53 protein-coding genes and 1 tRNA gene (2 of these 54 only partly in view) are annotated in these 55,596 nt (G+C 71.4%); 33 read left to right on the top strand and 21 right to left on the bottom strand.

The window, feature by feature from the left end:
- Positions 1-777, bottom strand: the 5' portion of a protein-coding gene (locus tag H9Y04_RS07110) for a protein kinase domain-containing protein (protein ID WP_187812802.1). 18 nt of this gene lie to the left of the window's left edge; the window shows 777 of its 795 coding nt (coding positions 1-777); it begins with the start codon at positions 775-777; the stop codon falls past the left edge of the window.
- A gap of 171 nt (positions 778-948) precedes the next feature.
- Between H9Y04_RS07110 and H9Y04_RS07115 the strand changes: the two genes are divergently transcribed.
- Positions 949-2,079 carry a helix-turn-helix transcriptional regulator gene (locus tag H9Y04_RS07115; RefSeq protein ID WP_187812803.1) on the top strand — a complete coding sequence of 377 codons (1,131 nt, stop codon included), beginning with the start codon at positions 949-951 and terminating at the stop codon, positions 2,077-2,079.
- Between the two features lie 28 nt (positions 2,080-2,107).
- Here H9Y04_RS07115 and H9Y04_RS07120 read toward each other — a convergent pair whose 3' ends face one another.
- The gene (locus H9Y04_RS07120; protein ID WP_187812804.1) at positions 2,108-3,091 is read right to left on the bottom strand and encodes an SDR family oxidoreductase; all 984 of its coding nucleotides are present in this window, start codon (positions 3,089-3,091) and stop codon (positions 2,108-2,110) included.
- Positions 3,092-3,231: 140 nt separating this feature from the next.
- Between H9Y04_RS07120 and H9Y04_RS07125 the strand changes: the two genes are divergently transcribed.
- On the top strand, positions 3,232-3,753 hold the full coding sequence (locus H9Y04_RS07125; RefSeq protein ID WP_187813075.1) for a DUF4240 domain-containing protein: 522 nt from the start codon (positions 3,232-3,234) through the stop codon (positions 3,751-3,753).
- A 30-nt stretch (positions 3,754-3,783) separates the two neighbouring features.
- On the opposite strand, the gene H9Y04_RS07130 is transcribed toward H9Y04_RS07125, so the two are convergent.
- Complete coding sequence (locus H9Y04_RS07130) at positions 3,784-4,794, bottom strand: PP2C family protein-serine/threonine phosphatase (RefSeq protein ID WP_187813076.1); 1,011 nt, start codon at positions 4,792-4,794, stop codon at positions 3,784-3,786.
- Positions 4,795-5,172: 378 nt separating this feature from the next.
- Between H9Y04_RS07130 and H9Y04_RS07135 the strand changes: the two genes are divergently transcribed.
- The 3 genes from H9Y04_RS07135 to H9Y04_RS07145 all read left to right on the top strand — a co-directional run bounded on the left by H9Y04_RS07135 (position 5,173) and on the right by H9Y04_RS07145 (position 8,788).
- Positions 5,173-5,664 carry a GNAT family N-acetyltransferase gene (locus H9Y04_RS07135; RefSeq protein WP_187812805.1) on the top strand — a complete coding sequence of 164 codons (492 nt, stop codon included), beginning with the start codon at positions 5,173-5,175 and terminating at the stop codon, positions 5,662-5,664.
- A 285-nt stretch (positions 5,665-5,949) separates the two neighbouring features.
- Positions 5,950-6,858 (top strand): TIGR01777 family oxidoreductase, encoded by a 909-nt coding sequence (locus tag H9Y04_RS07140; RefSeq protein ID WP_187812806.1) that lies wholly within the window; start codon positions 5,950-5,952, stop codon positions 6,856-6,858.
- Between the two features lie 577 nt (positions 6,859-7,435).
- On the top strand, positions 7,436-8,788 hold the full coding sequence (locus H9Y04_RS07145; RefSeq protein WP_187812807.1) for an NAD(P)/FAD-dependent oxidoreductase: 1,353 nt from the start codon (positions 7,436-7,438) through the stop codon (positions 8,786-8,788).
- A gap of 70 nt (positions 8,789-8,858) precedes the next feature.
- Here the strand turns inward: H9Y04_RS07145 and H9Y04_RS07150 are convergent, their stop codons facing one another.
- Complete coding sequence (locus H9Y04_RS07150; protein ID WP_187812808.1) at positions 8,859-10,295, bottom strand: NsdA family TPR-like regulatory protein; 1,437 nt, start codon at positions 10,293-10,295, stop codon at positions 8,859-8,861.
- Positions 10,296-10,660: 365 nt separating this feature from the next.
- Between H9Y04_RS07150 and lipB the strand changes: the two genes are divergently transcribed.
- From lipB to H9Y04_RS07170, 4 genes are all read left to right on the top strand, one after another.
- Positions 10,661-11,455: a lipoyl(octanoyl) transferase LipB gene (gene lipB, locus H9Y04_RS07155; protein ID WP_187812809.1), complete on the top strand. Its 795-nt coding sequence runs from the start codon at positions 10,661-10,663 to the stop codon at positions 11,453-11,455.
- 179 nt (positions 11,456-11,634) lie between these two features.
- A complete protein-coding gene (lipA, locus tag H9Y04_RS07160; RefSeq protein WP_187812810.1) occupies positions 11,635-12,600 on the top strand; it encodes a lipoyl synthase in 966 nt (321 codons plus the stop codon).
- Between the two features lie 248 nt (positions 12,601-12,848).
- Entirely contained in the window at positions 12,849-13,052 is a 204-nt protein-coding gene (locus H9Y04_RS07165) for an SCO2195 family GlnR-regulated protein (protein ID WP_187812811.1), read from the top strand.
- Positions 13,053-13,082: 30 nt separating this feature from the next.
- A complete protein-coding gene (locus H9Y04_RS07170) occupies positions 13,083-13,784 on the top strand; it encodes a DUF4191 domain-containing protein (RefSeq protein WP_187812812.1) in 702 nt (233 codons plus the stop codon).
- Positions 13,785-13,927: 143 nt separating this feature from the next.
- On the opposite strand, the gene H9Y04_RS07175 is transcribed toward H9Y04_RS07170, so the two are convergent.
- Positions 13,928-14,395 (bottom strand): RDD family protein, encoded by a 468-nt coding sequence (locus H9Y04_RS07175; protein WP_187812813.1) that lies wholly within the window; start codon positions 14,393-14,395, stop codon positions 13,928-13,930.
- Positions 14,396-14,653: 258 nt separating this feature from the next.
- On the opposite strand from H9Y04_RS07175, the gene glnA reads away from it, so the two are divergent.
- The gene (glnA, locus tag H9Y04_RS07180) at positions 14,654-16,063 is read left to right on the top strand and encodes a type I glutamate--ammonia ligase (protein WP_187812814.1); all 1,410 of its coding nucleotides are present in this window, start codon (positions 14,654-14,656) and stop codon (positions 16,061-16,063) included.
- A gap of 122 nt (positions 16,064-16,185) precedes the next feature.
- Here the strand turns inward: glnA and H9Y04_RS07185 are convergent, their stop codons facing one another.
- A complete protein-coding gene (locus tag H9Y04_RS07185; RefSeq protein ID WP_308800885.1) occupies positions 16,186-16,926 on the bottom strand; it encodes a tyrosine-type recombinase/integrase in 741 nt (246 codons plus the stop codon).
- 26 nt (positions 16,927-16,952) lie between these two features.
- On the opposite strand from H9Y04_RS07185, the gene H9Y04_RS07190 reads away from it, so the two are divergent.
- On the top strand, positions 16,953-17,969 hold the full coding sequence (locus H9Y04_RS07190; protein ID WP_236070610.1) for an NsdA family TPR-like regulatory protein: 1,017 nt from the start codon (positions 16,953-16,955) through the stop codon (positions 17,967-17,969).
- Positions 17,970-18,886: 917 nt separating this feature from the next.
- Here H9Y04_RS07190 and H9Y04_RS07200 read toward each other — a convergent pair.
- Both H9Y04_RS07200 and H9Y04_RS07205 read right to left on the bottom strand, forming a co-directional pair.
- Positions 18,887-19,001: transfer RNA gene (locus tag H9Y04_RS07200), tRNA-OTHER, on the bottom strand.
- 301 nt (positions 19,002-19,302) lie between these two features.
- The gene (locus H9Y04_RS07205) at positions 19,303-19,515 is read right to left on the bottom strand and encodes a hypothetical protein (protein ID WP_187812815.1); all 213 of its coding nucleotides are present in this window, start codon (positions 19,513-19,515) and stop codon (positions 19,303-19,305) included.
- A gap of 185 nt (positions 19,516-19,700) precedes the next feature.
- On the opposite strand from H9Y04_RS07205, the gene H9Y04_RS07210 reads away from it, so the two are divergent.
- The gene (locus tag H9Y04_RS07210; RefSeq protein ID WP_187812816.1) at positions 19,701-19,976 is read left to right on the top strand and encodes a hypothetical protein; all 276 of its coding nucleotides are present in this window, start codon (positions 19,701-19,703) and stop codon (positions 19,974-19,976) included.
- A 300-nt stretch (positions 19,977-20,276) separates the two neighbouring features.
- On the opposite strand, the gene H9Y04_RS07215 is transcribed toward H9Y04_RS07210, so the two are convergent.
- Together H9Y04_RS07215 and H9Y04_RS47935 are read right to left on the bottom strand one after the other, a co-directional pair.
- Positions 20,277-21,317 carry a DUF1214 domain-containing protein gene (locus tag H9Y04_RS07215; RefSeq protein ID WP_308800886.1) on the bottom strand — a complete coding sequence of 347 codons (1,041 nt, stop codon included), beginning with the start codon at positions 21,315-21,317 and terminating at the stop codon, positions 20,277-20,279.
- Positions 21,314-21,580 (bottom strand): hypothetical protein, encoded by a 267-nt coding sequence (locus tag H9Y04_RS47935; protein ID WP_308800887.1) that lies wholly within the window; start codon positions 21,578-21,580, stop codon positions 21,314-21,316. The genes H9Y04_RS07215 and H9Y04_RS47935 overlap by 4 nt, the downstream gene beginning before the upstream one ends.
- 263 nt (positions 21,581-21,843) lie before the next feature.
- Between H9Y04_RS47935 and H9Y04_RS07220 the strand changes: the two genes are divergently transcribed.
- From H9Y04_RS07220 to H9Y04_RS07235, 4 genes are all read left to right on the top strand, one after another.
- Complete coding sequence (locus H9Y04_RS07220; RefSeq protein WP_187812817.1) at positions 21,844-22,695, top strand: DUF8832 domain-containing protein; 852 nt, start codon at positions 21,844-21,846, stop codon at positions 22,693-22,695.
- Between the two features lie 104 nt (positions 22,696-22,799).
- Positions 22,800-24,098, top strand: coding sequence for an MFS transporter (locus H9Y04_RS07225; protein WP_187812818.1), 1,299 nt, complete (start codon positions 22,800-22,802; stop codon positions 24,096-24,098).
- Between the two features lie 88 nt (positions 24,099-24,186).
- A complete protein-coding gene (locus tag H9Y04_RS07230) occupies positions 24,187-24,627 on the top strand; it encodes a hypothetical protein (RefSeq protein WP_187812819.1) in 441 nt (146 codons plus the stop codon).
- 111 nt (positions 24,628-24,738) lie between these two features.
- Positions 24,739-26,286, top strand: a complete 1,548-nt coding sequence (locus H9Y04_RS07235) for a hypothetical protein (RefSeq protein ID WP_187812820.1) — start codon at positions 24,739-24,741, stop codon at positions 26,284-26,286.
- 142 nt (positions 26,287-26,428) lie between these two features.
- Here H9Y04_RS07235 and H9Y04_RS47940 read toward each other — a convergent pair whose 3' ends face one another.
- From H9Y04_RS47940 to H9Y04_RS07260, 5 genes are all read right to left on the bottom strand, one after another.
- Positions 26,429-27,481 (bottom strand): asparaginase, encoded by a 1,053-nt coding sequence (locus tag H9Y04_RS47940; protein ID WP_308800888.1) that lies wholly within the window; start codon positions 27,479-27,481, stop codon positions 26,429-26,431.
- Positions 27,478-27,801, bottom strand: a complete 324-nt coding sequence (locus tag H9Y04_RS07245; protein WP_236070666.1) for a DUF4180 domain-containing protein — start codon at positions 27,799-27,801, stop codon at positions 27,478-27,480. Before H9Y04_RS07245 ends, H9Y04_RS47940 begins: the two co-directional genes overlap by 4 nt.
- Positions 27,802-27,960: 159 nt before the next feature.
- Positions 27,961-28,929, bottom strand: a complete 969-nt coding sequence (locus H9Y04_RS07250; RefSeq protein WP_187812822.1) for a fibronectin type III domain-containing protein — start codon at positions 28,927-28,929, stop codon at positions 27,961-27,963.
- Between the two features lie 219 nt (positions 28,930-29,148).
- The gene (locus tag H9Y04_RS07255; RefSeq protein WP_187812823.1) at positions 29,149-29,436 is read right to left on the bottom strand and encodes a hypothetical protein; all 288 of its coding nucleotides are present in this window, start codon (positions 29,434-29,436) and stop codon (positions 29,149-29,151) included.
- Between the two features lie 305 nt (positions 29,437-29,741).
- On the bottom strand, positions 29,742-30,254 hold the full coding sequence (locus tag H9Y04_RS07260; protein ID WP_187812824.1) for a hypothetical protein: 513 nt from the start codon (positions 30,252-30,254) through the stop codon (positions 29,742-29,744).
- Between the two features lie 112 nt (positions 30,255-30,366).
- Between H9Y04_RS07260 and H9Y04_RS07265 the strand changes: the two genes are divergently transcribed.
- Together H9Y04_RS07265 and H9Y04_RS07270 are read left to right on the top strand one after the other, a co-directional pair.
- Positions 30,367-30,738, top strand: a complete 372-nt coding sequence (locus H9Y04_RS07265) for an arsenate reductase family protein (RefSeq protein ID WP_187812825.1) — start codon at positions 30,367-30,369, stop codon at positions 30,736-30,738.
- Positions 30,739-30,924: 186 nt separating this feature from the next.
- Positions 30,925-31,395 (top strand): hypothetical protein, encoded by a 471-nt coding sequence (locus H9Y04_RS07270; protein ID WP_187812826.1) that lies wholly within the window; start codon positions 30,925-30,927, stop codon positions 31,393-31,395.
- Positions 31,396-31,506: 111 nt separating this feature from the next.
- On the opposite strand, the gene H9Y04_RS07275 is transcribed toward H9Y04_RS07270, so the two are convergent.
- Positions 31,507-32,427 (bottom strand): Gfo/Idh/MocA family protein, encoded by a 921-nt coding sequence (locus tag H9Y04_RS07275; RefSeq protein ID WP_187812827.1) that lies wholly within the window; start codon positions 32,425-32,427, stop codon positions 31,507-31,509.
- Between the two features lie 189 nt (positions 32,428-32,616).
- On the opposite strand from H9Y04_RS07275, the gene H9Y04_RS07280 reads away from it, so the two are divergent.
- From H9Y04_RS07280 to glnII, 3 genes are all read left to right on the top strand, one after another.
- Entirely contained in the window at positions 32,617-34,065 is a 1,449-nt protein-coding gene (locus H9Y04_RS07280) for a hypothetical protein (RefSeq protein WP_187812828.1), read from the top strand.
- Positions 34,062-35,207: an ARPP-2 domain-containing protein gene (locus H9Y04_RS07285; protein ID WP_187812829.1), complete on the top strand. Its 1,146-nt coding sequence runs from the start codon at positions 34,062-34,064 to the stop codon at positions 35,205-35,207. The genes H9Y04_RS07280 and H9Y04_RS07285 overlap by 4 nt, the downstream gene beginning before the upstream one ends.
- A gap of 216 nt (positions 35,208-35,423) precedes the next feature.
- The gene (gene glnII, locus H9Y04_RS07290; protein ID WP_187812830.1) at positions 35,424-36,455 is read left to right on the top strand and encodes a glutamine synthetase; all 1,032 of its coding nucleotides are present in this window, start codon (positions 35,424-35,426) and stop codon (positions 36,453-36,455) included.
- 214 nt (positions 36,456-36,669) lie between these two features.
- On the opposite strand, the gene H9Y04_RS07295 is transcribed toward glnII, so the two are convergent.
- The gene (locus H9Y04_RS07295; protein WP_187812831.1) at positions 36,670-36,987 is read right to left on the bottom strand and encodes a YqfO family protein; all 318 of its coding nucleotides are present in this window, start codon (positions 36,985-36,987) and stop codon (positions 36,670-36,672) included.
- Between the two features lie 72 nt (positions 36,988-37,059).
- Here H9Y04_RS07295 and H9Y04_RS07300 point away from each other — a divergent pair, with 72 nt between their 5' ends.
- On the top strand, positions 37,060-37,980 hold the full coding sequence (locus H9Y04_RS07300) for a DUF6891 domain-containing protein (RefSeq protein WP_187812832.1): 921 nt from the start codon (positions 37,060-37,062) through the stop codon (positions 37,978-37,980).
- Between the two features lie 338 nt (positions 37,981-38,318).
- Positions 38,319-38,927, top strand: coding sequence for a winged helix-turn-helix domain-containing protein (locus H9Y04_RS07305; RefSeq protein WP_187812833.1), 609 nt, complete (start codon positions 38,319-38,321; stop codon positions 38,925-38,927).
- A gap of 60 nt (positions 38,928-38,987) precedes the next feature.
- On the opposite strand, the gene H9Y04_RS07310 is transcribed toward H9Y04_RS07305, so the two are convergent.
- Together H9Y04_RS07310 and H9Y04_RS07315 are read right to left on the bottom strand one after the other, a co-directional pair.
- The gene (locus tag H9Y04_RS07310) at positions 38,988-40,541 is read right to left on the bottom strand and encodes a PepSY-associated TM helix domain-containing protein (RefSeq protein ID WP_187812834.1); all 1,554 of its coding nucleotides are present in this window, start codon (positions 40,539-40,541) and stop codon (positions 38,988-38,990) included.
- A 430-nt stretch (positions 40,542-40,971) separates the two neighbouring features.
- Positions 40,972-41,637: a hypothetical protein gene (locus H9Y04_RS07315; RefSeq protein ID WP_187812835.1), complete on the bottom strand. Its 666-nt coding sequence runs from the start codon at positions 41,635-41,637 to the stop codon at positions 40,972-40,974.
- A gap of 1,011 nt (positions 41,638-42,648) precedes the next feature.
- Here H9Y04_RS07315 and H9Y04_RS07320 point away from each other — a divergent pair.
- From H9Y04_RS07320 to H9Y04_RS07335, 4 genes are all read left to right on the top strand, one after another.
- The gene (locus tag H9Y04_RS07320; RefSeq protein ID WP_187812836.1) at positions 42,649-43,641 is read left to right on the top strand and encodes an NAD-dependent epimerase/dehydratase family protein; all 993 of its coding nucleotides are present in this window, start codon (positions 42,649-42,651) and stop codon (positions 43,639-43,641) included.
- A gap of 208 nt (positions 43,642-43,849) precedes the next feature.
- Positions 43,850-45,121, top strand: coding sequence for a sensor histidine kinase (locus tag H9Y04_RS07325; protein ID WP_187812837.1), 1,272 nt, complete (start codon positions 43,850-43,852; stop codon positions 45,119-45,121).
- Positions 45,106-45,756 (top strand): response regulator transcription factor, encoded by a 651-nt coding sequence (locus tag H9Y04_RS07330; protein ID WP_187812838.1) that lies wholly within the window; start codon positions 45,106-45,108, stop codon positions 45,754-45,756. The genes H9Y04_RS07325 and H9Y04_RS07330 overlap by 16 nt, the downstream gene beginning before the upstream one ends.
- A 122-nt stretch (positions 45,757-45,878) precedes the next feature.
- A complete protein-coding gene (locus tag H9Y04_RS07335; protein WP_187812839.1) occupies positions 45,879-47,360 on the top strand; it encodes a DUF1996 domain-containing protein in 1,482 nt (493 codons plus the stop codon).
- Between the two features lie 104 nt (positions 47,361-47,464).
- On the opposite strand, the gene H9Y04_RS07340 is transcribed toward H9Y04_RS07335, so the two are convergent.
- Positions 47,465-47,899, bottom strand: coding sequence for a hypothetical protein (locus H9Y04_RS07340; RefSeq protein WP_187812840.1), 435 nt, complete (start codon positions 47,897-47,899; stop codon positions 47,465-47,467).
- Positions 47,900-47,985: 86 nt separating this feature from the next.
- On the opposite strand from H9Y04_RS07340, the gene H9Y04_RS48645 reads away from it, so the two are divergent.
- From H9Y04_RS48645 to H9Y04_RS07365, 5 genes are all read left to right on the top strand, one after another.
- Entirely contained in the window at positions 47,986-49,617 is a 1,632-nt protein-coding gene (locus H9Y04_RS48645; protein WP_438818078.1) for a serine/threonine-protein kinase, read from the top strand.
- A 61-nt stretch (positions 49,618-49,678) separates the two neighbouring features.
- On the top strand, positions 49,679-51,625 hold the full coding sequence (locus tag H9Y04_RS07350; RefSeq protein WP_187812841.1) for a hypothetical protein: 1,947 nt from the start codon (positions 49,679-49,681) through the stop codon (positions 51,623-51,625).
- 160 nt (positions 51,626-51,785) lie between these two features.
- The gene (locus tag H9Y04_RS07355) at positions 51,786-52,742 is read left to right on the top strand and encodes a metal-dependent hydrolase (RefSeq protein WP_236070667.1); all 957 of its coding nucleotides are present in this window, start codon (positions 51,786-51,788) and stop codon (positions 52,740-52,742) included.
- A gap of 1 nt (position 52,743) precedes the next feature.
- Positions 52,744-53,799 (top strand): PDR/VanB family oxidoreductase, encoded by a 1,056-nt coding sequence (locus H9Y04_RS07360; RefSeq protein WP_187812843.1) that lies wholly within the window; start codon positions 52,744-52,746, stop codon positions 53,797-53,799.
- 160 nt (positions 53,800-53,959) lie between these two features.
- A complete protein-coding gene (locus H9Y04_RS07365) occupies positions 53,960-54,673 on the top strand; it encodes a TetR/AcrR family transcriptional regulator (RefSeq protein WP_187812844.1) in 714 nt (237 codons plus the stop codon).
- A 14-nt stretch (positions 54,674-54,687) separates the two neighbouring features.
- Here the strand turns inward: H9Y04_RS07365 and H9Y04_RS07370 are convergent, their stop codons facing one another.
- Complete coding sequence (locus tag H9Y04_RS07370; RefSeq protein ID WP_187812845.1) at positions 54,688-55,035, bottom strand: 5-carboxymethyl-2-hydroxymuconate Delta-isomerase; 348 nt, start codon at positions 55,033-55,035, stop codon at positions 54,688-54,690.
- Positions 55,036-55,126: 91 nt separating this feature from the next.
- Here H9Y04_RS07370 and H9Y04_RS07375 point away from each other — a divergent pair, with 91 nt between their 5' ends.
- Positions 55,127-55,596, top strand: partial view of a GNAT family N-acetyltransferase gene (locus H9Y04_RS07375; protein WP_187812846.1) — the 5' portion only. The gene runs 67 nt beyond the window's last position; 470 of the gene's 537 nt are visible here — the first part of the coding sequence; its start codon is at positions 55,127-55,129; the stop codon falls past the right edge of the window.

A 55,596-nucleotide genomic window follows, 5' to 3' on the forward strand; every position in this document is an offset into this window, starting at 1 on the left:
GGCGGCGCCGTCCCTCGCCGGGGTGCCGCCGCCTCCCATGGTGAGCAGCGTCAGCATGGTGTGGATATCGGCGAGTTGAGCCGCCGTGCGGGCAGCACGGGGATCGCCCGGCGTACGGAGCACCGCACCGAGCTGGTCACGCAGCCGGCTCAGCTGGTGCCGTATCTCCTTGCGGCGCAGGTCGAGTTCGGCCAGTTCCTGGCGGGACTCCTCGTACTCCTCGTCGGCCCGCGCGTTCGCCTCGGCCGCCGGCTGCGGCCGGTGGGCCGGCTCCCGCGCCATCAGGGCGGTGACGGAGGCGTCCGGACCCTCGGCGACGTGCGGCGCCGACTGCCGTACGGGTACGAGAGGTTCGTGCAGTTGCGCGTGGCCGATCGAGGCCGCGTTGGTGCCCGTGAAGGGCGGACGTCCGGCGAGCAGGAAGTGCAGGACGCAGCCCAGCGCGTACAGGTCGGCGCAGTGATCGACCGGCCGGCCGCCGCGGATCTGCTCCGGCGCCATGTACCCGTACATCCCGAATCCGCCGCCGGATCCCGTCAGGCCGCCCATCCGCAGCGTGTCCCCGACGAACTTCGCGCGCGAGCTCCGCGACCGCGCGCACTCACGGCGAAAGCGCACGGCCGTCTCGCGCTCGTCCATCCCGGGCACTTCGGTGACGAGTTCGACGGCCACGGGGCGCTGCATGTGCTCGTCGACGGCCTCCCGGACCGAGCCCATCCCGCCCTTGCCGATCCGCCGTGCCAGCCGGAACCTGCCGCCGAGTAACGCTCCCCGCATGAGCACCCTCCCCGGACGCATCCGCCACTTCCCCCAGTATGGGCCGCACTCGCCGAGCATCGCCGAACTCGCGTGCACCCAAGGCCAGTTGAAGCAGCACTGTTGCACAGGACGACCGCACCGGACGGCCGCTGCACCGCCGCGGGCCGTCCGCATGGCACCCTGAGCCCCATGCGCGCCGCCCGCCTGATCAAGATGGTCCTCCTGCTCCAGTCCCGCCCGTCCATGACCGCCGCCGAACTCGCGCGCGAGCTGGAGGTGTCCGAGCGGACGGTGACCCGGGACGCGCAGGCGCTTGCCGAGGCCGGGATCCCCGTGTACTCGGACCGGGGGCGGCTCGGCGGGTACCGGCTGATCGGCGGGTACCGGACGCGGCTGACCGGGCTGGCACGCAGCGAGGCGGAGGCGTTGTTCCTGTCCGGGGTGCCGGGCGCGCTGCGCGAGATGGGCCTGGAGGACACCGCATCGGCCGCCCGGCTCAAGGTGTCGGCGGCGCTGCTCCCCTCGCTGCGGGACGCCTCGCAGAACGCCGCACAGCGCTTCCATCTCGACGCCCCCGGCTGGTACCACGAGCCGCAGACGCCCGAGCTGCTCCCCGCGATCGCCGAGGCCGTCTGGGACGACCGGCCGCTCAGGGCCCGCTACGGGCGCCAGGACGCCGAGGTGGAACGGGAGTTGGAGCCGTACGGCCTCGTCCTGAAGGCCGGTGTCTGGTACCTGTGCGCGCGGGTGCCGGAGGCGGGATACCGGGTGTACCGGATCGAGCGCTTCACCCATGTGTCCGTCGCCGACGAGCACTTCGAGCGGGACGAGAGGTTCGATCTGCCCGCGTTCTGGGAGGAGCGCGCGGCGGAGTTCGCGCGCTCGATCCTGCGGGCCGAGGTGCGGCTGCGGCTCTCCGAGCAGGGTGTACGGCGGCTTCCGCACGTGACCGACAAGCAGGCGGCGGCCGAGGCGCTGGCGACCGCCGGTGAGCCCGATGGGACAGGGTGGGTGACGGTGACGCTGGCCGTCGAGTCGCCCGATGTCGCGTACACCCAACTCGTCGTGCTTGGACCGGAGGTGGAGGTCCTGGCGCCGAGCGGGCTGCGGGAGCGGTTCGTGGCGGGGGCGCGGGAGATGCTGCGGCTGTACGAGGGGGACGGTGCCGTGGCCGCGGGAGGCGAAAGCGTGCGTGACGAGGACGGTGCCGTGGCCGCGGAGGGCGAAGGCGTGCGTGAGGGAGACGGTGCCGTGGCCGTGGCCGCGGAAGGCGAACGCATGCGTGAGGAAGACGGCCGGAGCGGGCCGTCCTCCTCGTAGCGCCGCATGCACGGCCCGGGACCGGCCGTCAGCGGTAGTCCGCGCTCTGCGGCTCCTCCCCCGCCTTCTGCGCCGCGTAGAACGCCCAGAAGTCGGGACGGCTGCCGTCCACGTCGGTCACCCCGTACGTGCGGGCCAGCTGCCCGCTGGACAGGGACTGCGTGGTCCAGCGCGCGCGGTCCGGGTCGGCCGCAAGGGCCGCGATGCCACGCGCCACGTACACGGGCGTCTCGGACAGATCCCAGTGCTCCTGGTGCTCGATGCCCTCGCGCCAGGTCTCCTCGGTGAGCCCGAACGCGTCGAGCATCTCCTCGGAGCGGATGAACCCGGGCGTGACCACCACCGCGCTGCAGCCCGCGTCCCTGAGCTCCTCGCCCAGGAGGTAGGCCATGCGGATCGGCGCGTTCTTGGCGAGGTCGTAGTAGAGATTGCGCGCGGGCATGATCTCCCGGTTCGCCTCGGCCGTGCCGTCGGTGAGCTCCACGACCAGGCCGCCGGGGTTCCGTACGAGGAGCGGCAGCGCGATGTTGCTCGTGATGAGGTGCGTGCGAACGCCGAGGTCCAGCATGCGCAGGCCGCGCTCCAGGTCGACGTCCCACATCTTCGTGTCGAAGTCGAGCAGGTAGTTGCCGCCCCAGACGTCGTTGACCAGGATGTCGAGCCGCCCCTGCTCGCGGTCGATCCGCTCGGCCAGGGCCCGCACCTGGTCGGGGTCGAGGTGGTCGGTGGGCACGGCGATCCCCTTGCCGCCCGCCTCCGTGACCAGATCCGCGGTCTCCTCGATGGTCTCGCCGGAGCGGCCCACCTCGCTGACGCTGGTACGGGTCGTGCGTCCCGTGACGTAGACGGTGGCGCCGGCGCGCCCGAGTTCGACGGCGATGGTGCGGCCCGCGCCGCGGGTCGCGCCCGCCACGAGTGCGATCTTTCCGGCCAGGTCCTGCTGTGTCTGCGAGGGCGAGGTCTCCAAAGGCGAGGTCTGCGAGAGCGAGGTCTGCGAAGGCGTTGTCTGCATACGTGGAGCGTGACAGCCAAACCGGACACCTTCTGTCCGGCTTTCCACGGCACTTTGCCCGGTTTCCCGAACCGTTCACGGATAACAAGACCGGCACTCCGCGTGCGTCCCCACGCGGCAGGGCCGATGCTTGACCCGTGATGGACGAGACGGAGTTCTGGGAGCTGATCGACACCACCCGCGAGGCCGCCGAGGGCGACCCCGAGGACCACGCAGAGCTGCTCGTGGAGCGGCTCCTTCAGCTCGACCCGGAGTCCGTGCTCGACTTCGCCCGCCATTTCGAGGCGCGCTACAACCGCGCGTACCGCTGGGACCTGTGGGGCGCGGCGAGCGTGCTGCTCGACGGGGCCAGCGACGACGCCTTCGACTACTTCCGGTGCTGGCTGATCGGCCAGGGGCGCGAGGTCTTCGAGGGGGCGCTGCACGATCCCGACTCGCTCGCCGAGCTGCTCGACGAGTTCGACGACGAGATCGACGGGGACGGCGAGGAGCTGGGGTACGCGGCCGACGAGGCGTACGAGCAGCTGACCGGGGTGGTCGCACCGGACCTCGGCATCCCGGCGGCGCCCGCCGAGCCGGAGGGTACGCCGATCGACTTCGAGGACGACGCGGCGCTCGCGCGGTACTTTCCGCGGCTGTGGGAACGGTTCGCGGAGGAGTGAGCCGAGAGGTCGTACGCCCTGCCCCGCGCGTCACCTGACCCGGGACAGGAGCAGCATCGCCACGTCGTCCCTGATCTCGGGTGCGAACCCGGAGACGTCGCGCCAGACCGCTTCCACCAGTGCCTCGGGTCCGGCCGCGGTGATCCCCGGCAGCCGTTCCGCCAGCGGATAGCACTCCCCCGTCGCGTCCCGCGCCTCGGTCACCCCGTCCGTGTGGACGAGAAGCCGGTCCCCGGGCAGCAGGGTCAGGCTCAGCACCGGCGGCGGCGCGTACGCCGCCAGGTCGAGGCCGAGCGGCGCCCCCGGCACCACGGGGAGCTCGCCCACCGTGCCGCCCCGCAGCAGCAGCGGAGCGGGATGGCCGCACGACAGGACCCGTACGGAAGAGCCCTCCGGCGGGAACTCCAGAAGCATCGCGGTGGCGAACAGCTCCCCGTGCTCCACGCCCTCGGAGTCCACCACGAGCCGCCGGTCGAGACGCTCGGCGACGCCCTGCAGGCCCGGCTCGTCGAGCACCGCCTCGCGGAACGCCCCGAGCAGCGCCACCACCGTGCCCACCGCCGCGAGCCCGTGCCCCTGCACATCGGCCACCAACGCCCGTACGCCGTGCGGACCTTGCCGTACGTCGTACAGATCGCCGCCGAGCAGCGCGCCCCGCTGCGCCGCACGGTAGAGCGCCGCACACCGCACGGCACCCACCTGGGGCGGCAGTGGCGGCAGCACCGCGAGCTGCGCGGCCTCGGCCACCGTGCGCACCGTCACGAGCTGGGCGTCGCGCCGGCTGCGCACCCAGGCGATGACCACGCTGAGCAGGGCGACGAAGGTGACGGTGAGGGCGTCCCCGTTGCCGGGGTGCTCCCAGCGCAGGCCCGGCAGCGTGAGCAGCACCACGACGAGGACGCCGAAGAGCATGGTCGCTGCGGGGCCGTAGGCGAGAGCGGCGAGCGGTGGGGTGGCGGCGAGCAGGAAGCCCAGCTCGAAGTTGGCCGGGGTGAGCTCCTGCAGGACGACGAGGGCGGCGATCAGGACCAGGGGCAGCATGCGCAGCCAGCGCGCGGGCTTCGGACGCGCCCCGTCGAGACCGAGGGTCCCGTCCAGGTCCTCCGGCGGCGGGAGCAGCAGATCGGCGAGCCTGCGCCGGCCCGAGCCCGATGGGGTCCCGGAGTCGGTGTCGGCTGCGCGGCGGGTCACACTTCACCCTCACCCGCGCGGCCGTCCCCCGCACCCCGGACCCCTGCCGTACGGCCGGAGGCCGGTCGTGCACCGCGCCCTTGCCGTACGACCGGAAGCCGGTCATGCACGCGACCCCTGCCGTACAGCCGGAAGCCGGTCGTGCACCGCGCCCTTGCCGTACGACCGGAAGCCGGCCGTACACGGGACCCCTGCCGTACGGCCGGAAGCCGGTCGTACAGTGGGCCGATGTCCTCGCCCCTCATACGCTCCGCCCGCCGTGCCGACGAGTCCGCACTCGCCCGTATCGACCACGACACCTGGTCGCCGCTGCACGCGGTGCAGCCGAGGCCGCAGCCGGACGACCCGTTCTTCGACGCGCGCCACGAGCCGGACCAGTACCTGGTGGCGGAAGTGGATGGCGAGGTGGCCGGATACGTCCGGGTGGTGCCGCCCACGCCGCTGCCCGCGAACCTCCATGTGCGCCAGATCCAGGGCATCGCGGTGGCCGACCGTGCGCGCGGCAAGGGCGTGGCCAGGGCCCTCATCCGGTCCGCGTGTGCCTGGGCGGCCGAGCGGGGCGCACGGCGGATCACCCTGCGGGTGCTCGGGCACAACGCCCCGGCCCGGCGCCTGTACGAGTCGGAGGGCTTCCGGGTCGAGGGGGTACTGCCCGGGGAGTTCCTGCTCGACGGGGAGTACGTGGACGATGTGCTGATGGGGCGGGTTCTGGTCGACTGAGGGCAGGGCCCGTACGGGCGCGCGAGGTGTGGCCTGAGCCGTGTCCCGAGCGCGCGAGGTGTGGCCTGAGCCGTGTCCCGAGCGCGCGAGGTGTGGCCTGGGCCGTGTCCCGGACGCGCAGGGCATGGTCTGGCGAGCGGCCGGAGTGGGTGGCCAAGGGTGGCCCCGGGCGCGGCCGGAGTAGTGACCCAGGGTCGCCCGGACGAGCGGCCCGAGCGAGTGGCCCAGAGGCGCCCGGGCGCGCAGGGCGTGGCCTGAGCGGCGTGCAGTGGGCAGGATGGGCCCATGACCCAGCCGTCGCAGCTCCGCATCGCCGTGGCCGGCGCCTCCGGCCTGATCGGCACGGCCCTGACCCGTTCCCTCCAGGCCGACGGCCATGAGGTGGTACGTCTGGTCCGCAGACCGCCCCGTACCGCGGACGAGGCCGAATGGGACCCCAAGCGCCAGTACGTGCACGCGGCGGGCCTGGCCGGCTGCGACGCCGTGGTGAACCTGGCGGCGGCGGGCGTCGGCGACCGGCGCTGGACCGCCGCGTACAAGAAGGAGCTGCGCGACAGCCGCGTCCTCGGCACCGCCGCGCTCGCCGAGGCGATCGCCACGCTCGACGTACCGCCGCGGGTCTTCGTGAACGGCAGCGCCATCGGCTATTACGGCGATACGGGCGACCGCGCCGTCGACGAGAACGCGCCCGCGGGTGAGGGTTTCCTGCCGTCCATGTGCGTGGAGTGGGAGGCGGCCGCGGGCCCTGCCGTGGAGGCCGGGATCCGTACGGTCTTCGCGCGCAGCGGCCTGGTCGTGGCGCGCAAGGGCGGGGCGTGGGGGCGGATGTTCCCGCTGTTCAAGGCCGGGCTCGGCGGACGTCTGGGCGACGGCCGGCAGTACTGGAGCTTCATCGCGCTGCACGACGAGGTGGCCGCGCTGCGCCATCTGATCGACACGGCGGAGCTGTCGGGCCCGGTGAACCTGACGGCCCCGGAGCCGGCCACGAACCGCGAGGTCACCGCGGCGATGGGCCGCGCGCTGCACCGCCCGACCCTGTTCACGGCGCCCGCACCGGCGCTGCGGGTGGTCCTCGGCGAGATGGCCGGGGACGTGCTGTGCAGCACGCGCGCCCTTCCTGCCCGTCTCCTCGACTCGGGCTTCAAGTTCGCGTTCCCGACGATCGACGAGGCGGTGGGGGCGGCGTTGCGTTAGTCGGGGATGGCGGGGTGGCGCTCCGTTGGCGGGCGGTGGGGCGGCATCGGTGGCGTGGCGGCAGTCGGTTGTGGGGCGACAGCCGACGGTGGGCGGCATCGGTGGTGTGGCGGCAGCCGGTTGTGGGGCGACAGCCGACGGTGGGCGGCATCGGTGGTGTGGCGGCAGCCGGTTGTGGGGCGACAGCCGACGGTGGGCGGCATCGGTGGTGTGGCGGCAGCCGGTGGTATCGCGGTGTGGGACGGCAGCCGGTGGTAGGGCGGCGGGGCGGCAGCCAGCACCGCTCATGGCCAGCCCCCCGTGACGACAGGGCCCCGTGACCGCAGGGCCCCGTGACCACAGGGCCTCATGACCACAGCGCCTCACGACCACAGCGCCTCACGACCACAGGCCCTCATGACCGAGGCACTCCGTGCCCCTCGGGCGCACAGCCGTGCGACCCCGTGCCACCACGCTCTGCCCGCGCGCGACTACAACCCGGACCCTTCGCGGCCTAACCTTCGAGCCGAACTCGGGTGTCCCCACCCCGAGTTGGGGGCATGACGCCCCCGCGGCCACTCACCCCCGGGAGGCACTCGTGCTGGAGCCCTCGCACCACGCCGACGTCATCATCGTGGGAGCCGGAGTCGCCGGCCTCTCGGCAGCCCTGCAGCTGACCGGCGCAGGCGTGAGCACCCTCGTGGTGGAAGCGGCCCCGGACGTGGGCGGGCGGATGGCGACCGAGCAGATCGACGGCTTCCGGCTCGACCGTATCGGACAGCTGCTCTCCACCTCGTATCCGGAGCTGCGCCGCACGCCCGGCCTCGACACGCTCGAACTGCGCCCCTTCTCGCCGGGTGTGCTCGTGCACAACGAGGGCCGCCTGCAGCGCAGTTGGGAGCCCAGGTCCAGCCTGCGGCTCGGTCCGCGCACCGGCCGGAGCGCGAGGGGCGCACTCACCGCGGCGCGCGCCCTCGCGAGCGCCCCCAGGGTGCGGTCCCGCCGCAGCTGTCCGCCGCTCGGCGGAGCGCTCGACCAGGCGCGTCTGGGCGCGGCGTTCGCCCGGCTCGCCGCCACGCCGCTCGACCGCCTGCTCGCCAGGCCCGAACAGGCCTCCCTGGACGCCCTGTTGTCGCGTGGCCTGCCGTCCCGCACGGTAGAAACGTTCCTGCGCCCCCTGCTCTCCGCGCTCCTCTGCGACCCCTCGCTCACCACGTCCAGCCGTTGCGCCGACCTGGCGCTGCGCGGCTACGCCCGCGGCCGTCTGAGCGTCCCCGCGGGCGGCGCACAGACCCTGCCGCGACTGCTCGCTTCGGCCCTCCCGCCCGGCACGATCCGTACGGGAGTGAAGGCCGTCGATATATCTACGACCTCCGTCCGTACGGCCGGGCACGGCGAACTCACGTGCCGCGGCGTCGTACTGGCCACCGGCGCACGGCAGGCCGCGGAGCTCCTCCCCGGCCTGCGCATGCCGGACTTCCACCCGCTCACGGTGCTGCACCACACGGCCCCGCACTCCCCGCTCGCGGAGCCGGCCCTGATCCTGGACGCCGACGGATCCGGGCCGATCGCGCACACGGCGGTCCTGAGCGAGGTCGACCCCTCACGCGCGCCCGCGGGCCGTCCGCTGATCACCTCGGTGGTCCTCGGGCCGCCGCCTCCGGAGTCCGAGGTCCGCGCCCAACTCGCCCGGCTCTACGGCACGTCGACCGCGTCCTGGGACCTGCTCGCCGTCCACCACGACCCGGAGGCGGTCCCCACGATGCCCGCCCCCCACGACGTCCGGCGCCCGGTCCGCCTCCTGGCCGGCCTCTACGTCTGCGGCGACCACCGCGATACGAGTACGGTCCAGGGCGCCCTCTTCTCCGGCCGCCGCGCGGCCCACGCGGTCCTCCACGACTTCGGCCTCGCGCCCGTCGCTGCCGAGGAGGCGACGCCTGTGGCGGCGTGAACGGCGGGGTTGCCGCGTACGACCTCTCTGCGGGGGTGCGCCTGCGGCCGGCCGGTCACCCAGCGGGGGCTCAGCCCAGCGCCGCCACCCGGTCCCGGTACCCCCGTACAGGCGTCGCATCGCGATACGGCTCCAACCGCCGCTCGAAGTCCCGCACATACTCCACGGCCCGAGCCGACCGCATCTCCGACGCCTGCTGAGCCGCCTCCGCCCCCAGCGCACAGGCCTGGTCCAACTCCCCAAGACCCAACCGCGCCGTGGCAAGCACCACCCGGCAGAACAGCCGCGACCGCGCAAACCCCGGCGCCCGCAACTGCAACGACCGCTCCGCATTCTGCGCGGACGCACGGAACTGCTGCAGATCCCGGTGGCAGTGCCCGAACTCGTCCGCCAACTGCGCCTCGTCGAAGAACCGCGCCCAGTACGGCACTTCGTCCCCCGGCCGCGCCCCGTCCAGCGCACGCTCCGCCCGTACGAGCGAGGCCGTGCACGCCCGCACATCCCCGAGCACCCCATGCCCCCGCGCCTCGACCGAGTGCAGCAGCGCCTGCACCACGGGCGGCGCCGAGGACCCGATGCCCTGCTGCGCCACCCGCGCAAGCTGCACCGCCTCACGCCCGTGCCCGAGATAGACCGCCTGCCGGCTCATCGTCACCAGCACATACGAGCCGTACGCCCGGTCACCCGCCGCCTGCGAAAGCCGCAGCGCCTGCACGAAGTACCGCTGCGCGAGCCCATGGGCCGCGATGTCGTACGAGGTCCAGCCGGCGAGCCGGGTCAGATCGGCGGCGGCGGCGAACAGCCGCCGCCCCGCGCTCTCGCTGTACGTCCCGCGCAGCATGGGCTCGGCCTCGTGCTCCAGATAACGCACCAGCGCCTGCCGGGCATGACCACCGCCGTACGCATGGTCGAGGGCGCGGAAGAGCTCGCCGACCGAACGTAAGGCGGCGATATCGCCACTGGTGACCTTCTGGCCGGGTCCGCGCTCCGTCTGCTGCCGCTGCCGCGGCACCCCGGTCCGCCCCTGCGCGGGCACCCGGGCAGGCGCCTCTCCCCTGCCGACGCGCTCGTCGGCCCGCCCGATCAGCCAGTCACGGCTGGGCACGACGAGACCGGCCGGTGTGAACGCGATCTTCCGCAGCTCGGCATGGCTGCCGGAGTCCTTGCGCCACAGACCGCTGACGATGTCCACGGCCTCCTCGGGAGTCGCGGCGAACTCCAGACCCGCATAGACGGGAGCACAGGCGTCGAGCCCGAGGTCCTGCGCGGTGAGCCGGCGGCCGAGACGGCGTGTGAACACCTCTGCGATCAGCGCGGGGGTGGTTCCGCGCGGCTGCTGGCCGCGCAGCCAGCGGGTCACGGAGGTTTTGTCGTAGCGCAGATCGAGGCCGTGCTCCAGGCCCAGCTGGTCGACCCTGCGGGCCAGACCGGCATTGGAGAACCCTGCCTCTGCGATGAGCGCGGCGAGCTGGCGGTTGGGGGTGCGCTGCGGAGGTCGTTCCGTCATCAGCTCTGCGGTCTCCTGCCGATCGGGTCCTGGCGGCGGGTTCGGGTCGGTGTGGGCTCACTTCGTCCGCAGCGCGGTGTATGCCGTATGCGGTCCGCATGTGCGCTGGGGTCCAGCCGCCGGACGGCGCGAATGTAGTGGCTGGGGCAGGGGGTGTCGGAGGGATACCGAGGTATTCATCCGATCGTGTGAGGGAACGCTTTCTGTCGGCGCGCCCGCAGCGCTCCGGGCCTCGGGCGGGCCCGGACCACCCGCCCAGGGCACCGACCCGTACGCGAGTCGTACAGTTGCTCGCGGGACATTCACGTGCAGCCTGCAGGCAAGTCACTCCGGCCGCGCGACGCAGCAACAGGGAGGCACCCGCAGTGAGCGAGTTCCAGTTCGTCCGGATGGGATTCGGCGCCGACATGGTCGACTACCAGGTCGCGTGGGACGAGCAGCGCCGTGTGCACGCCGCCCGGTTCGAGGACGAGATCCCCGACACCTGTCTGCTGCTCGAACACCCGCCGGTCTATACGGCGGGCCGCCGCACCGCCCCCGAGGAGCGCCCCCTCGACGGCACCCCGGTCATCGACGTGGACCGCGGCGGAAAGATCACCTGGCACGGACCCGGCCAGCTGGTGGGCTACCCCATCCAGAAGCTGCCGCGCCCCGTCGACGTCATCGCGCACCTGCGGCGCCTCGAGGACGCGATGATCGCCGTATGCGCGGAGTTCGGCATCACGACCTCCCGTGTCGAGGGCCGCGCCGGTGTCTGGGTGCTCGGCGACCCGGTCGAGGACCGTCCCCGCTTCGGCGGCCTGACGCTGGACTTCGACCCGCGCTCCACCGACCCGGAGTTCGACCCCCGTCTGAACGGTCCGGAGTACGCGCCCTCCAACGCCGGCCAGCGCGCCGAGGACCGCAAGATCTGCGCGATGGGCATCCGCGTCGCCAAGGGCGTCACGATGCACGGCTTCGCGCTGAACGTGAACCCGGACACCTCGAACTTCGACAAGATCATCCCGTGCGGGATCCGCGACGCGGGCGTCACCTCCCTCTCGTACGAGCTGGGCCGTGAGGTCACCATCGAAGAGGTGCTCCCGGTCGCCGAGAAGCATCTGCAGAGGATCCTGGGCGACGCGGACCTGAAGCCGCGCGAGGTCGAGCCGGTCGCCTAGGACCCGCACCTCGCCCAGGCCGGGGACCCGCTCCGATCCGACGGAACGGCCGCGACCGGCCTGACCGCCGTACGAGGGAATGCGGGCGAGCAGCCTGGGGTTGCCCTCGACGCAAGGCCGCACAAACAACGGGCGTACCCTGGTGTACGCCGAAGAATCGAAGCTGTAGGGAGCCCGACGTGTCCGCTGTCGCACCCGACGGACGCAAGATGCTGCGCCTGGAGGTCCGGAACTCCCAGACCCCCATCGAGCGCAAGCCCGAGTGGATCAAGACCCGGGCGAAAATGGGCCCCGAGTACACGAAGATGCAGAACCTCGTGAAGGGCGAGGGTCTGCACACCGTGTGCCAGGAGGCGGGCTGTCCCAACATCTACGAGTGCTGGGAGGACCGCGAGGCCACGTTCCTCATCGGCGGCGACCAGTGCACGCGGCGCTGTGACTTCTGCCAGATCGACACGGGCAAGCCCGAGGCGCTCGACCGTGACGAACCCCGCCGTGTCGGCGAGTCCGTGGTCACCATGGACCTCAACTACGCCACCATCACCGGCGTCGCCCGCGACGACCTGGAGGAAGGCGGCGCCTGGCTGTACGCCGAGACGGTGCGCCAGATCCACCAGCAGACCGCCGAGCGCGCCGACGGCCGCACCAAGGTCGAGCTGCTCGCCCCCGACTTCAACGCGGTCCCGGAGCTCCTCAAGGAGGTCTTCGAGTCCCGCCCCGAGGTCTTCGCGCACAACGTCGAGACCGTGCCGCGGATCTTCAAGCGGATCCGCCCCGGCTTCCGTTACGAGCGCTCCCTCGGCGTCATCACCGCGGCCCGCGACTTCGGTCTGGTGACCAAGTCCAACCTGATCCTCGGCATGGGCGAGACCCGCGAAGAGGTCAGCGAGGCGCTGCAGCAGCTGCACGACGCAGGTTGCGACCTGATCACGATCACGCAGTACCTGCGCCCCTCCGTGCGGCACCACCCCGTGGAGCGCTGGGTGAAGCCGCAGGAGTTCGTGGAGCTCAAGGAGGAGGCCGAGGAGATCGGCTTCGCCGGCGTCATGTCGGGTCCGCTCGTCCGCTCCTCGTACCGCGCGGGCCGGCTGCACCAGATGGCGATCGAGAAGCGGGGCGCCTTCATCGCCTCGCAGGCGGTCTGATCCCCCCGGCACTCCCACCGCTTGTGATTTCGCGCACAAGAAACTACTCACGCGTAATGGCGTGAAGACGCGGCCCGTACGATCCCCGCAGGCAGGGGCTCCGTACGGGCCGCGTCAGGTTTTGACCAGGCACGTCAAGGCTTCATTCGTGTTTGACCGGTCGGACACGCACTGGTAACACCAATCAGTGAGCCTGGACTTACGCCACGTAAGACCCGCCGCCGCACCTGACCGAGGGGGACCACGACATGCAGGCCGCGCCCGTACGCGCCACCGCCATCCCGTCCGTGACCGACGCCCTGCGCGCCATGGAGACGCTGCTGCTCGGCAGCGGACAGCGCACCGCCCGCCGCAACGCCTGGACGTCCGTGCTCGAAGACCGGCGTCGCGCGAAGGACCGCGTGGAGACTCAGCGGGTCCTGGAAGCAGCTGTCGCAGCCCGCACGTCGTAGTCCTTCCGCCAGGCACGTAAACTTCCCAGCATGGCGAGGAAGGACGACGCAGCGAGCGCTGCGAACCCGGGGCGACTCAAGCAGATCGCTCTCACTTACAAAATGACCCGACGGGCCGATTCGAAGATCGGTCTGATCATTGCCGCAGTGGGAATCGTCACCTTCGGTGTCTTCCTCGGGATCGGCTTCCTGATCGGACACCCGATCTATCTCGGCATCCTGGGCTTCGTGCTCGCCTTCCTTGCGATGGCGATCGTCTTCGGGCGCCGGGCCGAGCGGGCCGCATTCGGACAGATGGAGGGCCAGCCCGGTGCGGCTGCCGCCGTTCTGGACAATGTGGGCCGTGGCTGGTCGACGACTCCCGCGGTCGCGATGAACCGCAGTCAGGACGTGGTCCACCGGGCGGTGGGCAAGGCCGGCATCGTACTGATCGCCGAGGGCAACCCGAACCGGGTCAAGAGCCTGCTCGCTGCCGAGAAGAAGAAGATGGCGCGGATCGTCAACGACGTTCCGGTGCACGACTTCATCGTGGGCAACGAAGAGGGTCAGGTGCCGCTCAAGAAGCTGCGCACCACGATGCTCAAGCTCCCCCGCGTCCTGACCGGCCCGCAGGTCACCACGACCAACGACCGGCTGCGCGCGATGGGCGACCTGATGAGCAACATGCCGATCCCGAAGGGTCCGATGCCCAAGGGCATGCGGATGCCGCGCGGTGGCCAGAACGGCCGCTGAGTCTCTCCCTACGTCAACGGGGCGCCCGGAACCTTCTCGGTTCCGGGCGCCCCGTTTTTGTGTGCCCTGATCGGCGTTTCCGTGTGCCCTGATCGGCGATATGCCGGTGCCCATGGGCCCGATGCCCGAGGGGATGCGGTCGGTCAGATCCGGACCTGGACCGCGCGCACCAGGCGGTCGTGCAGGCCGCGGCCGTCGCGGTCCCAGATGAGGGCCGGGATGGCGAGGCACAGCAGGACGCTGCGCAGGAACACGCGGCCGATGCCGAGACGGTGGCCGCCCTCGGCGACGACCCGCAGGCCGAGGATGCGCTTGCCCGGGGTGGAACCGATGGTTCCTACGGTGAGGACGCTCATCACGAGCAGGACGAGCACGGCCCAGTTGCCGGCGGCCTGGGTGTCACCCTGCGCGAGCAGGCCGTATGCGATCAGCATGCACAGGGCCCAGTCGATGACGAGGGCGGCGATCCTGCGGCCCGGCCGCGCGATCGAGCCCGGCCCGTGCTCGGGCAGACCCAGCTGCTCGCCGCGGTAGCCGAACTCGACGCCCATGTCCTCGGCGGTCTGCCGGGGCCCTGACAGCCACGATCCGATTGCTTGCCTGTTGTCCACGGGTCCACGGTACTGCGCCCCGTTTCGTACGGGACCGGGCGGGTGGCTTCCCGTACGGCGCGAGGCCGTTTCCCGTACGGCGGGAGCGGGGCGGTGAGACGCCTGTCACTCCGGGCCGGTTAACTTCCGCGAAACAAATGGGTCATGCTTGAGAAATCCCCCGTCCTTATGGTCGGGTCCAGCGTGTGCCACCGCACTGGCCGCACCGACAGCGAGACAGCCCCGGCTCCACCCCGGACCGGGAGTAGGAGGAGCTGGATGTTCCAGAACGCCGACGACGCCAAGAAGTACATCGCAGACGAGGACGTGAAGTTCGTCGACGTCCGCTTCTGCGACCTGCCGGGTGTGATGCAGCACTTCACGGTGCCCGCGGCGGCGTTCGACCCGGACGAGGAGCTGGCCTTCGACGGTTCGTCGATCCGCGGCTTCCAGGCGATCCACGAGTCCGACATGGCGCTGCGCGCGGACCTGTCGACCGCCCGTGTCGACCCCTTCCGCCGCGACAAGACGCTGAACGTCAACTTCTTCATCCACGACCCGATCACGGGCGAGCAGTACTCCCGTGACCCGCGCAACGTGGCGAAGAAGGCCGAGGCCTACCTCGCGTCCACGGGTATCGCCGACACCGCGTACTTCGGCCCCGAGGCCGAGTTCTACGTCTTCGACTCGGTGCGCTTCGAGACCTCCGCCAACAAGTCGCTCTACGAGATCGACTCCGAGGCGGGCGCCTGGAACACCGGCGCGGTCGAGAACAACCGTGGCTACAAGGTCCGTTACAAGGGCGGCTACTTCCCGGCCCCGCCGGTCGACCACTTCGCCGACCTGCGCGCCGAGATCTCCCTCGAGCTGGACCGCCAGGGTCTGCAGGTCGAGCGCCAGCACCACGAGGTGGGCACCGCCGGCCAGGCCGAGATCAACTACAAGTTCAACACGCTGCTCGCCGCGGCCGACGACCTGATGCTCTTCAAGTACATCGTGAAGAACGTCGCGTGGCGCAACGGCAAGACCGCGACCTTCATGCCGAAGCCGATCTTCGGTGACAACGGCTCGGGCATGCACGTCCACCAGTCGCTGTGGCAGGGCGGCTCGCCGCTCTTCTACGACGAGGCGGGTTACGCGGGTCTGTCGGACACCGCCCGCTACTACATCGGCGGCATCCTCAAGCACGCCCCGTCGCTGCTCGCCTTCACGAACCCGACGGTGAACTCGTACCACCGCCTGGTCCCCGGCTTCGAGGCCCCGGTCAACCTGGTCTACTCGCAGCGCAACCGCTCCGCGGCCATGCGTATCCCGATCACGGGCTCGAACCCGAAGGCCAAGCGCGTCGAGTTCCGCGCGCCCGATCCGTCCTCGAACCCGTACCTCGCGTTCTCGGCGCTGCTCCTCGCGGGCCTCGACGGCGTCAAGAACAAGATCGAGCCGGCCGAGCCGATCGACAAGGACCTCTACGAGCTCGCCCCCGAGGAGCACGCGGGCGTCCCGCAGGTCCCGACCTCGCTCCCGGCGGTCCTCGAGGCCCTTGAGCAGGACAACGAGTACCTGCAGGCGGGCGGCGTCTTCACGTCGGACCTGATCGAGACGTGGATCGACTACAAGCGCACGAACGAGATCGCCCCGATCCAGCTGCGTCCGCACCCGCACGAGTTCGAGCTGTACTTCGACATCTAGAAAGTACGCAGGTCAGAGCCGGTTTCTAAGGCTCTGGGCCGTACATGGGCCGTGGGCCGTGTCCTTCCCCGTTTTCGAGGAGGGCGCGGCCCACGGTCGTTTGATGTGCGGTTGTTGATCAGCTACTCACCCAAGGCGGCATCGATGGCGCGGCGAGCGCGTTCACTGCTGTTGGGCATCAGGTACGTGTACGTGCGGAGTGTGAAGCCAGGGTCCGAGTGTCCGAGGTACTCAGCGAGGGCCTTGATGTTCTCGCCTGCGTCGAGGAGCACCGAGGCGTAGTAGTGCCTGAGCGCGTGCATCCCATGCTCGCGGGACGCCTTGAACCGCTCCCCCGGTTGGCGCTCCGGGATGACCTCAGCGGTGACGAGGGCAGGCTTCCAGAGGTACATGTTGAAGTAATTCCGGTTCAGCGCCTTGTGCTCTCGCGTGTAGAGGAGCAGCGCGGCAGTCACCGGCGGTCCATCCGGGGTCTTCCACGGCAGGGTGACTTCGAGCGGCGGACGTTGGGTGATGTGCTGCGTGAGCAACGTCGCGGTCGTGTCCGCCAGCGGTACGTCTCGGATCTTGCCTCCCTTTGGCGGTGCGAAGACGAGTTCCGAGCCGATCATCTTGACCTGAAGGCCAACGCGGATCATGCCGCTCAGGAAGTCCACCTTGTCCACGGCCAAGCCAAAGACTTCACCTTGTCGCAGCCCGCAGCCGGAGGCGAGATCCACGGTCAATCGGTACTGGTCAGGAAGGCCCTCACGTACGGCCCGCACTCGCTCGCGAGACCACGGCTCCACCTTGCGCCGCTCGACCTTCGGCGCCCGAACCGACCGAGCACGGCACGGGTTACGCGTGATCAGTCCGTCATCCACGGCGGCTTGCGGCCGTATTCGGCACGGTGACGCATGCGCTCTTCCCAGCGGCCGGCCGCCGCGATGGCAACGCCGAAATCGTGGCCGTGAGTGGCATGGAAACCCTCGACATCATCAGCCGTTTGCAGTCCTCCGACGTGGACAACTCCACGTTGGAAGCCCTCAGGATCACCACCGATCGGCTGTGCTCCGAGTACCCGTACCTCCCGAGCGGACAGCTCGTGACGGAGGGGCGGCAATGGCTCAAGCGGGTCGCTGGACTCCAGGGCCAGCGGCTGACCCTCGCTCAGCACAAGGAAGTTCTCACCCTGTCCGGATGGCTCGCGCTCCTAGTGGAATGCGTTGAGTACGACATGGGTGACCGCCCTGCGGCAGAGAGCACACGCCGAGCGGCCCTGTCCCTTGCGAACGAATCCGAGAACGGCGAGATCGCGGGATGGGCGCACGAGATGCGGGCTTGGTTCTGCCTCACGACGGGCGACTACCGGGGCATCATCGCGGCATCTCAGGCGGGTACGGACGTGGCCCCGCACCATGGCGTAGCCATCCAACTTGCGGCCCAGGAAGCCAAGGCGTGGGCGAGGCTCAAGGATCGGCGGCAGACCGAAGTAGCCCTTGATCGAGGGCGGAAGCTGCTCGAAGGCATGCCGTACCCGGAAAACCTGGACAACCACTTCGTAGTGGACCCAGCGAAGTTCGATTACTACGCGATGGACTGCTACCGACTGCTCGGTGAGGACCGCATCGCCGAGACCTTGGCCCAAGAGGTCATCCGTGCCAGCACAGACTTTGACGGCACCGAGCGCGCTCCGATGCGCATGGCCGAGGCAAGGCTCACCCTTGGGGTCGTAGCAGCTCGACAGGGCGACGTGGAGCAGGCCGTCAACTACGGTGAGCTGGCGCTGACAGCGGAGCGGCAGTCCCTGCCATCGCTGCTCATGGTCAGCCGAGAACTGGCAGCCATTGTCCATCGTGACTACGCCGACGAGGCGGCAGGCCGGGAATACCTGGATCACCTGAACACGCTGACGCGCGCCACCTGAGCCCGTTACAGGTTTCTCTACCTCGATCAAGGCGCCCCGCACGGCGGGGCGCGCGCCGCTCGATGCGCGGCCCGGCCTCCATGTCTTCGCCACCGGCCGGCCGCGCAGGCGGCGCGCTCGGTGACGGGGGCTATCGGGGGAGACCTGTAGTCGGCCAAGGAGCGGTCGGCTCCGACGACTTTAGACAGCCACCATGGGGCGAGCCTCGAAGATCATGGCCCCGATTCGGGCTATTGCGGGCAGGTCCAGTGACTGCCCGAATCGCGGTCAGCGTAAGGGGCCATGATCACTCGCCCCATGGCAGCTCCAGTCCAAAGTCGCTACGCCGACCTTCGCAGCGATCTAGCCGCGTGGCAGACTGCCGCTCATGACAGTCAACCGAAAGGGCAATGCCGCGTAGGCGCCCGAAGGCCGTACGCGCTGAGCGGTGGCGGCCACCCAAGCACGTTCCAGTCCATCGGATACCTGGTGTATCCGCGCAAACCCGGGCAGCGATCCGCCGAGTTGAGGCCCAATACCTGTGGCCGAACGCCGTTGCCGATGCGCTCAGTCGATTCGAATGGGCCTTCAAGCAGCCGGGACGATACCTGACAGGACCCTACGAGAGTCCTGGTATCGAGATCGAAGATGGCCGAGATGACCTGGAAGTGGCGCTGCAACACCTCCCGAGAGGGGCCAGAGCCGATCTGGGCCGCTTGGTGGAACGGATCGATGCCGAGTTCGAACGCCGCACCCTCCCGGACCCCGGCCCGATGCACAACTGGACGGCCGGCCGCTGGTGGTGGTGGCGCATACGGGAGCGGTAGCCGTTCGTGCCCGTTCGGGCGGGGAACCACGGGGAAGACCGGTCAGCCACGGGGAGCGGGCATAGCAACGGCCCCCAACCGTGTCACCTGGTCAGAGGCCGTTCACCTGCGCGGTGGGTGTGGGATTTGAACCCACGGTGACTTGCGCCACGACGGTTTTCAAGACCGTGTACCTACGCCTGGGGCGGAGCCGGACGCTCGTACCCGAGGATGTCGTAAACCCAACGATCGAAGTACCGGGTTTCGGCCCCTCGGTCACCCTCGACAGACAGCCATTCGCGGGCAGCAATCGCCATGTGCGCCTCCGCTTGATCCGTCTCTGCAGGTCGGAGCTCTACCCAATCGGTCAGAGCGCCCCAGATGAGCGCGAGCGAGTAGCACGCATCATCGCCGCCGTCCCCCGCCGAGGTAAGACTGGCGAGGCCCAAGATCTCCAACCCTGGGTCGTACGGTGAGGCGTTGCTATCCAGCATGGCCTCCGCGCGCTCCCTGACTGCTGCGCGAAAGGCATCCGAGTCGTCCATGGTCTAGAGACTGCCTTCGCTGCTGACGGGCTCCGCATAGTCGAGGATGTACACAAGCCGTCCCCTGCGGGGCGAGCCGCTTCCGAGCTCCTCAACCTCGACATAGGTGACATCGTCGCGGGTGAACACCCCAGTCACCCGGAAGTCGAAGTCGTGCTGCGGGTAACCCGGATAGCGCCGAGCCCAGACGGAGCCGATCCGTGGCGGTGCGGTCATACCGCTCAGTGTGTCATCCGGCATCTGCCGTACAGCAGAAAAGTACAGCAACGCCACCGACCGTCACCTCTTGCTGTTGATCCTCAGAGCCCTCACGACCAGCCCAAGAGACCCCATCGAACGACCTGCCAAAGATTCGGGACGAAGAGTTCCGCCGTTGGGTGCGCTCAACTACAGTCCCGGCCGTGGGCACCTCAGAGGGCGACAGCCAAGACCAGCAACCAATTGCCCAGGGAGTGACCTTCCTTGATGGCTGCCGACGCGTGGTTCGTCGGCCCATCACGCTGGCTCCGCTGATCATCGCCACGCCAGCGCAAATCTGGGGTTACAACCACATCGATTCGCAGCCCTTGGTCGCAGCACTTGTAGTCGTGGTCTCGGGGGTCGTCGGCATAACGACCATGTCGCGCTTCCTCGCCACGAAATCCGGACAACAGCCAAGCAGCAGCGAACCGAACTGAGCTCTGGATCAGAGGTCGTCTGCCACCCTCGTAGAGCGCGTTCCCGGGCCGTCCGTGGGCCGTGGGAGGGTGCTCGACGCTGGCCAACGTTGACAATCGGTGACGGCTCAGAGCCAGGTCACGGCATTGATCGGCAGGAGGAAAACAGGTCAGCGACCCCGCGCATCACTTCTTCGACATCTGAAACGCGGGGTCGGAAATGCGCCGGTCGTTCTCCAGGCTCCTGTGCACCGCGTGTGCGCCGGTCCGGCGGCGGGCTCCTGACGTACGCGACGCGGTGGAACGGGCGGGCCGGGCGGGTCATGCGGGGCTGATGTACGAGAACCAGTGCTTTCCGGGCAGCGTCTGGATCCAGTTCGCTTCGTCCGCCGGATCGGCGGGCGGCTCGGGCCCGAAGTGGAGATCCACCGAACCGTCGTCGTTGTAGCGGAGTTCGCTGTCGCGGGAGCCGCGGTCGCCGCGCTGCTGCGGATTGTCGATCAGGCAGCGGGTGGCGATGTCGTAGACGGTCGCGGACCAGAACAGCTTGGCGGGCGGGTCGGCCGGCACATGCAGGGTGTAGGTCCTCGCGCCGTCGAGCCACTGCCCGTCCGCGTCCGTGTAGGACGCCAGGTACGCCTGCCCGAGCCCGGGCGTCTGCGACTTCATGGCGGCGGAGAAGCTGACGGCCTCGTAGAACCAGGCCGCGCGCTCCAGGAGTTGATCGTGGTGCTCGGCCCGCTGGTCGGAGCGGTCCAGCATCAGCACCAGGTCCCACTGCCGGTCGGGCCAGTAGCGCGAGCCGTCGAACCGCTTCGCGAAGCAGTTGGCCTGGGCCATCAACTCCCCGGTGGCGGTGGCACGTTCGAGGATGCCGGTCAGACGCTCATCCGGGGTGAACGGCTTCCCCTTCTCGATGCCGAGCTGCTTCAGCATGGCGAGAAAGAACCGGTCGCGCTCGTCCACGACCTCCGACTGGTAGATCCCGTGCAGCCGCTCCCAGTACGCGAGGCCGCGTGGCTGGTCCCCCGACCACGGCCGTCCCTGCGGCGACACGAGCCGCGTCGGTTCGGCCTCGGGGTCGCTGCCGTACGCGTACAGGCGCACCGCCTCGACGAGCGCCCGCGCCCGCTCCGGATCGGGATCCAGGGTGCGGAACCCGAACATGATGTTGATCCCCGTGGACCGCAGCACCCGCAGTCCGTCCGTATCGCTGTCGAGCGGGACGTCCTGGCCGGGCGGCACCACCAGATACCGGCCGCCCTGCCCCTGGTCGGGGCCCATCTCCCCCATCACGCCGATCTCCCGCTGCCAGAAGTCCGACACCCCGCCGGCGGTGGGGCCGGCGGGCAGCTCGATCACCAGGGGGCCGGTGGACGACAGGTCGACGAAGCCGAGGATGTACGGGGTGGTGGCGTTGCGGTGATCAGGCCGAGCCGGTCGCGGTAGTCCACGTAGTGGACGAGATCGTGGGGCCCGGCGCCGAACACCTCCCGGTGCACCTTCTGCCACTGCGCATACGACACGAGGGGCAGCGCCCACAGATACGCCTGGCAGGCCGGCTGAAAGTCGAGCTCGCCGAAGATCCGGCCCAGATCCTCGCGGCGTGGCAGATCCCCCTCCACCCGGAGCCCCCTCGACGCCTCCACCAAATGCCGCAGAATCGCCTATTCCGGTCATCGCGTGAACCTAAGGCCGGGAGTGGGGTGCCGCAACGCAGGCCAGGCCCGCCTCCCATGCCTGCGCCGTCGACAGAGGCTGCCGCCGAGGCCGGCGTACGAGAACTGGGCGAGAAGGGGTCGCCATATACCCCCCAGGGGTATATGGTTCTGATCGTCGGCCCGGACGGGGCGGCATCAGGACACCTAAGTGCAGCGGGGAGAACGTCATGAGCGAGTACGAAGGTCACGGGCACAGCAACCACAGCGGACACAGCAGTGCGCAGCCCGGAGGGCTTTCCGTGGCGCAGGACGGGTATGCGGTCGAGCTCGATGCCACCGTGCTCGGCGCCGGCCGCCAGACCGTGAGCTTCCGGGTGAACGGGCCCGACGGGCGGCCGGTGACGGAGTTCGAGGCCGAGCACGACAAGGAACTGCACTTCATCGCCGTACGGCGGGACACGGCCGGCTTCCAGCATGTGCACCCGGTGCGGGACGAGAAGGGCACCTGGAGCGTCGAGGTGGATCTGACGCCCGGGGACTGGCGGTTCTTCACCGATGTCCACCCGGCCGGTCACGACGGGACCCTGACGCTGGGGATCGACGCCGCCGTCGCCGGATCGTACGAGCCGCAGCCGCTGCCCGAGGTGACCGGGAGCGCGCGCAGCGGCGAGTACACCGTGACGCTCGACGGGGAGCTCCGGCCCGCCGAGGCAAGCGAGTTGACGCTCACCGTGCACCGGAACGGCCGTCCCGTCACCGACCTTCAGCCCTATCTGTCCGCGTACGGACATCTGGTCGCGCTGCGGGTCGGCGACCTGGGCTATCTCCATGTGCACCCGGAGGGCGAGCCCGGTGACGGGGTCACCCCGGCGGGTCCGGAGATCTCCTTCATGGCGGTCGCGCCGACGGCCGGTACCTACCGGCTGTTCCTGGACTTCCAGCACGAAGGCGTCGTACGGACGGCCGAGTTCACCGTGCGGACCGCCGAGGCCACCGCGCCCGGGCACGGATCCGAGCACGGACACGGACACGGCGGCCACGCCGGGCATCACGGCCACGCGCAGCACGCCCACCACTGAGGTGCCTCCGATGCGTAGCAAGGACTCCCCCGTCTGCTGTCGGCGCGGGGCACGGCCTCCGCCGCGGGGCCGTGCCCCGCCGTATGAACCCGAAGGAATCCGTCATGCGACTCTTCGCCCTCCGCGACTACCGTCTCCTCTTCGGCGCCCAGGTCATCGCCCTGTTCGGCACCGGCCTCACCACCGTGGCCCTCGGCCTCCTCGCCTACGAACTCGCGGGCCCCGGCGCCGGCATGGTCCTCGGCACCGCCCTCACGATCAAGATGGTCATGTACGTGGTCATCGCCCCGCTGACCGCCGCGTACATCGACCGGCTCCCCCGAAGAACCTTCCTGGTCCTGCTCGATGTGATCCGCGGGGCCGTGGTCCTCGCCCTGCCGCTCGTCTCCGAGGTCTGGCACATCTACGTCCTGATCGGGCTGCTCCAGGCCGCCTCCGCGGCGTTCACCCCGACGTTCCAGGCCGTCATCCCCGACATCGTCACCGACGAGTCCGCCTACACACGGGCCCTGTCCGCCTCGCAGGTCGCCTCCACCATGGAGAGTCTGCTGAGCCCCGTGCTCGCGGCGGTCGCCCTGGCCTTCATGAGCTTCGACCTGCTGTTCCTCGGCACCTCCGCAGGCTTCCTGCTCTCCGCGCTGCTCGTCCTGTCGGCACGCGTGCCGAACGCCCGGCCCAGCGCCCACACCAGGGCATGGGACAAGGCCGCGGCGGGGATCAGGACCTTCCTCACCACGCCCCGGCTGCGCGGCATCATGGCGCTCAACCTCGTGGTGGCCGCGGCCGGTTCGATCGTCGTCGTGAGCACCGTCAACTACGTACGGGACGAACTCGGCGGCTCGCAGTCGGGCGTGGCCTGGATGCTGGCGGCCTCCGGCACCGGCACCCTCGTGACGGCTCTCGTGCTGCCCCGCGTCCTCGACCGGATCGCCGCCCGCGCCGTCATGCTCACCGGAGCCGCGGTCCTCGTGGGCGGCACGGCCGCCGCGGTCGCGCTCGCCTCGGCCGGCGTCGGCTCCTGGGCCGGTACGGCGGTCACCTGGGCCGCGATCGGCAGCGGGATGGCGCTGATCATCACGCCGACCGGCAAGGTCCTGCGGGCCTCGGTCGCACGGAACGCGCTCCCCGAGGCGTTCGCGGCCCAGTTCTCGCTGTCGCACCTGGCCTGGCTGATCACCTACCCCGTCGCGGGCGGGCTCGGCACGCGTTACGGCTTCCCGCTCGCCTGGTCCGTTCTCGCGGTCCTCGCCGCGGCGGGCGCGGTCGGCGCCCTGCTGCTGTGGCCGCGCCACGACGGCCGGGCCCCGGCCGGCCACGCGACGGCCGTCCACCACACGCCCGGCACCGAGGACCTGGCCGCGGTCTCCGGGCAGGACCGCTCCTCCCTCACCAAGGCCGCCTGAACCACCCGTACGAAGGCCGCCCGAAGCACCTGTTCACCATGGGCACCCGCTGCCGCAAGGCCGCGGGTGCCCATGGTTTCCTGGGCGTATGTCTACGTCTCCGCTCGATGACGCCTCCGAGGAGCTGCTCGCCCTCGCCTTCGCCGCCATCGACCACGCCGTCGAATCCCTGCAGGCCACCAAGGGGCAGGGACTGACGACGTTCCTGCTCATGGAGTACGCGGACGGGCGGAAGCTGCAGCAGTGCCGCGCGGACACGTACGAGCGGGAGGCGGAGATCGCGCGGGAGCAGCTGCGGGCTGTCGGCGCGGACTGTCTGCGGTACGCGCTCGCGCACGACGGCTGGTTCACGGTGGAGCAGGAGCGGTCCGACGCCGTGATCGTGCAGGCCTGGGAGAACGACGGGGAGCCCGGGATCCAGTTCGCCCAGCGCTATGCCACGCATCGGCGCAAGCTGCGGCTCGCGTGCGAGGCGGTGGGTCATCCCGCGTTCGCGGGCGAGGTGGAGGCGCTGGGCTCGGCGGGCTGAGGCCGAAGGGGCGGCCCGTCCGCCGCGGGCGTGGGGAAATGCGTGTGACCTGTGAGCTTGTGCCCGCTTAGCATCGCCGGACAGGGAACGAGCGAGGCGGTGGGGTGCGCGATGACGGATCTGGTGTGCGGCGCCCTGGACCGACAGCACGGCCTCCTGGAGGCGACCCGTTCGTGGTCGGCCGAGGACTGGCTGGCCTGGGACGACGAGGTGCGCGTCCTCGGGCGGTGGCACTCCCAGGCGCTGCCCTCGCGCAGGGAGCTGTTCGGGGGCTCCGCGCTCGGCGAGACCGAGCGGCTGGCCGTCGCACTGTGCCACCCCGACGGACGGGTGCGCGAGCGTGCGCTCGGTGAGGTCACGACCGACAGCGGGCTCACGCCCCTCGTCGCCGTACGGAGCACCGACTGGGCCGGCCCCGTACGAGATCGGGCGCGTGCCCTGCTGCGGGATCTGCTGACCGCGGCCGAAGCCGTCCGGTACGCCGGTCTGCTGGTGCGGCTCGGGGAGCGTGCGCGTGGGGAGTTCGGGGCCGGGCTGCTGCGGGAGCTCATCGGCCCCGATTCGGTACGGCCGCTGCTCCACGACCCCGACCGCCAAGTGCGGCGCCACGCCCACCGGCTCGCCGTGGACCGACGGTGGCTCGACGCGCGTGCGTCGGCGAGGAGAGCGGCCGAGGATCCCGATGCCGTCGTGCAGCAGTTGTGCGCCGACGCCGCACTCCGCGACGTGACGGAGGAGGACGCCGATGAGGTGTTGCACGCCCTGCTGGGCGCACGCAGTGCACGGGCGCGTTCCGCGGGGGTCACCGCGCTGCGGCGGCTCGGGCGGGGCGAGCGTGCCTGGGACTTCCTGGTCGACCGGAACGCTCTGGTGCGGGCGTGCGCGCGGTATGTCGTACGGCAGGACGGTGGCGATCCGCGGGAGTTCTACGCGGAGTTGTGCGCCGACCCGCTGTCCCTCGAAGTGCCGCCCGGCGCGGTGATCGGTCTCGCCGAATGCGGGGACCGTGCCGATGCCGGGGTGCTCTGGGCGTGCACCGGACACGAGTGGGACGCCGTGCGCGCCTCCGCCGTGGCCGGGCTGCGCGCGCTGGATCTGGCACTCCCGGACCGGCTCCTTCCGCTGCTCGACGACGAGTCGCCCAAGGTCGTACGGGAGGTCGTCGCCGCGCTGTTGCCGGATGCCGCGCGGTTGCCGGGCGCATGGCTGGCGGAGCGGCTCGCACCCGGACGCGAGCGGCATACGCGGGTCGCCGCGTTCCGGCTGCTCTCGGCGAGGGGCGGTGTGCCTCAACTGCGGGTCTGTGTATCCCTGTTGGAGAACGAGGACGAGGACGAGCGGCTGCGGCGCTGGGCCGAACAGTCCGTGCAGCGCTGGCAGCCCGGCCGTGAAGTGCCGCGTGGCGATGCGGAGGTGGCGGCGCTGCTCACTCGCAGCGCGCATCTGTTCAGCGGGGACGCGCTGCGGGAGAGGCGGCGGGCGGCCGGGGTCCCGGTGGAGAGCCGGGACAAGGGGCAGGAGAGCCAGGAGAAGGGGCAGGAGAGGCAGACGGAGGGGCGGGCAGAGGGCCAGGTGGAGGGGCAGCTCGAGAAGCGGGCGAGAACCTGGGGCCTCCGGATGGGTCAGGGCATGCGGAGGCTGCGGCGCTCAAGAGGCTGAAGGGCCAAAGCGGCTGAGGGGCCAAAGGGGTTGAGGCGCCCAAGAGGCTGAAGGGCCAAAGGGATTGAGGGACCCGAAGGGGGTGAGGCGCGAAAGAGGGCCGAGGCGCCGCAGAGGTTGAGGTCCCAACAGGCCGAGGGCCTCACCCCCGCCGGCCGAACTCCTCCCTGATGCGCTGCACATCCGCGCCGCCCGAGAGCAGGACCCGCAGCAGCACCCGCGCCTTGTACGGGTCGAGCAGGCCGCCGTTGATCAGGCCCCGGCCCAGGAGGTCGGTCTCCGAGCCGGGTGCGCCGTACGTGGAGGTCAGGACCGAGCCCGCACCCGTACGGGAGGTCAGGACCACCGGCATGCGGATCGCCAACTCGCCCAGCACAGGGGCAAGTTCGGCGGCGACGTGGCCGACTCCGCAGGCCGCCACGACCAGGCCCTGGTGCGTACGCGCAAGCCCTGGCAGGAAGGCCGCGGCGTCGTCGTCCAGCGTGACCGTGTGCAGGGCGACCCGGGGTGCGCCGGGGGCGCCGGGCTGGGCGACCTGGGGTGCGCCGGCGGCCCCGGGCTGGGCGGCCCGGGGCGCGTCGGGGACCGTGGGCAGCGCCGGGAGGCGGGGCGGGCGGGTCAGGACGCGGACGCGGCCCTCGATGACATGGCCGAGCGGGCCGGTGTCCGGGGAGGCGAACGCCGCCGTGCTCGTGGCGTGGGTCTTGCGGACCCGGCGCGCCGCGTGGATCTCGTCACCAAGGACGAGCAGCGCGCCCAGATCCCTCGCCTCGGGCGCCGTCGCGACCCGTACCGCCGCGAGCAGGTTCGCCGGACCGTCCGCGCCCGCGAGGGTCGGATTGCGCATCGCGCCGGTCAGGACGAGGGGCTCCTCGTGGGGCCAGATCAGGTCGAGGAGGTACGCGGTCTCCTCCAGCGTGTCCGTGCCCTGGGTGATCACCACGCCCGCCGCGCCCGCCTTCACCGCACGGGAGGCCGCCTCCGCCACCTCGTACAGCTGGGAGAACGTCAGGTTCGCGCTGGGCACCGCGAGGGCGTCGCGGACGTCGAGGGCGAAGCCGGCCAATGCCGGTACGGCGGCGGCCAGTTCGGCGCCGGACAGGCGCGGGACCACCCCGCCGGACGGGCGGCCGGCCATGGCGATGGTGCCGCCCAGCGTGAAGAGCGTAACCGTCCCGGTGGACACCGTGCTCACTTGAGGCGCTCCCCGAGTTCGGCGAGATCGGCGACGAACCACGTCTGCGTGCCGCGATTGCACTCCCGTACGAAATCGCGCAGCGCCGTACTCGCCTCGATGTGTTCCGAGATGTCGCCGACCACCGCGAGCCCGACCCCGTACTGGACGAACTTCTGGATGACATCGCCCGCGAGCCGCGTCCGCAGCACGAAGAACTCGGGGGCGAAACGCTCGACGGGCACCGCGGCCCAGCGCGCGCCCTGGTAGCCCGCGTCGCCGATGAGGTCGAGCGCGTCCTGCTCGCGGGCGACGGGCTCGCCGTCCGCGGGGAACACCATCACGGGCACGTCATGGACCAGCCGTACGCCGCCGCTCGCCTCGACATTCCCGTCACCGCTCGCCTCGATACCCGCCTCGCCGCTCACGTCGTCGGTCGCGCCACCGCTCACGTCATCGCTCATGGTCGCCGAGGCTATCCCTCCGCCGGCCGGCCGCCGTCACCCGCCCGTCGTCACCGTCCGTTCCTCCGAGAACGCGCCCCAATTGCCGTCCGGCAGCTTCGCCCTGATCTTCACGCGGTGCGTCTGCCCCTCCTCGCGCGTGATGAAGAAGCTGTGCTTCGCGCGTCCCGCCGGCGCCGCCGCGCCCCACTGCAGCGTGGTCGCCTGGCGGCCGTTGAGATGGATCTCGTACTCGGCGATGTCTCCGCCGGTCCTCGGCGCGTCCCAGGACAGATCCAGGTAGTACGCATCGTCGTCCTTGCGCGTCTCCACCTTGAAGCCCCCGGGCGCGGTCTCCTCGGAACCGCCGCTGCCGGCAGCGGTCTTCAGGCTCGCGGAGCCGCTGTCGGGCGAGGAGTTGTCGGCGGCGTCGCGGGCCCGGACCGTGAAGGTGTAGTCCGTGCCGGGCCGAAGTCCCGTCACCAGCGCGGTGGTCGTGCGGCCGTCCACGCTGTGGATCCGCGATCCGCGCTGGTAGATGTCGTACGAGGTGACGGCCTGGTCGTCCTTCGCCGCGGCCCACGACAGCGTGGCGGCCCGCGCACCCGATGCCTTGGCCACGAGTTTCGCGGGCGCGGTGGGCGGTTCGGTGTCCCGCGGTGCCGGGGGCCGCATGGTGACGGAGACCTTGGCACTGTGCGGCGAAGTGTTCCCGGCGGCGTCCAGGGCGCGGACCGTGAAGGTGTACGTCTGCTGCGGCGTCAGGCCGGTCAGGTCGACCATGTACGTGGCGGCCGGCAGCGTCTTGATCCGCTTGCCGCCACGGAAGAGCTCATAGCGGGTGACCGCCGTGTCGTCGGTCGACTTGTTCCACATCACGTGGACCGAAGTGGCGCTGCCCGCATGGACGGTGAGGCCGCGCGGGGCGGTCGGGGGCCGGTCGTCACGCGCCTCGGCCTCTCCCCCGCAGCCGGCGAGGAGAAGCAAGGCGGCGGCCGTCAGCACTGCTGTGGGGGTGCGGTGCACGAGGTGCCTTCCGTCTGGCCTGCAGAATCCTGAAGCGACCGGTCCGGACAGCGACCGGCCGGGGACAGCGATTGGTCTGGACAACGTGATGACAACGTTGTGGCACAGATGACGGGTGCACTTCAAGAGGGCCGACGGCGACGGGTACGCACAACTGCCGGGCGGACCGAGGGAGTTCGGCCCGTCCGGCGGTCGGCTTCATACACGGGCGGCGCGCGCTCAGCGGGTGTAGCGCATCAGGGCGCGCACCATGTGACAGGTGGTCTCGGACGGCGGGTGGATACCGACGAGGTCCGCGGTCGAACGGATCCGGCCGTTGCTGGCCTGCTCCGGGCGGTAGACGCCCGCATCCAGCAGGGCTATCGCGAGGCGCATGGCCTTGAGCCGGCGGTTGTGCGCGATGTACCACTCGCGCGGCCGGCCCGCGGGCAGCGGCTTCTTGGTGAACGGTACGTACGGAACATCGATCGGCAGTGTCGCCTGAGCCTTGAGAGCGACAGGGACCATAAGCAACCTCCAGGGGTGGTCGGGGAGTCCTGAGGCACCTATGGGCACCCCGCGACCCAATCTCGAACACTGCTTCAATTCTAGCTCCCGGCACTGACAATCACCGAGTGCGAAGGGCCGCCAAATCGCCTGGTGGGACGGGGATTTCGGCACGCGGCACGCAGGAGCAGGGAGGGATGCGTGGGGCGCCGAATATTCGAACACGGATGGCCGCGGGGCCCGGCTCGACGGTCTGAGATGCGACGGTCTGAGATGCGACGTCGGAGACTCGGCGGCCCGAGATGCGACGACCTGAGATGCGACGGTCAGAGATTCGTCTTGGTGACCCGGCTGACGATGCAGTGCGCGTCGAGCGTGCGCATGTCGTCGTCAGCGGTTGCGGCCGCTTCGGTGATCGTGCCGGACTGGGACTTGCCGGGCGCCAGGTTGGCGATGGACAGCGTCGGCAGGGTCAGCACCTGCTTGTCCGAGGTCCGCAGGACCGCGAAGGTGATCTCGTAGCCCGCCGCCTGATCGGTGTTCCCGTTCGTGACGCGATAGGTGAGGCGGGCCCGGCCCAGGTAGTCGGCTTCCGGAGTGAGTTCGCAGCCGTCCACCGTGACGTCCTGCTCGCCGTACGTGGTGGTACTGCTGGGCGAAGGCGTCGCCGGCGCCGAGCTGTCCACGTCCTGGCCGCCGCTGCCGCCACCCGACGAACCGTGGCTGGACCCTGCATGCGAGCTGTCGTCGTCGCACCCGCCTCCGCCACGGCGCGCTCCGGTCAGCGCGACGAAGACGATCACGAACACGGCTATCGCGCGTGCATGGCGCAGTTTCATCAGGGACCCCCGTCCGCGAACGGGCCGCCGGGCGGCCCGAGTTGGCTGGCCGCGACACCGTAGCAGCGGCGGTGCGCCGTCCGGCGCGCGTGGCGCCAGTACGCTTCCGTGCATGGAGATCTGGATCAATCCGGCCTGTTCCAAGTGCCGCAGCGCGCTCACCGTGCTCGACGCCGAAGGGGCCGACTACACCGTGCGCCGCTATCTGGAGGACGTGCCCAGCGAGGCCGAGATCGGGGAGGTCCTGACGCGGCTCGGGCTCGAACCGTGGGACATCGCCCGCACCCAGGAGCCCGTCGCCAAGGAGCTGAACCTCAAGGACCGCAAGGCCTGGCCGCGCGACGCGAGCGGGCGGGCGCGGTGGATCAAGGCCCTTGCCGAGCATCCGAAGCTGATCCAGCGGCCGATCATCACGGCGGACGACGGCAGCGCGGTGGTGGCGCGCTCGGAGGAGGCGGTACGGGAGGCCCTCGGGCGCTCCTGAGCCTGGGGCGCTCCTGAACCTCGCGGGCCCTGATCCTCCCAGGTCCTGAACCTCCCGGGCCCCGTCTCGTCCTTTCGGCCAGGGCCGCTGCCAGGGCAAATGGTCCCTGTGCGGGAACCGAAAGGCCCCTTCGGATCCGTAGCGTGGAGCGCTCCACCAGCCACCGGACCGGAGGGGAGCGCCGAGGTGAAGAGCTGGATGTTCGGTGGTGTCTACGGCACCGTCCTGGCGAGCGCGCTGCTCGCGGCCCTGCAGAGCGGCAGCTCGCCGTACACGCCGTACTCGGACGCGGCCTGGGTCATGGTCACCGCCGGCACGGCGGCCCTGGCCCACGGCTACGCGCACCACATGTCCACGCACAGCGAGGGCAGCGGCAGCCACCGCTGGCGTCAACTGGCCCGCACGCTGGCCGACGAATGGCCGGTGGTCGTGGCCTGTCTGCCGACGGTCGCGCTGCTCGTCGCGGCCGGCGTCACGGGCTGGCCGGAGTCCACCGTCACGGCCGTCGGCCTGGCCCTCAACGCGGGACTGCTCTTCGCCTGGGGCACACTCGCGGCGGTACGCGTGGGCTACCGACGGCGCAGCGCCCTCGCCATCGGGGGCGCCGACGCGACGATAGGGCTGCTGATAGCCGGGGCCAACGCCCTGATCAAGTGAGGGAGCGAACCGGGACAACGCACTGACGAACGTGCGGGAGCGGCCCGGGCCGACCCGCCGGCCGAGCAAGCGGGCAGCCCGGGACGACGCACCGGCCGCACAAGGCGGCCGCTAGCGCAGCGAGGCCTCCGCCCGCGCCAGGATCTCCGTCACCTGCGCACCGAAGCGCACATCGCACGGATGCGGCTCGCCCGTGCGTACGGACTCCACCAGCGCGTCGATCGCGGTCCCGTACGAGGCGAGCGGACCGTCGCCCCAGATGTCCGGCAGCTCGGCGACGCCGTGCGCCCCGCGCAGCTCCGCGCTCACCACGCCCGCCTTCTCGGGGGCGGTGAGGCTGAGCGTGCTGGTGCTCGTGGTACCCGAGGCATGCCGCAGCACGAGGTGCACGGTGTCCAACTGGCCGCGCAGGCCGGTCACTTCGCTGACCTCGCCGAACACCGGAAGCAGCACGGACAGGGCGTGCGGGCCGACGTCCCACAGCGCGCCGCGATCACGGCGCCACGGCGAATCGGCGTACGTGCTCTTCGCGTCGGGGGCGTAGATGGACCCGATCCAGTCGGCCCGGCCCGTGTACCAGCCGTCCCGGCCCGCCTGTTCGTCGATCCACGGGGCGGCCGCGGCGGAGAACCGCAGCGTGAAGAAGACCACCGAGGCCACGTCGCGCGCGGCGTCCGCGAGTTCGCGGGCGCCTTCGACGGTGGTCGCCACGGGCTTGTCGAGCAGCAGGTGCCGCCCGGCGCGGGCGGCCCGCACGGCGAGCGGGGCCTGGATGTCCGGGGGCAGCGCGACCGCGATGGCGTCCACGTCGGCGATCAGAGCGTCCACATCGTCGTACGCCCGGGTGGAGAGCTCATCGGCGAGCTCGGCGGCGGCCTCGGGCCTGCGGCCCCAGACGCCGACCAGTTCGGTGCCGGGATGCGCGACGAGTGCGGGGCCGTGGACGCGCTGGGCCCAGGGGCCGGTGCCGAGGAGGCCGAAGCGGAGGGGCCCGGCGGCGGGAGGTGTGCTCGCAGCAGAAGGGGAGGTCATGGAAAACCATGATGGGGCATGCGATCGACAGTGTTACGTTCGAGTGGCCGGCCGCGGGACTCAGGTGCGACTTCCGTCTCTTGTCTCTGAAAACAATGCATTCGCCCCCACTGCCTTAAGGGCGTGGGAGGTGCCCCCGGTTCGTGCCCTCTCTTCCCCGGCCGGCGCTTCATGACTTACGGAGACCCGATGGAGACGTACGCCGACCTGGTCGCGGCCGAGGACGTGCTGCTGTTCGTGAACGCGGCGATCACCTCCACGGGACAGCGCGAGTTCCGCTCCACGGCGGACGAGCAGCGCATGTCGCTCGACTTCCTGCACGAGTACGTGCGGGTCAACTACCGCGAGCTGTACGCCGCGACGCTCTCCCTCGACATCAACGACCACAATGCCGTGGAGATCATCCGGCGGCTCCTGGTCACCGCGCGCGAGGCGGACGAGGAGCAGCGCAGGGCCGAGGGCCGGCTGATCGGCGCGCGTCTTGCCGTACTGCCGCCGCAGCGGGTGTACCGCCTCTTCGGACAGCTGCGCCGGGCCCGGGTCAACAACCGGCGCACGCGCGCGATCATGCGGGACTGGCTTGCGGGGCGCCGCGACCACGGTTTCGACGCGGTGAAGTACCGCAGCGGGTTCAAGACGGCCGTACGGCACGGTCATCTGCCGGTGCCCGACGAGCTGGGCGACTTCCTGTTCGCGCCGCGCAAGCGGGAGCGCTACGAGCACGCGCTGCTCGACACCTACCGGCGGGCGCGCTACACGCAGACCGCGCTGTACGAGCTGCCGTACACGGTCGCCGAGGGCTTCGCGGCGCAGCACGGCATTCCGCGTGCGGTGTTCCTGGAGCGGATCGCGCCCCGGATGACCCGGGGCGAGCGGCTGCGCGGCCAGGAGTCGGCCCGCGCCCACAAGGCGAAGGTCGAGATCGATCTGGCCGCGATGCCGCTGACCCGGCTCGCCTCGTACGTCCTGTCCCTGGATCTGTCCGTACGGTCCGAGCGGCGTGCCGAGCTGACCGGCGCGCTGCGGGCCGCCGCGCGCCAAGCCGCCGGTCCGTACGCGGGGACGTGGGGGCGGGTCGCCGCGGTGCTCGACGACAGCTTCTCGGCCTCGGGTTCGGGGCAGAAGCGGCGCCGGCCGCTCGCGGTGGCGCTCGCCTGCCACTTCCTGCTCGCCGAGCTCGCGGCCGCGTACGTCCCGCTGTGGACCTCGGGCCGCGAGGACGCGCTGCTCACGTATCCGTACGGTCCGACGCCGCTCGGCCTGCGGATCCTCGACGCGCTCGACCGCTCCCCCGCCCGGCTGGTGATCGTCTCGGACGGCTGGGACAACGCGCCGCCGGGGCTCGCGGGCGAGGTGCTGCGGGTGTGGCGGACGCGGCTCGATCGGTCGCGCCGTACGAGCGTCGTGCACCTCAACCCGGTATACGACGCGGACGGTTACGACGTCCGCAGGATCGCCCCGAGCGTGCCGACCGCGGGCATCCGTGACGCCGAGGATCTGCCGGCCCTGGTGGAGCTGGCGCAGTTCGCGGAGGGGCGCACGGGGCTCGCGGAGCTGCGGGCGTATCTGGACGCGCGGGTGAAGGACTTCACCGCACAGGACAAGGACTTCAGCGCACAGGACGGGGTGACGGCATGACACAGCTGGACCTCACCGGTCTGACCGCCGCGCCCGCCCAGGTGTGGGGCGGTATCCGCCTGGTGCCGCTGGTGCGCGAGGAGCCGATCACGGATCTGCGGCTGCGGCGCGAGCTGTTCGGCGACGCCTGGATGGCCGTCGAGCCCGGCGACGGGACGTACTACACCTCGTACATCCCGCACGGTTTCGTGGCGGACTGGTCGCGGGACGGCAAGTGGCAGGCGGCGTACGGGACGCAGCTGTGCGACGAGTACGACGACGCGGACGACGTGCCCGTGCGCGCGATCCCGATGCGGCGCCTCGTGCAGCGCGCGGGCAGCCGGCGGCTGCGCTTCCTGCCGCTGCACCTGGCGTTGGAGGGCTATCTCGCGCTGCACTTCGGCGGACCCTCCGTGCTGTGGGAGGAGTGGTCCGCGCGGGCGGTGCGCCGGGGTCTGACGCCGCGCGCCGAGATGGCGTACGCGGGGGCGTCGGTCGAGGGGCTCGACGAGGCGCTGCGGATCTTCGAGATCCATCCGGGACAGTGCGGGGTCATGGTGTACGCGGCCGACGCGCTCGCCGCCGCGTTCGTCGTGCCGCATCCGGAGGACTACCGGGCGCTGCACGCCTCGCTGCTCCAGGACCTGTACGGGGAGCTGGTGTACCAGCACGCGTACTACTCGCCGCCGGTACGGGAGTTCACGGCGGTGATCGACGACACCCGTGTGTCCGATCTCGCCGGCCTGCGGGCGGCCGCGCTGGGGCAGCTCTCCTCGTGGGCCGGGGACCACGACCGGCACCTGGCCGGCGGGCTGCTCGACGAGTCGTACCAGATCACGCAGCTGCGGCGGATGGGGCGCTACCGCCTGACCCGCTTCCTGCCGCCGTTCGCGCTCCACCGCGAACAGCACATCGGGGAGGCGATCACGGATCTGAAGGGACGGGTCGCGTACCTCAAGTCGATGCGCCTTTCCGAGGCCCAGATCCGGCGCGGGCATCTGCTGTCCCGCCTCGCGCATCACGACTGGAACCTGGAGGACACGGCTGCCGCGCTCGGCGCCTCGCCCGTCGAGCTCGTACGACGGCTGCGCAATGCCGGGTTCGACGGGCTTCTGAAGCGGCATGTCGTGGAGGCGGCGCAGCGGGGGCGGTGGGACGGCTGACGCGGTGGCCGCCTGGGGGGCTGACCTCACGGCTGTCCGGGCGGCTTGCCCCGGTGCTCCCCGTGCCGCTGTGCACTCAAGCGAAACGCGCGTAACACGGGGTTCACAGACGGGCAACGGTCGGGAAATCGCCGGTTGACAGGCTGCCGCTACAGCGCGGGGCCAGTGCAGCCCCCACGCTCCACCCGCATGCAACGCCCGTAAAGGATGGCGCCCGTGACGTTCAAGGCTGAGTACATCTGGATCGACGGCACCGCGCCGACGGCGAAGCTGCGCTCGAAGACGAAGATACTGACCGCTCCCGTCTCCGGTGTCGCCGAGCTGCCGATCTGGGGCTTCGACGGCTCCAGCACCAACCAGGCCGAGGGCCACGCGTCGGACTGCGTGCTCAAGCCGGTGTTCTCCTGCCCGGACCCGATCCGCGGCGGCGACGACATCCTGGTCCTGTGCGAGGTCCTGAACACGGACATGACGCCGCACGTCTCCAACACCCGTGCGCAGCTGACCGAGGTGGCCGAGAAGTTCGCCGCGCAGGAGCCGATCTTCGGCATCGAGCAGGAGTACACCTTCTTCGACGGCAGCCGTCCGCTGGGCTTCCCGGAGAACGGCTTCCCGGCCGCGCAGGGCGGTTACTACTGCGGTGTCGGCGCGGACGAGATCTTCGGCCGTGACGTCGTCGAGGCGCACCTGGAGAACTGCCTGAAGGCCGGTCTCGGCATCTCCGGCATCAACGCCGAGGTCATGCCCGGCCAGTGGGAGTTCCAGGTCGGCCCGCTCGCGCCGCTCGAGGTCGCCGACCAGCTGTGGATCGCGCGCTGGCTGCTCTACCGCACCGCCGAGGACTTCAACGTCTCCGCCACCCTCGACCCGAAGCCGGTCAAGGGCGACTGGAACGGCGCCGGTGCGCACACCAACTTCTCCACGAAGGCGATGCGCGAGGGCTACGACGCGATCATCACCGCGTGCGAGGCGCTGGGCGAGGGCTCGAAGCCGCTCGACCACGTCAAGAACTACGGTGCCGGCATCGACGACCGTCTGACCGGTCTGCACGAGACCGCCCCGTGGAACGAGTACTCCTACGGCGTCTCCAACCGCGGTGCCTCGGTGCGTATCCCGTGGCAGGTCGAGAAGGACGGCAAGGGCTACATCGAGGACCGCCGCCCGAACGCCAACGTCGACCCGTACGTCGTGACCCGCCTCATCGTGGACACGTGCTGCACCGGTCTGGAGAAGGCCGGCCAGGTCTGATCCCGACCGCTTCGGATCCCTTCGAAGGGGCGCTCACCTCACGGGGTGGGCGCCCCTTCGGCGTGTGGCGTGCGGCGTGCGGGGGCTCGCGGTTCGTCGGCCTCGCGGTTCGCCGGCCTCATGGTTCTGCGGCCCCACGATTCGCCGGCCTCACGGCTCGTCGGCCTCATGGTTCTGCGGCCTCGCGATTCGCCGGCCTCACGGCTCGTCGGCCTCACGGCTCGTACAGGGGAAGGAAGTTGATCACGGGCTCCTCGTACGGGTGGGCCGCGCGCACGGCGTTCAGGACCCCGCGGGCCTGCTCCGCGTCGCAGACGGACTCGATCCGCCGCTCCTCGGCCTGCCGGATCGCACCGATGTCTCCGTCATAGGGATGCGAGCCGTCCATCGGCTGCCAGGTACCGGTCACCTGCCAGACGCTGGAACACCGCGTGTACTCGCCGACCTGCCCCGCGCCGGCCGCGTGCAGGGCATCGATCACCGCCTCGACATGACCGGCCGGAACGGAGATCTCCACCTTCAGACGTGCCATGACCGGACCTTAACAAGCCTCCCCGCAGTGCCTGATGGGCCCGTTGTCAGTGGTCGCTGGCACAGTGGGCGCATGCTGGCGATCACAGTGCAGACGGAGCGGGGCGAGCGGTTCGCGCAGATCGATGCGGAGCGGCTCGGGGAGTTGGTGCGGCGGATCGGGGAGCGCGGGGACCGGTTTCTGGTGCTCGAGCGGATACCCGAACTGCCGGACGTCTTCGCCCAGGTGTGGCATGAGCGGGGCGGGGATTACCAGGTCGAGTACCGCGACGGGGGCGCGGAGCGGCACTTCGGTGTGGAGGTCGCCGAGGCCGGGACGGTGGTGGCCGCGCTGACGCGATGGGCCCGGGACGAGCGGGAGTGGGGCGCGGGGCTCGACTGGCGGTTCGTGGACCTCGGGACCGCGCCCGAGCCGGTGCCCGAGCTCGCCCTCGACGAGGAGCGGCGGGTCCAGCTGGAGGCGCGCATAAGGGAGTTGATCGTCTGCGGGTATCACGGTCGGGACAGCCTGACCGAGGTGGCGGAGGACTACCTCGTCGACGGTGGCGACCGGCCGGTGACCACCGCGCAGGCGCGGGTCCTCGTGGACCGGCTGTGGCGCGAACGCGCCGACGAGCAGCGGAGCTGGTCGGGCACGACCGACCCCGAGCGGATCCGCGCGGCCTTCGCGGCGCTGGAACAGCGGGGCATCACGGCCCGCGAGAACTTCACCTGCTGCCGCACCTGCGCGGACACGGAGATCGGCGCCGAGGCCGCCGACGACGCGCGCGGCTATGTCTACTTCCACTCGCAGTGCACGGAGGGAGCGGCGGCCGGCCACGGACTGATGCTCCTCTACGGGGCGTTCGACGGCGGCGGTCTGTCCACGGTGGACGTCGGGCGGGAGGTCGTGGCGGCGCTCGACGGCGTCGGGCTCGCGAGCGAGTGGGACGGCTCACCCACGCGGGCCGTCCATGTCACGCCCCTGGACTGGCGCAAGCGGCTCGGGGTATGACCGGGAGCGGGTCCGCGCAGTGGCGGCCGAGGATCCGTATCACTGGCTGAGGTTTCCGTATCACCGGCTGAGAGGGGACTGCTCGGCAGCTGGTCCTGTCTGGTTCAATGAGGGCATGGCCGACTACCAGAACACCTCGACCGGTCGCTTCGACCTCGAGCCGTTCTGGCCTTCCCGTCAGCATCACGACTTCGACCGTATGTGTCGTCGCGGCGTGAACGCGTCGGCCCTCTAAAGCCGTTCAACGCCCCTCATGGGGCGCGGCCTTCGGTCGGCGCGCAGTTCGTACGTCTCCGCAGTTTCCGGACGTCCACTCCGCGTGAAAGAGCTGACCTGCCATGGTGAACACCACACCTGTCGCTTCCCCCGTGCCCGCTGCCACCCCCGCTCCCTTCCTCCATGCCCGCGCCGCGCGTCAGCGGCTGCGGGCCGTCGGCCCCGACGAGGTCGCCGATCTGGGCGATCTGACGGGGGTGCCCGGGCTGCTGCCGCCGGGAGCCACCTGGCTGCCCGCGCCGCAGCACACCGTGCCCCAACTGCCCGGGCATCCGCCGATGATCGGGTATCTGGTGCTCGTGCCGGCCGATCAGTACGGCGGGGCTGCCGCCCTTCCCGTACGAGAAGGAGGAGCTGCTTCCGTACGGGAGGAGGGCGCCGCCGCTCAGGACGAACTGGTGCGGATCGACTCCGTGCGGCGGATCGCCACCGTCGAGGGCGAGGAACTGCAGCTGACCTACCTGGAGTTCGAGCTGCTCGCGCATCTCGTCGCGCATCCGCACCGCGTGCACACCCGGGATCAGCTCGTGACCACCGTCTGGGGCTATGGGCACGTCGGGGACGGGCGGACCGTCGATGTGCATGTGGCGCGGCTGCGACGCAAGCTCGGCGCCCGGCACCGAGGGGCGATCCAGACCGTACGGCGGGTCGGGTACAAGTACACGCCGTAGCCCGCCGTGGCCGGCCCATGCCGGTGAGGGGCCGCCGGTCGCGGCCCCTCACCGGTGCGTTCAGACCGCCGTGCGCCGGCGTTGCTTCAGGGCGCCAGCCACCGCGTCCACGACGAGGGACGCCAGCAGGCTCAGACCGAACAGCGGCATGAACCAGCCGAGTACGGCCGTCACGGCGAGCAGCGGCAGCAGCACGTACACGGGCAGCTTGCGCCAGGTGCCGCGCGGCATCGGGCGGCCCATGCGCAGGGCGCCCGCCCTGGTCGGACGGCGCAGCCACCACATGCGGTAGCCCCACACGATCAGGAGCAGGGTGCCGAGCATCAGGGCGGCGAGCAGGAGCTGGTTGACCAGGCCGAGGAAGACGCCCATGTGGGCGTCGATGCCCACGCGGGTGAGCTTGGCGAGCAGCGGGTAGTCCGCGAAACGGACCGTGTCGAGGACGGTGCCGTCCGCCGGGTCCACGGCCACCGAGTCCAGGTGGAGCGGGAATTCGGCGTCGGTCTCCTTGACCACGTAGCCCTGGCCCTCGGTCGGCAGGATCACCGAGAGCTTGCCCTCGATGCCCTCGCCGCGGGCGATCTCCAGGACGCGGTCGAGGCCGATGTCGGCGCCTTCGTGGCCCGCGTGCCCGCCGCCGCCTCCGTGGTCGCCGTGGCCGCCGCCGGCGGCGTCGCCGTTGCCCGTGGCCGCGTCGACCACCGGGGTGGCGCCGCCGAGTCCGGACTTCAGGACGTCGATGTTCTCGCCCGCGAACCGCGACCAGGTCAGGCCCGTCGCGGAGAGGAAGAGCAGCGCGAGAGCGGCCCACAGGCCGACCGAGCCGTGCCAGGAGAGCGTGCGGGCGCGGCCCTTCTTCTGCTTCCGCTCGGGACGGATCAGCTCACGGCGGCGGGCCCTGCGCCGGCCGAACCACAGGAGCAGACCGCCGAGGACGACCACCCACAGCCAGCTCGCGGCGAGTTCGCTGTAGTGGCGGCCGGTGTCGCCCAGGTGCAGATCGCGGTGGAGTTCGTCGAGCCAGGTGCGCAGGGGCAGGGCGCCGGAGCTGCCGTAGGAGGCGAGTTCGCCGCGGACCTCGCCGTTGTACGGGTTCACGAAGACGGCGAGGGACTTGTCCTCGTCGACCTTCGGGCTCGCCATCAGGACGCGGGTGGTCATGCCGTCCTCGTACGCGGGCCAGACAGCGGTGACCTCGCCCTCCGGGTACGCGTCGCGGGCGGCGTCGACCTGCTGCGAGAGCGGGATGGCCGAGTCGCCGACGGGGACCTCGAGTTCGTGGCTGTAGAGGACCTTCTCCGCCTGATACGAGAGCGAGTAGAGCAGTCCGCTGGCGGCGGCGACGAACAGGAACGGGGCGATCAGGATGCCCGCGTAGAAGTGCAGGCGCAGGAGGAGGGGGCGCAGGGCGGACCAAGGGCCGGGCTTGGACGGGTCGTCGGGGGTGGAGGGGTCGTCGGGGGTGGGGGTGAGTGTGGGTGTGGGTGTGGGTGTGCCGGGGGCTTCGGGTGCTGGGGATCCGTCGAGCTGTTCGGGTACTTGGGGCGTTTGGGGTGCTTGGTGCGCTTCGGGTACGTCGGGATTGTCCGGCTTGGGGTGGTCGTCAATGGCCATGAGGTCCTCGTGGGGTCGCGAAGGCGCGCGGCGCCCAGGGGGCGGTCGCGTGCGGGGGCAGGAGGTATTGCGCCCATCGCCTTCGCGGGTCGCGAGGTGGCCTGCGCGGGGCGCGGAGGCCTCACCTGCGCGGGGCCGCGGCGGTCTCACCTTCGCTGGCGTGCGAGGTGGCTTTCGCGGTGTGCGCGAGTGGCTTTCGCGGGTGCGGGACTGACCTACGCGTGTCCGCGAAGGTGTCGTCGCCGGTGCGCGGGTGGCCTTCGCGGGGTGCGAGGTGGCCTTCGCGCGGCCGCGAATGACCTTCGCGGTACGGGAGTTGCCTTCGCGGGTGCGCGAAGGTGTCGTCGCCGTGCGCGGGTGGCCTTCGCGGGGTGCGAGGGTGCCGTCGCCGGTGCGCGAGGTGCCGTACTCGGGGGTCCGCGAGGGGACGTCAGAGAGCGGCGGGGATAGGCGCTTGGTGCGTGAGGTGCGCCCACGAAGGGGGCCCGCGCCTGATTACGGCATGGGCGAGTACGGCGATACGGGGCCGGGCCCGGGTCCGCCGTGGCCGGCGGCGCTGCGCGGGGCGCGGCGTCGCGGGAAGCCTGACGAAGGAGAGCAGCAGGCGCAGCGGGGTGAACGCGAAAGCGGCCACCGTTTCCAGGAGTTGGAAGAAGGCCGCTTCGCCGCGGGCGATCCACAGCGCGCAGAGCACGGCCGCCGCGAGGTGGACGGCGAGCATGCCGGCCGAGCCGTGGGTCAGGGCGTCGAGGAGTGTGGTCTCCGCGGCCATGCCGGGCGCTGCGCTTGTGCCGGGGGGCTGCAGGTGTTCGGCGTGCGGGTTCGCGGAGGCGGCGGAGTGGGCTCCGGTCACCGCGAAGATGCCGTGCAGGACGGTCTGGACGGCGACCATGCCGACGCCGATGGACAGGAGTCCGCGGCGGCGGCCGCTCGCGCACCAGGCGCCTGCGGTCAGTACCGCGAAGGCCAGCAGAAGCGAGCTGAGCGGAAGTTCATGGTCGGACATGGACGAATGCCCCACACCGGCCAACGTCACGGCCACGGCCGCGAAGAGGGCGGCCCGCAAGGCGCGTATCGGCGAGCGGGGATTCGTCATCGCGCACATAGTGCCAGCTTCCTGGTGGGGCGCAAGAGGCACCCCGTCCTGCTGATGCGAGCGGCCCCCGCCCGGCCGCTGCGCCGCCCCGCGACGCCTCGTCGTGGCGGGGCTGCCGCCCCACCACCTTCGCGGGGGCTCCGCCCCTGCACCCCCGGCGGCTTGGGCCGCCCTCCCCGGCACGCCAAACATTGGCACCCCGCCACTGGGTTGCTGCGCCGCTCCGCGACGCAGAGTGGTGGGCGGGGCTGCCGCCCCACCACCCTCGCGGGGGCTCCGCCCCCTGCACCCCCGGCGGCTTCGGCCGCCCTCCCCGGGCCGGCGGAGAGATTGGCACCCCGCTACCCGACCGCGGCGCCGAGTCGTGGGCAGGTCTGACGCCCCACCCCGTGCGGGGGCACGGGCCCCGCACTCCCACACCTTGAGCCGCCTCCCCAGGCCGGCGCACAGCTCGGCGCCCCCACCACCCGGCTGCTGCGCCGCTCCGCGACGCGGAGTGGTGGGCGGGCCTGACCGCCCCGCCGCCCCCTGCACCCCCGGCGGCTGGGGCCGCCCTCCCCGGAACGCCGGACACTGGCGCCCCGCCACCCGGCCGCTGCGCCGCTGCGCGACGCCGAACCAGCGGGTGGGGCTGACGCCCCACCAACCCTGCGAGGGCACGGCCCCCTACGCCCCCGCACTTTGGGCCGCCTCCCCAGGCCGGCGCCTAGGCCGGAGCCCCACCACCCTCGCGCGGGCTCCGCCCCCGGCAGCTCCAGCCGCCCTCCCCAGCACGCCGGACACTGGCGCCCAACCACCCCTGCACCCCAGGCCTGGGCCGCCCTCCCCGACACGCCTGACACTCCCGCCCCGCCACCCCTACGCGGCCCCCGCCCCCGGACCCGGGCCAGGACGCCCCCACCGCCGAGGCAGCGCAACCCCCGCCACCTGCGCATCCCTCGCAAGCCACGCGCGATCTGCCCATGGCAGAAAACGTTGCCGCGGAGGACCCCGCGCGGACACGATCGCCCCATGAAACTTCTGCTTCTCGGTGGTACCGAATTCGCCGGGCGTGCTCTCGTCGAGGGTGCGCTCGACCGTGGGTGGGACGTGACGGTGTTTCATCGTGGCAATCACCCCGTGCCGCAAGGGGCGCGGTCGCTCAACGGGGACCGGACCGCTCCCGGTGGGCTCGACGCGCTCGCGGAGGGCGAGTGGGACGCGGTGGTCGACACCTGGTCGAAGGCGCCGAGGGCCGTGCGGGACACCGCGCGGCTGCTCAAGGGCCGGGTGGGGCACTACGCCTACGTGTCCACGTTCTCCGTCTACACCTGGGCTCCGCCCGCCGGGTACGACGAGAGCGCTCCCCTGGTGACGGGCGACCCGGACTCGGACGCGTTCGACGACTACGCCGTGGCCAAGCGGGGCTCCGAGCTCGCCCTGGAGCGGGAGTTCGGCACGGACCGCTCGCTGCACGTACGGGCGGGCCTGCTGCTCGGACCGTACGAGAACGTCGGCCGGCTGCCCTGGTGGCTCGGCCGGATCGAGCGCGGCGGCCCCGTGCTCGCCCCCGGGCCGCGCGACCTCAGGATCCAGTACCTCGACGTGCGCGACATGGCCGAGTGGATCCTCGACGCCGTCGAGGCCGGACTCACCGGCCCGTACAACATGGTGAGTCCGTCGGGTCACACGACCATGGGCGAGTTCCTCGACACCCTCGTCGAGGTCGTCGGTTCGGACGCGGAGCTGCGCTGGACCGATCCGCAGGTGATCCTCGACGCGGGCATCCAGCCGTGGACCGAGCTGCCGGTCTGGGTGCCGCCGGGCACCGACATGCAGGACGCGGTGCACAGCGCCGATGTCTCCCGGGCGGTCGCCACCGGTCTGCGCTGCCGGCCCGTACGCGAGACCGTCGCCGACACCTGGGCCTGGCTGCAGTCCATCGGCGGCAAGGCGCCCCTGCGCCCGGACCGCCCGATGAAGGGCGTCGACCCCGCGGTGGAGGCCAAGGTTCTCGGCCTCTGAGCGCGACGCGTGCCCGGACTCCGAGATCGCGTGCCCGGCCTCCGAGCACGCCCCGGCCCGTGGCCCCGGCCGGAGGGTGGTGTCAGGTACACCCCCGGCCGGGGGCGGAACCCCGTGACCTGGGGGTCCGCGCCCGTCACACTGGACGACGCGGGGGCCGGCACGGACGTACCGGCCGCGCGGACACGATCCAGGAGGACGGACGGCCATGGGCATCGACAGCGCGGCGACGACGAAGGTGCGCGGCTCGCTGATCGCCGCCGCCCAGGGCCTCGCCCTCGCCCTGCTCGCGCTGACGGCCTCGATCGTCCTGTTCGTCCTGACCGTCGTGTCGCTCGCCCTGATCCCCATCGGCGTCGGTGTCCTCACCACGCCGTACCTCATCGACCTGGTGCGCGCCCACGCCACGACACGGCGCAAGCTCGCGTACGCCTGGTCGGGCGTGGAGATCCCCGTGCCGTACCGCCGGTTCCCGGCCGACCTGCGCACGGGGTTCGTCGGCCATGTGGAGCGCCTGAACCTGATGCTGAAGGACCCGGCGACCTGGCGGGACCTGCTGTGGCTGCTCACCGATATGACGGCCGGCGCGGTCACCGCGATCCTCGCGCCCGGGCTCCTTGTCGAAGGGCTCTTCGGCACGGTCCTTTTCGCGGGCCTGTGGACGGTGCTGGGCGACTGGTGGTACGCGTTCATTCCCGTGCAGGGCTGGGGCACGGCCTTCCTCGCCTCCCTGCTCGGCCTCGTCTGGATCACGCTCGGCCTGCTCTTCAACCCCTATCTCGTACGGGCGCACTTCGCGGTGGCCGCGGCCTCGCTCTCCCCGACCCGCAAGGCCCGGCTCGACGCCCGGATCGACCAGCTCACCGAGTCACGGCATGACGCGGTGGACGCCTCGGCCGCCGAACTGCGCCGTATCGAGCGGGACTTGCACGACGGCGCGCAGGCCCGGCTCGTGGCGATGGGCATGGACCTCGGCACGATCGAGGCGCTCGTCGAGAAGAACCCGGCGAAGGCCAAGGAGCTGCTCGCGCAGGCCCGGCAGAACTCCGCGGACGCGCTCACCGAACTGCGCGACCTGGTGCGCGGCATCCACCCGCCGGTGCTCGCGGAACGCGGCCTCGGCGATGCGGTGCAGGCCCTCGCCCTGCGGCTGCCGGTGCCCACCGAGGTGGCGGTGGCGCTGCCCGGACGGCTCGAGGCGCCGGTCGAGTCCGCCGCGTACTTCGCGGTGAGCGAGGTGCTCACCAACGCGGTCAAGCACGCGGACGCCGAACGGATCTGGGTCGACATCGAGCATCGGGCCGGCATGCTCCGTATCGCCGTCACCGACAACGGGCGCGGCGGCGCGGACGTGTCCGCGGGCAGCGGGCTGCGCGGGGTCGAGCGGCGGCTCGGTACATTCGACGGTGTCCTGGCCGTCAGCTCTCCCGCGGGCGGTCCCACCATGGTGACCATGGAGATCCCTTGCGCGTCCTCCTAGCCGAAGATCTCTTTCTGCTGCGTGACGGTCTGGTGCGGATGCTCGAGGCCTACGACTTCGAGGTGGTCGCCGCCGTCGAGACCGGGCCCGAACTGACCCGCGCCTTCGCCGAGTTGGAGATCGACGTCGCGGTGTGCGACGTACGGCTGCCGCCCTCGCACACCGACGAGGGCCTGCAGTGCGCCCTGGCCGCGCGGCGGGCCAGGCCCGGGCTTCCGGTGCTCGTCCTCTCCCAGCACGTGGAGCAGCTGTACGCGCGGGAGCTGCTCGCGGACGGCAACGGCGGGATCGGGTATCTGCTCAAGGACCGGGTCTTCGACGCGGAGCAGTTCATCGACGCCGTACGGCGGGTCGCAGCGGGCGGTACCGCGATGGACCCGCAGGTGATCCAGCAGCTGCTCTCGCGGCGGCAGGCGGACCGGCCGGTCGGCGGGCTCACCCCGCGCGAGCTGGAAGTGCTCGAACTGATGGCGCAGGGGCGGTCCAATGCGGCGATCGCGGGGCAGCTGTTCGTGACCGAACGCGCCATCGCCAAGCACACCTCCAATATCTTCGCGAAACTCGATCTTCCGGTGTCGGACGACGACAACCGCCGGGTGCTCGCCGTTCTCGCCTATCTCGACCAAGGGCGTTGAGATTGACCCCCGTTGGGGCGCGTTGGGGTGTTGTGCCGGAATTGAACCCGGAGAATTCTACGAAGTTCCGATAACTTCTGAGGCCGCTGAAACAGACGGAGATCGTCCGCGTACCTAGCCCCATGGGACGCACTTCTCGTCAACGATCATCTCGTAAACGCTCCAAACTGGCCGGACGGGCGCTAGCCGCCTCCACGGCATTGATCCTGGGTGCAGGCGGCCTGACGATGGCGAATTTCTATGCCTCGGCAGGTGAAGAGAGCAGTCAGCCGCCGGCCTCCGCCCAGGAATCCGGATCCGGGCCCCAGATGTCGACCATCGACTGCCCGGATGTCTCCCAGCAGCTGCAGGACGTGCCCGAGGGAGCACGACCGACGGTCGACCGCGAACTGGCCGCCCTGGACACGCAGATCACCCAGGCGTACGAGAGTTTCGCGCAGGGACAGCAGGATGTTCTCGGTCCGCTGGAGGAGCAGCGCCGGGGCACGCTCGCCGCGATCGCGGGGGCGATACAGGAGGCCGGCGGGCAGCCGCCGGAGGGCCTGGACTCCTTCGCTCCCTGCACGTTACGGGCCGACGAACAGCCTCCCGCCCAGGGCGGCACCGAGAGCCCGGGCGCGAGCGAGGCACCGGGCGAGGAGCCCGGAGAGGGCGGGGAACCAGGGCAGGGCGAGGAACCGGGACAGGGCGAGCAGCCGGGCAACGGCGGGCAGGCCGGGAACGGCCCGTCCCCCGACGACTTCGTCCCGATCGAGGACGTCGCACCCAATGTGAACAAGGTGCGCAATCAACGAGGCGCGTCCCGTGGACAGTTCCAGACCAAATGCGGAACGAACGAGAACGGAAAGTTCAACCCGGACAATGTCATTGTCGCTCCAGGTGTGAGCAATGGCGCTCACCATATGCACGATTACGTCGGCAATCAGGCCACAGACGCCTTCTCCAGCGACGAGGATCTGGCCAACGGCCGGACCACCTGCCGCAATCAGCGCGACAAATCCACGTACTACTGGCCGGTCCTGAGGATTCAGAACGGACAGGAAGAGAACGACGCGCAGGCGGACGGCGGCGGCAAGGACCAGAACGTCGGCGAGATCCAGACCCCCGACCAGGTCACGCTGAAGTTCGTGGGCAGTCCCACGGGCAAGGTCGTCGCGATGCCGCGCTTCCTGCGGATCATCACCGGTGACGCCAAGGCGTTCACCAACGGCAATGCGAACGCCAATGCGTCCTGGTCCTGCACCGGATTCGAGAACCGTCAGCTCAAGGACAAGTACCCGCTCTGCCCCGAGGGCTCGAAGGTCGTGCGCACCTTCAAGTTCCAGAGCTGCTGGGACGGCCAGAACATCGACAGCGCCAACCACCGCACCCATGTGGCCTTCGCCGGCGCGGACGGGCGCTGCCCGGCGGGCTTCCGGGCGATTCCGCAGCTGGTGCAGCGGATCGTGTACGACGTGCCGCCGGAGCCCAACTTCGCCGTCGACTCCTTCCCCGAGCAGCTGCACAAACCGGTCACCGACCACGGGGACTTCATCAACGTCTTCGCGGACCGCGAGATGCGGCGCCTGGTGAGCTGCATCAACCGCGGCGACCGCTGCCGCTGACCGACCCCGACCCCGACCCCCAGTCCTCGACCCCACTCCCCACATCACCGACCATGGGCCCCGTCCCCCACGCGGGGCCCATGCCCCCGCCCTGCGCGGCCGGCTCAGTGCTGATGACCTCCGGTGTGCCCGTTCCCCCCTGCACCACTACTCCCCGAGTGGTGCCCGGCACGCTCCACGGTCCCGCCGAGCCGGCCGCGCAGTGACATGACCACCTTCTCCTCGCCACTGGCGACCCACTTGCGGCCGACGAGATACGTACCGCCGTAGTCATTGGCCTCGTTGATCCACTCACGCTGGCCGCGGGCCGTGGCGAACGTGGTCAGGATGAACCGGCCTTCGCCGTTGCGGCAGTTGGCCTGCCGCAGTTCGGCCGCGTCCGTCTGGACGTTGGGCTCGCAGTCCGCCTTCGCGGCGATCTCCTCGAGGCTGCCGGTGACGATCTCCGGCACCGGATCGTCCGACGCACCGCTGCAGCCGACGACAGCGAACAGGGCTGCTGCGCATGCGAGTTGGGCTATGTGGGGGCGTAAACGCATGGCTCCATCGTGCCCCTGCGGCCCACGCGCCCGCGCGTCAACCGTCATACTGACGCGCGTCGTCTCAACGGGGGAGCATGCGACACATGAGGTACGGGGTGGAACTGCCAAGCCACATAGGCCCTTACGCCGTGGAGCGCGAGCTGGGCGCGGGCGGCATGGGCATGGTGTACCTGGCGCGGTCACGCGGCGGCCGGACCGTCGCGGTCAAGGTGGCGCGTCCCGAACTGGCCGCCGATCCGCATTTCCGCGCACGGTTCCGCGCCGAGGTCGAGGCCGCCCGCAAGGTCGGCGGCTTCCATACGGCGCAGGTCGTCGACGCCGACCCGGAGGCGGACACGCCCTGGCTCGCGACGGCGTATGTGGCGGGGCCGACCCTGGCCGGACTGATCGACGCGCAGGGCCCGATGGACGAGGTCCGGCTGCGCTCGCTGGGCGCGGCACTCGCGGAGGCCCTGGGGGCCATCCACGGCTGCGGGCTGATCCACCGCGACCTCAAGCCCGGCAACATCATCATGGCCGAGGACGGGCCCCGCGTGCTCGACTTCGGCATCGCACGGGCCGTGGAGTCCACCCGGCTCACCTCCACCGGAGCGGCCTTCGGCACGCCCGGCTTCCTGGCGCCCGAACAGGCCCAGGGCCTCGAAGTGGGCCCGGCCGCCGATGTGTTCGCGCTGGGCGCGGTGCTTGTCGCCGCGGCGGGTGGGAGCGCGTTCGGCGGGGGCACCCCGATGGGGCTGATGTACCGCTCGGTGCACGAGACACCGGATCTCTCCGCCGTGCCCGCGGGCCTGCGCCCGGTGATCGCCGACTGCCTGGCGAAGGACCCGGCCGGGCGTCCCACCCCGGAGCGGCTGCTCGACCTCTTCGCCCCGCAGCCCGCTGCGCAGCCACAGGCCCCCGCGCACCCGCCCACCGTGGCGGTTGCCCCGCCGCAGCCGCCTGCGGACCGCGCCCCGTCGCAGCCGCCCGCGGACCGCGGCGGCGAGGACGCCGTGACCGCCGGCGCCCTGCACGACCTCGCCACCCAGCCGGCCGCGGCGGCGGGCTCGCCGTCACCGGCGCCGGCCTCGCCCTCTCCCTCCCCCGCCCCCTCCCCCTCCCGCACCGCCCGGAACTGGCGCGTCGCGATCGCCGCCGCCCTGCTCGTGGTCGGCGGGTTCGTGGCCACCCAGCTGGCCGGGAACCCCGGAGGGGACGGCGGCGGGGACGACGCCTCCTTCCCCAAGGCCGAGTACGAGCTCACCAGGCCGCTCGAACTCGTCGACGGCGCCTACACGTTGAACGACACCTACATCCCCGACCCGCGCCCGCTGGACGACAGCGACGCCCAGAAGGACGCCCTGGCCATCTCGGCCACGTACGACGGAGCCGGCGGGAACGGGGCCTTCCAGAGCCTGCAGGTGAACGGCGAGTACGGCCGGTTCAAGGAAGCGAACGTCGACATGGAGCCGACGATCAACAGCATGCTCGTGACGAACGAGCAGACGTTCCACGAGCCGCTGCGGAAGATCCAGGTCCCCGGCTCGAAGACCAGGTTCACCTGCCGGTCGGCCTCCTCCTCCTCGTACGGCACCGCGACCGTCTGCGCATGGTCCGACCTGAACACGCGCGGGGCCGTCCAGTTCATCGGCGGGGCGAATCTGGACCGGGCGGCGAAGGAGGCCGACCAGATCCGCAAGGAGATGACGCGTCCGGTCACGGGGCCGGGCTACTGATCGCCTGCGGCGCGTCACCGCATTCGAGTGACCATCCCAAGATTCGCTCGTTTTGCTGAACGTGAGTTCTCCGGATGTCGCCACCCGCCGCCCCGCCCAGGACCCCGCACCGGCCGCTCCCGCCGTCGCCGTCGAGCAGGCCGAAGCGGCCATCGTCGAGCACTATCCACGGCTCGTCCGGCTCGGCTATCTCGTCCTTCCGCCAAACCTCGGCCGCAACCGCCGGGTCCTGACCGCGCATTCGCTCGTGCAGCGCGCCCTGCCCAAGGGCCGCACTCCTGGTGATGCTCCCGCGTTCCCCCAGCAGCGCGGCAGCGGCGGCCAGGGGCGGCTCGGCGACCCGGGGTACGCCTACGTACGGCTGCGGGTGCTCAAGGGCGCCCTGGAGGCCGGCCTTCCGCTGAAGCGCAAGGCCTGGCCCAAGCGGGCCCAGTTCCCGCCCCTGCTGCCGCAGGTGTGGGGACTGCGGCTGTTCCCGCGCTCCGGCGGCGCCGATGAACTCGCCCTGGACCAGCGGCTTTCCGCGCTCTCCGGCCCCGCCCGCGCCGCGTACGTGCTGCGCGGGCTCGAAGGACTGCCCGACACCGAGGTGCGCAGGATCCTGGACGCGGCCGATGTCGAGGACGCGCATGCGGCGCTCGCCGAGGCGGACGGTGTGGAGGCGATGTACGCGCTGCTCGACTCCCCCGAGTTCGACCCGTGCTCGCTGCAGGCCCGCCCCACGGATCTGATGCGCCGCCGCCAGCACACCAAGGCCGCCCTGGTCGCCACCGCGGCCGTGGTGGTCTGCGGGGCGCTGCTCGGGCTGCCCGGGGACGGCTGGGGTCCCGACGGCGCCGCGGCGCCCGCGTACGCGAAGAATCCGGCGGCCGAAGCCGCCCTGGATCCGGACCAGTTGACGGCCGCGGCCGCCGACGCGTGGAAGCGCTCGGCCCGTACGGACTTCTCGGCCTGGCCCGCGCGCGGCTCGCTCACCGGCGACAAGGAGCTGCTTCGCCGCGCGCTCGCGGTGTGGGCGCGGCCCGGCAGGAGTGTGCAGGTCTCGGCAACCCCCGGCACCCCGGCCGGCGCACCGCCCGGCCCCGCGCAGCTCCTGTACGCGGGCGAGGTCGACCAGGCCCGCGTCGTGCTCCTGTACGACGGGCTGCGGATCGCGCGCTATGCCGAGCCCAAGGAGGGCACCAGCGGCGCCGCCCTGGACTTCGCGCGCGTGGACGGCGCGGGCGCGTCCACCGCGAGCGCCCTCGTCGTGGGCCGCACCGACGGCAACGTCCGCTATCTGACGGCCCCTTGGGTGAGCGGCGTCGCGGTGCGCGACCTCACCGACCCGGATGCCGAGGCGCGCGCGGTCAACCGTACGGAGGACGGCGTGACGGATCCGGTGCTCAGCCCCGCCCAGGCCCGCGAGTGCACCTCGTGGAACGCCCTCGAACTGCGCGACAACGCCACCACCCGCACCGTCACCGACCTCGGCGAGCTCACCCCCGCGCATCTGACCTCGGGCCGTCCCGAGTCCCCGCGCGAGATCTCCGGCAGCGCGGCCCGCGAGAGCTGGGCCCGCACCGCCTGCCTGCTGCCCACGGTGCGCGCGCACGGGGTACGGGCGGTCAACTCCTGGGCGTATGCCTTCCAGACGCTGCCCGAGGACAATGGCACCGCGAGCTGGGTCTGCACCCGCGCCGAGACCTGGCGGGGCGCGGGCAGCCGGACGCTCGCGCAGTTCCAGGCGCCCGGCAAGGAGACCGGGGCCATCGCCGCCAAGGCCGAGGACGCGCCGGCCTGCGGGCCGCGCGATCCGAAGGTCCTTGCCGGCGTGCTGTGGAAGTCCCGCGCGGGCAGCTGGTATCTGCTCGCGGGCGGCAGCCGTCAGGTCGACTCCATCGCCACCTCAGGCGGGGTCACCGCCTCGGCGCGCGGCAACACCCTCTCCGTCCGCGCGCAGGAGGGCGCCCGTGCGGAGCTCAACGGGCGGCTGGAGGACGGCGGCAAGGTGAACGCCCTGCGCTGACGCCGTGCGTCGGCGAAGGCGAGCCCTCTGCGCTGACGCCCTCACCGGCGAAGGCGAGCCCTCCGCGCCCACAACTCCTGGGCGCAGAGGGGTGTCGCAGCGCCTTACCCGTCAGTACATTGACGCCATGTCTAATACGCAGGCCCGGCTCCCCCAGCCGATGGGGTCTCCCCTGTTCGAGCGCAGCCGAGAACTTGGGGAAGCGTCCGAGCACACAGCGCTCAAGGCACGCAAGGTCTCCTTCGCCTGGGAGGAGACGCCGCTGCACTGGATACCCGGCGACCCGTTCACCACGCACACGATCAATGTGCTGCATCTGCTCCTTCCCGCGGGCGAACGCTGGTTCGTGCACGTCTACAAGCAGGTGCTGCCGTACATCGAGGACGACAGACTGCGCGAGGACGTGATCGGGTTCATCGGCCAGGAGGCCATGCACGCCCAGGCGCACGACGAGGTCCTGCCGCACCTCAAGGAGCAGGGTCTGGACCCGGCGCCGTATCTCGCCCAGGTCGACTGGCTCTTCGAGAAGCTGCTCGGCGACCGGACGCTGCCGCCCGGCAGGGCCCGCAAGTGGTGGCTGTACGAGCGGGTCGCGCTGATCGCGGCCATCGAGCACTACACGGCCTTCCTCGGCGACTGGGTGCTCAACGCCGAGAGCCTGGACCGCAAGGGCGCCGACCCGACGATGCTGGACCTGCTGCGCTGGCACGGCGCGGAGGAGGTCGAGCACCGCTCGGTCGCGTTCGAGCTCTTCCTGCACGTCGACGGCAACTACAGCCGCAGGGTGCGCACTTGGGCCACCGCGTTCTCGGCGCTGGTCTTCCTGTGGCAGCGCGGCGCCCGGTTCTTCATGGCCAACGACCCGACCCTGGACGACGGGAAGGCGAGCTGGAGCGAGTTCCTCGCGAAGGGGCGGCAGGGGATGCTGCCGACGGCGGGCGCGATGGCGCGCTCCATCCCCCGCTATCTGGCCCGGGACTACCACCCCTCCCGCGAGGGGTCGACGGCACAGGCGGTGGCCTATCTCGCCTCGTCGCCGGCCGCCCTGGCCGCGGAGGCCCGCGAGAAGGGCACCGCTCCCGACCAGGGCAAGCCTTCCGAGAAGGGCGCCGCCTGAGATGCCCCGCCTGCGTACCGTCGCCGCCCTGGCCGGCGCCGCCCTCCTGACCCGCCGCGCGCTGCGCCGCCGGATCGACCGCTCCCCGCTGTGGCCGCTGCCCGCACTGCCGGTGCCCACCTCGGGCCGCCCGCGCGCCCGGGCCCTGACGCTGACCCTCGGCCGGCGCGCGGAGATCGCCGAAGGTGTCGTCCAACTGAGCCTGTACGGGCAGGACTTGCCGGCCTGGGAGCCGGGAGCGCATCTGGAGCTGACGCTGCCGTCGGGCCTGGTGCGGCAGTACTCGCTGTGCGGCGACCCCGCCGACACCTCCGCGTACACGCTCGCGACCCGGCTCGTCGAGGACGGCAGGGGCGGTTCGCGCGAGGTGCACGAGGAGCTGCGGGAGGGGATGCGGCTGCGGGTCCGCGGGCCGCGGAACCGTTTCGCGCTGAAGTCCTCGCACGCGTATGTCTTCGTGGCGGGCGGGATCGGGATCACGCCCGTGCTGCCGATGCTGCGGGCCGCGGAGGCCTCGGGTGCGGACTGGCGGATCCTCTACTGCGGGCGGTCCAGGGCCTCGATGCCGTTCCTCGACGAGGTCGAGAAGATCGCGGGTCCCGAGCGGCTCACCGTGACGGCCGAGGACGAGGCCGGACTCCCCGATCTGCGGGCTCTGTTCGCGGACGTGCCGCAGGCGGCGGCCGTCTACTGCTGCGGGCCGGAGCCCTTGATGGACGCGGTGGCCGAGGTGCTGCCGGCCGGCTGCACGCTGCACACGGAGCGGTTCACGGCGGCCGCGGCGGTGGCGGGCGACGAGGCCTTCGAGGTCGAACTGCGGCGCAGCGGGCGGACGGTGACCGTGGCCGCGGACGAGAGCGTCCTGGCGGCCGTCCGCAAGGAGCTGCCGAACACCGCGTACTCCTGCGAGCAGGGCTTCTGCGGGACGTGCCAACAGCGGGTACTCGCCGGGGAGATCGACCACCGCGACGAGCTGCTCGTCGACGGCGAGCGCGAGGACTCGATGCTGATCTGCGTCTCGCGCGCCAAGGGCGGCCGGCTCGTGCTCGACCTGTGAGGAGGCCGGGCGGCGAGTGCCCGACCGCCGAGGAGGCCGGGCGGCGAGTGCCCGACCGCCGAGGAGGCCGGGCGGCGAGTGCCCGACCGCCGAGGACGCCGCACAGCGAGTGCCCCACCTCCGGGGGAGCCGTACGGCGAGTGGCCGATAGAGTGTTCGCATGACGACCGGGGTGCGCCGCAGGATGGCTGTCGAGGAGCGGCGGCAGCAACTCATCGGCGTGGCCTTGGAGCTGTTCAGCCACCGCTCCCCCGACGAGGTCTCCATCGACGAGATAGCGGCGGCCGCGGGCATCTCGCGGCCGCTCGTCTACCACTACTTCCCGGGCAAGCTCAGCCTCTACGAGGCGGCTCTGAAGCGGGCCGCCGACGATCTGGCCACCCGGTTCGTCGAGCCGCGCGAAGGACCGCTCGGCGCGCGGCTGCTGCGGGTGATGGGCCGGTACTTCGACTTCGTGGACGAGCACGGGCCCGGCTTCTCGGCGCTGATGCGCGGGGGCCCCGCGGTCTCCGGCACGCTGGGCGGCGAGGCCGCGTCGGCGGCCAACGCCCTGATCGATTCGGTGCGCCAGGCCGCGTACGAGGAGATCGTGCGGCATCTGGACATCGCCGAGCCGCCCGCCCGGCTCGAACTCGTCATCCGCTCCTGGGTCTCGCTCGCCGAGTCCACCGCACTGATCTGGCTGGACGGGCGGCGGATCCCGCGCGCCGAGCTGGAGCTCCAGCTGGTGCACGACTTCGCGGCGCTCACCGCGGTGAGCGCCGCGTACGACGCGGAGATGGCGGCGATCCTGACGCGCATCCTGGCCGACGAACCGGCGGACGGTCCGTTCGGCGAGCTGGTGGCGCGCCTGGTCGCGCTGGCTCCCCGGTAGGCGCCGCGCGGGCGTTACGCCTTCGAGTACGAGGCGTCCAGGTCCCGTACCTCCACGGACACATGGCCCGCGACGGGCGTGCCGACCGCGTACTTGCCGGCGAGCTCGGCGGCGGCCTCGGCCAGCCGCTTCTTGACCTCGTCGGAGCGACCCGCGAGCAGCGCGATCTCGATCGCGAGCACGCCCGGGCCGTCCGTCTCGTCCCCGATCACGTTCTCCTCGGTGGTACGGAAGCGGGTCTTGCACGCGGCGAGCCGGGCACCGGCGATCTCCACCACCAGCGGGTGCAGCGCGAGCGCGAAGCCGCGGCGGTCGAACGAGGCGGCGAAGTGGGCGGGGTGTTCGACGGTGATCTGGGGCATGGGCGCGCTCCGGGCTCGGTTGCGGGTGCGGACTCCCCCGAGGCTACGACCTCGCGCGTCGGCCGTACGGAGCCGTCTGCATACTGAGCACATGATCACCGCACCGCTCGTGTTCCGGCAGGCCACCGACTCCCCCGCCGATCTCGCGACCCTTGTCGGCCTGTACGACGGCGCCGCGCGCTGGATGCAGGAGAACGGGATCGACCAGTGGAAGCCGGGCGAGAAGAGCGAGGAGCACTTCCGGCTGCGGATCAAGGAGGGCGAGGTCTGGCTCGCGTACGCGGAGGACGCGGACGCGCGGGAGACCGTGGCCGGTGCGTACGAGCTGTGGTGGGACGACGAGCCGGCCTGGGGCGAGCAGCCGCCGGTCGCCGGGTACGTGCACCGCTTGATGACCCACCGCTCGGCGCCCGCCGGCACCGGCCGCGCGCTGCTCGCCCATGCCGAGGAGCGGACCGCGGCGGCGGGCCGCGGGCTGTGCCGCCTCGACTGCGTGTCGTCGAACCCGCGGCTGCGCACGTACTACGAGCACGCCGGGTACACCGTGGTGGGCGAGCAGCC

The organism is Streptomyces polyasparticus, from assembly GCF_014493765.1.
Lineage (GTDB): Bacteria > Actinomycetota > Actinomycetes > Streptomycetales > Streptomycetaceae > Streptomyces > Streptomyces polyasparticus.

Coding starts and splice junctions, on each gene's coding strand:
- H9Y04_RS07115 (WP_187812803.1), top strand. CDS start 949: ATGCGCGCCGCCCGCCTGATCAAGATGGTCCTCCTGCTCCAGTCCCGC.
- H9Y04_RS07120 (WP_187812804.1), bottom strand. CDS start 3,091: ATGCAGACAACGCCTTCGCAGACCTCGCTCTCGCAGACCTCGCCTTTG.
- H9Y04_RS07125 (WP_187813075.1), top strand. CDS start 3,232: ATGGACGAGACGGAGTTCTGGGAGCTGATCGACACCACCCGCGAGGCC.
- H9Y04_RS07130 (WP_187813076.1), bottom strand. CDS start 4,794: ATGCTGCCCCTGGTCCTGATCGCCGCCCTCGTCGTCCTGCAGGAGCTC.
- H9Y04_RS07135 (WP_187812805.1), top strand. CDS start 5,173: ATGTCCTCGCCCCTCATACGCTCCGCCCGCCGTGCCGACGAGTCCGCA.
- H9Y04_RS07140 (WP_187812806.1), top strand. CDS start 5,950: ATGACCCAGCCGTCGCAGCTCCGCATCGCCGTGGCCGGCGCCTCCGGC.
- H9Y04_RS07150 (WP_187812808.1), bottom strand. CDS start 10,295: ATGACGGAACGACCTCCGCAGCGCACCCCCAACCGCCAGCTCGCCGCG.
- H9Y04_RS07165 (WP_187812811.1), top strand. CDS start 12,849: ATGCAGGCCGCGCCCGTACGCGCCACCGCCATCCCGTCCGTGACCGAC.
- H9Y04_RS07170 (WP_187812812.1), top strand. CDS start 13,083: ATGGCGAGGAAGGACGACGCAGCGAGCGCTGCGAACCCGGGGCGACTC.
- glnA (WP_187812814.1), top strand. CDS start 14,654: ATGTTCCAGAACGCCGACGACGCCAAGAAGTACATCGCAGACGAGGAC.
- H9Y04_RS07205 (WP_187812815.1), bottom strand. CDS start 19,515: ATGACCGCACCGCCACGGATCGGCTCCGTCTGGGCTCGGCGCTATCCG.
- H9Y04_RS07220 (WP_187812817.1), top strand. CDS start 21,844: ATGAGCGAGTACGAAGGTCACGGGCACAGCAACCACAGCGGACACAGC.
- H9Y04_RS07225 (WP_187812818.1), top strand. CDS start 22,800: ATGCGACTCTTCGCCCTCCGCGACTACCGTCTCCTCTTCGGCGCCCAG.
- H9Y04_RS07230 (WP_187812819.1), top strand. CDS start 24,187: ATGTCTACGTCTCCGCTCGATGACGCCTCCGAGGAGCTGCTCGCCCTC.
- H9Y04_RS07235 (WP_187812820.1), top strand. CDS start 24,739: ATGACGGATCTGGTGTGCGGCGCCCTGGACCGACAGCACGGCCTCCTG.
- H9Y04_RS07245 (WP_236070666.1), bottom strand. CDS start 27,801: ATGGTGTTCCCCGCGGACGGCGAGCCCGTCGCCCGCGAGCAGGACGCG.
- H9Y04_RS07255 (WP_187812823.1), bottom strand. CDS start 29,436: ATGGTCCCTGTCGCTCTCAAGGCTCAGGCGACACTGCCGATCGATGTT.
- H9Y04_RS07260 (WP_187812824.1), bottom strand. CDS start 30,254: ATGAAACTGCGCCATGCACGCGCGATAGCCGTGTTCGTGATCGTCTTC.
- H9Y04_RS07265 (WP_187812825.1), top strand. CDS start 30,367: ATGGAGATCTGGATCAATCCGGCCTGTTCCAAGTGCCGCAGCGCGCTC.
- H9Y04_RS07275 (WP_187812827.1), bottom strand. CDS start 32,427: ATGACCTCCCCTTCTGCTGCGAGCACACCTCCCGCCGCCGGGCCCCTC.
- H9Y04_RS07280 (WP_187812828.1), top strand. CDS start 32,617: ATGGAGACGTACGCCGACCTGGTCGCGGCCGAGGACGTGCTGCTGTTC.
- H9Y04_RS07285 (WP_187812829.1), top strand. CDS start 34,062: ATGACACAGCTGGACCTCACCGGTCTGACCGCCGCGCCCGCCCAGGTG.
- H9Y04_RS07295 (WP_187812831.1), bottom strand. CDS start 36,987: ATGGCACGTCTGAAGGTGGAGATCTCCGTTCCGGCCGGTCATGTCGAG.
- H9Y04_RS07300 (WP_187812832.1), top strand. CDS start 37,060: ATGCTGGCGATCACAGTGCAGACGGAGCGGGGCGAGCGGTTCGCGCAG.
- H9Y04_RS07305 (WP_187812833.1), top strand. CDS start 38,319: ATGGTGAACACCACACCTGTCGCTTCCCCCGTGCCCGCTGCCACCCCC.
- H9Y04_RS07310 (WP_187812834.1), bottom strand. CDS start 40,541: ATGGCCATTGACGACCACCCCAAGCCGGACAATCCCGACGTACCCGAA.
- H9Y04_RS07315 (WP_187812835.1), bottom strand. CDS start 41,637: ATGACGAATCCCCGCTCGCCGATACGCGCCTTGCGGGCCGCCCTCTTC.
- H9Y04_RS07320 (WP_187812836.1), top strand. CDS start 42,649: ATGAAACTTCTGCTTCTCGGTGGTACCGAATTCGCCGGGCGTGCTCTC.
- H9Y04_RS07325 (WP_187812837.1), top strand. CDS start 43,850: ATGGGCATCGACAGCGCGGCGACGACGAAGGTGCGCGGCTCGCTGATC.
- H9Y04_RS07335 (WP_187812839.1), top strand. CDS start 45,879: ATGGGACGCACTTCTCGTCAACGATCATCTCGTAAACGCTCCAAACTG.
- H9Y04_RS07340 (WP_187812840.1), bottom strand. CDS start 47,899: ATGCGTTTACGCCCCCACATAGCCCAACTCGCATGCGCAGCAGCCCTG.
- H9Y04_RS48645 (WP_438818078.1), top strand. CDS start 47,986: ATGAGGTACGGGGTGGAACTGCCAAGCCACATAGGCCCTTACGCCGTG.
- H9Y04_RS07355 (WP_236070667.1), top strand. CDS start 51,786: ATGGGGTCTCCCCTGTTCGAGCGCAGCCGAGAACTTGGGGAAGCGTCC.
- H9Y04_RS07360 (WP_187812843.1), top strand. CDS start 52,744: ATGCCCCGCCTGCGTACCGTCGCCGCCCTGGCCGGCGCCGCCCTCCTG.
- H9Y04_RS07365 (WP_187812844.1), top strand. CDS start 53,960: ATGACGACCGGGGTGCGCCGCAGGATGGCTGTCGAGGAGCGGCGGCAG.
- H9Y04_RS07370 (WP_187812845.1), bottom strand. CDS start 55,035: ATGCCCCAGATCACCGTCGAACACCCCGCCCACTTCGCCGCCTCGTTC.